General features: G+C 35.2%; 58 protein-coding genes and 3 tRNA genes (1 of these 61 running past the window's edge). 16 read left to right on the top strand and 45 right to left on the bottom strand.

Annotated features, from left to right (window positions below; genetic code table 11):
- Positions 1–431: 431 nt before the first annotated feature.
- From ACHRWY_RS09375 to ACHRWY_RS09400, 6 genes are all read right to left on the bottom strand, one after another.
- Positions 432–899 carry a hypothetical protein gene (locus ACHRWY_RS09375; protein WP_395354065.1) on the bottom strand — a complete coding sequence of 156 codons (468 nt, stop codon included), beginning with the start codon at positions 897–899 and terminating at the stop codon, positions 432–434.
- 98 nt (positions 900–997) lie between these two features.
- The gene (locus tag ACHRWY_RS09380; RefSeq protein WP_395354066.1) at positions 998–1,228 is read right to left on the bottom strand and encodes a hypothetical protein; all 231 of its coding nucleotides are present in this window, start codon (positions 1,226–1,228) and stop codon (positions 998–1,000) included.
- Between the two features lie 114 nt (positions 1,229–1,342).
- Positions 1,343–1,996 carry an ATP-binding cassette domain-containing protein gene (locus ACHRWY_RS09385; RefSeq protein ID WP_395354068.1) on the bottom strand — a complete coding sequence of 218 codons (654 nt, stop codon included), beginning with the start codon at positions 1,994–1,996 and terminating at the stop codon, positions 1,343–1,345.
- Entirely contained in the window at positions 1,977–2,885 is a 909-nt protein-coding gene (locus ACHRWY_RS09390) for a hypothetical protein (protein ID WP_395354070.1), read from the bottom strand. The genes ACHRWY_RS09385 and ACHRWY_RS09390 overlap by 20 nt, the downstream gene beginning before the upstream one ends.
- 49 nt (positions 2,886–2,934) lie before the next feature.
- The gene (locus tag ACHRWY_RS09395) at positions 2,935–3,069 is read right to left on the bottom strand and encodes a class IIb bacteriocin, lactobin A/cerein 7B family (protein ID WP_395354071.1); all 135 of its coding nucleotides are present in this window, start codon (positions 3,067–3,069) and stop codon (positions 2,935–2,937) included.
- A gap of 65 nt (positions 3,070–3,134) precedes the next feature.
- Positions 3,135–3,419, bottom strand: a complete 285-nt coding sequence (locus ACHRWY_RS09400) for a hypothetical protein (protein ID WP_395354073.1) — start codon at positions 3,417–3,419, stop codon at positions 3,135–3,137.
- 377 nt (positions 3,420–3,796) lie between these two features.
- Here ACHRWY_RS09400 and rseP point away from each other — a divergent pair, with 377 nt between their 5' ends.
- From rseP to ACHRWY_RS09425, 5 genes are all read left to right on the top strand, one after another.
- Positions 3,797–5,137, top strand: a complete 1,341-nt coding sequence (rseP, locus tag ACHRWY_RS09405) for an RIP metalloprotease RseP (protein ID WP_395354075.1) — start codon at positions 3,797–3,799, stop codon at positions 5,135–5,137.
- A gap of 86 nt (positions 5,138–5,223) precedes the next feature.
- Positions 5,224–5,297, top strand: a tRNA-Asn gene (locus ACHRWY_RS09410).
- Positions 5,298–5,335: 38 nt separating this feature from the next.
- Positions 5,336–5,409, top strand: a tRNA-Asn gene (locus ACHRWY_RS09415).
- A gap of 251 nt (positions 5,410–5,660) precedes the next feature.
- Positions 5,661–5,864 (top strand): hypothetical protein, encoded by a 204-nt coding sequence (locus ACHRWY_RS09420; RefSeq protein ID WP_395354076.1) that lies wholly within the window; start codon positions 5,661–5,663, stop codon positions 5,862–5,864.
- Positions 5,865–5,896: 32 nt separating this feature from the next.
- Complete coding sequence (locus ACHRWY_RS09425) at positions 5,897–6,262, top strand: hypothetical protein (RefSeq protein WP_395354078.1); 366 nt, start codon at positions 5,897–5,899, stop codon at positions 6,260–6,262.
- Positions 6,263–6,422: 160 nt separating this feature from the next.
- Here ACHRWY_RS09425 and ACHRWY_RS09430 read toward each other — a convergent pair whose 3' ends face one another.
- From ACHRWY_RS09430 to ACHRWY_RS09440, 3 genes are all read right to left on the bottom strand, one after another.
- Positions 6,423–7,130 (bottom strand): hypothetical protein, encoded by a 708-nt coding sequence (locus ACHRWY_RS09430; protein ID WP_395354079.1) that lies wholly within the window; start codon positions 7,128–7,130, stop codon positions 6,423–6,425.
- 182 nt (positions 7,131–7,312) lie between these two features.
- Positions 7,313–8,290, bottom strand: coding sequence for a hypothetical protein (locus ACHRWY_RS09435; RefSeq protein WP_395354081.1), 978 nt, complete (start codon positions 8,288–8,290; stop codon positions 7,313–7,315).
- A 171-nt stretch (positions 8,291–8,461) separates the two neighbouring features.
- Complete coding sequence (locus tag ACHRWY_RS09440) at positions 8,462–8,740, bottom strand: hypothetical protein (protein WP_395354083.1); 279 nt, start codon at positions 8,738–8,740, stop codon at positions 8,462–8,464.
- Between the two features lie 187 nt (positions 8,741–8,927).
- Between ACHRWY_RS09440 and ACHRWY_RS09445 the strand changes: the two genes are divergently transcribed.
- Positions 8,928–9,350, top strand: a complete 423-nt coding sequence (locus tag ACHRWY_RS09445; RefSeq protein ID WP_395354084.1) for a helix-turn-helix domain-containing protein — start codon at positions 8,928–8,930, stop codon at positions 9,348–9,350.
- A gap of 18 nt (positions 9,351–9,368) precedes the next feature.
- On the opposite strand, the gene ACHRWY_RS09450 is transcribed toward ACHRWY_RS09445, so the two are convergent.
- The 4 genes from ACHRWY_RS09450 to ACHRWY_RS09465 form a co-directional block, all read right to left on the bottom strand.
- Entirely contained in the window at positions 9,369–9,908 is a 540-nt protein-coding gene (locus ACHRWY_RS09450; RefSeq protein WP_395354085.1) for an alpha-ketoglutarate-dependent dioxygenase AlkB, read from the bottom strand.
- Between the two features lie 100 nt (positions 9,909–10,008).
- Positions 10,009–11,529, bottom strand: a complete 1,521-nt coding sequence (locus ACHRWY_RS09455; RefSeq protein ID WP_395354086.1) for a hypothetical protein — start codon at positions 11,527–11,529, stop codon at positions 10,009–10,011.
- 30 nt (positions 11,530–11,559) lie between these two features.
- Positions 11,560–12,234 carry a hypothetical protein gene (locus tag ACHRWY_RS09460; RefSeq protein WP_395354087.1) on the bottom strand — a complete coding sequence of 225 codons (675 nt, stop codon included), beginning with the start codon at positions 12,232–12,234 and terminating at the stop codon, positions 11,560–11,562.
- A 207-nt stretch (positions 12,235–12,441) separates the two neighbouring features.
- On the bottom strand, positions 12,442–13,638 hold the full coding sequence (locus ACHRWY_RS09465) for an aminopeptidase C (protein WP_395354088.1): 1,197 nt from the start codon (positions 13,636–13,638) through the stop codon (positions 12,442–12,444).
- A gap of 242 nt (positions 13,639–13,880) precedes the next feature.
- Between ACHRWY_RS09465 and ACHRWY_RS09470 the strand changes: the two genes are divergently transcribed.
- On the top strand, positions 13,881–14,678 hold the full coding sequence (locus tag ACHRWY_RS09470) for a helix-turn-helix transcriptional regulator (RefSeq protein ID WP_395354089.1): 798 nt from the start codon (positions 13,881–13,883) through the stop codon (positions 14,676–14,678).
- 79 nt (positions 14,679–14,757) lie between these two features.
- Positions 14,758–15,618, top strand: a complete 861-nt coding sequence (locus tag ACHRWY_RS09475) for a lysostaphin resistance A-like protein (RefSeq protein ID WP_395354090.1) — start codon at positions 14,758–14,760, stop codon at positions 15,616–15,618.
- Between the two features lie 172 nt (positions 15,619–15,790).
- Here the strand turns inward: ACHRWY_RS09475 and ACHRWY_RS09480 are convergent, their stop codons facing one another.
- The 18 genes from ACHRWY_RS09480 to ACHRWY_RS09565 form a co-directional block, all read right to left on the bottom strand.
- Complete coding sequence (locus ACHRWY_RS09480; protein ID WP_395354091.1) at positions 15,791–16,972, bottom strand: hypothetical protein; 1,182 nt, start codon at positions 16,970–16,972, stop codon at positions 15,791–15,793.
- 80 nt (positions 16,973–17,052) lie between these two features.
- Positions 17,053–18,021, bottom strand: a complete 969-nt coding sequence (locus ACHRWY_RS09485) for a transporter (protein WP_395354092.1) — start codon at positions 18,019–18,021, stop codon at positions 17,053–17,055.
- Positions 18,022–18,075: 54 nt separating this feature from the next.
- On the bottom strand, positions 18,076–19,263 hold the full coding sequence (locus tag ACHRWY_RS09490) for a helix-turn-helix domain-containing protein (RefSeq protein ID WP_395354094.1): 1,188 nt from the start codon (positions 19,261–19,263) through the stop codon (positions 18,076–18,078).
- Between the two features lie 131 nt (positions 19,264–19,394).
- Entirely contained in the window at positions 19,395–19,976 is a 582-nt protein-coding gene (locus ACHRWY_RS09495) for a DUF4136 domain-containing protein (protein WP_395354095.1), read from the bottom strand.
- 255 nt (positions 19,977–20,231) lie between these two features.
- Positions 20,232–20,987, bottom strand: coding sequence for a DUF6515 family protein (locus tag ACHRWY_RS09500; protein WP_395354097.1), 756 nt, complete (start codon positions 20,985–20,987; stop codon positions 20,232–20,234).
- Positions 20,988–21,006: 19 nt separating this feature from the next.
- Positions 21,007–21,747, bottom strand: a complete 741-nt coding sequence (locus tag ACHRWY_RS09505) for a DUF2092 domain-containing protein (protein ID WP_395354098.1) — start codon at positions 21,745–21,747, stop codon at positions 21,007–21,009.
- Between the two features lie 28 nt (positions 21,748–21,775).
- On the bottom strand, positions 21,776–23,173 hold the full coding sequence (locus ACHRWY_RS09510) for a DUF2252 domain-containing protein (protein WP_395354100.1): 1,398 nt from the start codon (positions 23,171–23,173) through the stop codon (positions 21,776–21,778).
- 6 nt (positions 23,174–23,179) lie between these two features.
- The gene (locus ACHRWY_RS09515) at positions 23,180–23,962 is read right to left on the bottom strand and encodes a DUF2490 domain-containing protein (protein WP_395354102.1); all 783 of its coding nucleotides are present in this window, start codon (positions 23,960–23,962) and stop codon (positions 23,180–23,182) included.
- 68 nt (positions 23,963–24,030) lie between these two features.
- Positions 24,031–24,201 carry a hypothetical protein gene (locus tag ACHRWY_RS09520; RefSeq protein WP_395354104.1) on the bottom strand — a complete coding sequence of 57 codons (171 nt, stop codon included), beginning with the start codon at positions 24,199–24,201 and terminating at the stop codon, positions 24,031–24,033.
- A 28-nt stretch (positions 24,202–24,229) separates the two neighbouring features.
- Positions 24,230–25,576 (bottom strand): DUF1214 domain-containing protein, encoded by a 1,347-nt coding sequence (locus ACHRWY_RS09525; RefSeq protein ID WP_395354105.1) that lies wholly within the window; start codon positions 25,574–25,576, stop codon positions 24,230–24,232.
- 28 nt (positions 25,577–25,604) lie between these two features.
- Entirely contained in the window at positions 25,605–26,435 is an 831-nt protein-coding gene (locus tag ACHRWY_RS09530; RefSeq protein ID WP_395354107.1) for a hypothetical protein, read from the bottom strand.
- A 104-nt stretch (positions 26,436–26,539) separates the two neighbouring features.
- The gene (locus tag ACHRWY_RS09535) at positions 26,540–27,553 is read right to left on the bottom strand and encodes an HAD family hydrolase (protein ID WP_395354108.1); all 1,014 of its coding nucleotides are present in this window, start codon (positions 27,551–27,553) and stop codon (positions 26,540–26,542) included.
- Positions 27,554–27,628: 75 nt separating this feature from the next.
- Positions 27,629–29,284, bottom strand: a complete 1,656-nt coding sequence (locus ACHRWY_RS09540; protein WP_395354109.1) for an arylsulfatase — start codon at positions 29,282–29,284, stop codon at positions 27,629–27,631.
- Positions 29,285–29,889: 605 nt separating this feature from the next.
- On the bottom strand, positions 29,890–31,320 hold the full coding sequence (gene pyk / locus ACHRWY_RS09545) for a pyruvate kinase (protein ID WP_395354111.1): 1,431 nt from the start codon (positions 31,318–31,320) through the stop codon (positions 29,890–29,892).
- Positions 31,321–31,325: 5 nt separating this feature from the next.
- Complete coding sequence (locus ACHRWY_RS09550; protein ID WP_395354113.1) at positions 31,326–31,814, bottom strand: IPExxxVDY family protein; 489 nt, start codon at positions 31,812–31,814, stop codon at positions 31,326–31,328.
- Between the two features lie 125 nt (positions 31,815–31,939).
- Entirely contained in the window at positions 31,940–32,680 is a 741-nt protein-coding gene (gene rnc / locus ACHRWY_RS09555; protein ID WP_395354114.1) for a ribonuclease III, read from the bottom strand.
- 9 nt (positions 32,681–32,689) lie between these two features.
- A complete protein-coding gene (fabF, locus tag ACHRWY_RS09560; protein WP_395354116.1) occupies positions 32,690–33,943 on the bottom strand; it encodes a beta-ketoacyl-ACP synthase II in 1,254 nt (417 codons plus the stop codon).
- Between the two features lie 241 nt (positions 33,944–34,184).
- A complete protein-coding gene (locus tag ACHRWY_RS09565) occupies positions 34,185–34,421 on the bottom strand; it encodes an acyl carrier protein (RefSeq protein WP_007137004.1) in 237 nt (78 codons plus the stop codon).
- Between the two features lie 175 nt (positions 34,422–34,596).
- On the opposite strand from ACHRWY_RS09565, the gene purN reads away from it, so the two are divergent.
- Together purN and rnhA are read left to right on the top strand one after the other, a co-directional pair.
- Positions 34,597–35,160, top strand: a complete 564-nt coding sequence (purN, locus tag ACHRWY_RS09570) for a phosphoribosylglycinamide formyltransferase (protein ID WP_395354118.1) — start codon at positions 34,597–34,599, stop codon at positions 35,158–35,160.
- Between the two features lie 126 nt (positions 35,161–35,286).
- Positions 35,287–35,763, top strand: a complete 477-nt coding sequence (rnhA, locus tag ACHRWY_RS09575; protein ID WP_395354120.1) for a ribonuclease HI — start codon at positions 35,287–35,289, stop codon at positions 35,761–35,763.
- A gap of 74 nt (positions 35,764–35,837) precedes the next feature.
- On the opposite strand, the gene ACHRWY_RS09580 is transcribed toward rnhA, so the two are convergent.
- Positions 35,838–36,185: a DUF6249 domain-containing protein gene (locus ACHRWY_RS09580; protein ID WP_395354122.1), complete on the bottom strand. Its 348-nt coding sequence runs from the start codon at positions 36,183–36,185 to the stop codon at positions 35,838–35,840.
- A gap of 462 nt (positions 36,186–36,647) precedes the next feature.
- Between ACHRWY_RS09580 and ACHRWY_RS09585 the strand changes: the two genes are divergently transcribed.
- Both ACHRWY_RS09585 and ACHRWY_RS09590 read left to right on the top strand, forming a co-directional pair.
- The gene (locus tag ACHRWY_RS09585) at positions 36,648–37,235 is read left to right on the top strand and encodes an RNA polymerase sigma factor (RefSeq protein WP_395354123.1); all 588 of its coding nucleotides are present in this window, start codon (positions 36,648–36,650) and stop codon (positions 37,233–37,235) included.
- Positions 37,219–37,614, top strand: a complete 396-nt coding sequence (locus ACHRWY_RS09590) for a hypothetical protein (RefSeq protein ID WP_395354125.1) — start codon at positions 37,219–37,221, stop codon at positions 37,612–37,614. Before ACHRWY_RS09585 ends, ACHRWY_RS09590 begins: the two co-directional genes overlap by 17 nt.
- A 2-nt stretch (positions 37,615–37,616) precedes the next feature.
- On the opposite strand, the gene ACHRWY_RS09595 is transcribed toward ACHRWY_RS09590, so the two are convergent.
- Positions 37,617–38,195 (bottom strand): hypothetical protein, encoded by a 579-nt coding sequence (locus tag ACHRWY_RS09595; protein WP_395354127.1) that lies wholly within the window; start codon positions 38,193–38,195, stop codon positions 37,617–37,619.
- A 245-nt stretch (positions 38,196–38,440) separates the two neighbouring features.
- Here ACHRWY_RS09595 and ACHRWY_RS09600 point away from each other — a divergent pair, with 245 nt between their 5' ends.
- Positions 38,441–39,364: a PfkB family carbohydrate kinase gene (locus ACHRWY_RS09600; RefSeq protein ID WP_294788874.1), complete on the top strand. Its 924-nt coding sequence runs from the start codon at positions 38,441–38,443 to the stop codon at positions 39,362–39,364.
- Positions 39,365–39,443: 79 nt separating this feature from the next.
- On the top strand, positions 39,444–41,342 hold the full coding sequence (locus tag ACHRWY_RS09605) for an amidophosphoribosyltransferase (RefSeq protein ID WP_395354129.1): 1,899 nt from the start codon (positions 39,444–39,446) through the stop codon (positions 41,340–41,342).
- Positions 41,343–42,204: 862 nt separating this feature from the next.
- Here ACHRWY_RS09605 and ACHRWY_RS09610 read toward each other — a convergent pair.
- From ACHRWY_RS09610 to ACHRWY_RS09625, 4 genes are all read right to left on the bottom strand, one after another.
- Positions 42,205–42,816, bottom strand: a complete 612-nt coding sequence (locus ACHRWY_RS09610) for a superoxide dismutase (protein ID WP_395354130.1) — start codon at positions 42,814–42,816, stop codon at positions 42,205–42,207.
- A 138-nt stretch (positions 42,817–42,954) separates the two neighbouring features.
- The gene (pth, locus tag ACHRWY_RS09615; RefSeq protein WP_395354132.1) at positions 42,955–43,629 is read right to left on the bottom strand and encodes an aminoacyl-tRNA hydrolase; all 675 of its coding nucleotides are present in this window, start codon (positions 43,627–43,629) and stop codon (positions 42,955–42,957) included.
- Positions 43,630–43,921: 292 nt separating this feature from the next.
- A complete protein-coding gene (locus tag ACHRWY_RS09620; protein WP_310294269.1) occupies positions 43,922–44,533 on the bottom strand; it encodes a 50S ribosomal protein L25/general stress protein Ctc in 612 nt (203 codons plus the stop codon).
- 66 nt (positions 44,534–44,599) lie between these two features.
- Positions 44,600–45,541, bottom strand: a complete 942-nt coding sequence (locus tag ACHRWY_RS09625; protein WP_395354134.1) for a ribose-phosphate pyrophosphokinase — start codon at positions 45,539–45,541, stop codon at positions 44,600–44,602.
- A 302-nt stretch (positions 45,542–45,843) separates the two neighbouring features.
- Here ACHRWY_RS09625 and ACHRWY_RS09630 point away from each other — a divergent pair.
- A tRNA-Leu gene (locus ACHRWY_RS09630) sits at positions 45,844–45,923 on the top strand.
- 341 nt (positions 45,924–46,264) lie between these two features.
- Here the strand turns inward: ACHRWY_RS09630 and ACHRWY_RS09635 are convergent.
- Positions 46,265–46,534, bottom strand: a complete 270-nt coding sequence (locus ACHRWY_RS09635; RefSeq protein ID WP_395354136.1) for a type II toxin-antitoxin system Phd/YefM family antitoxin — start codon at positions 46,532–46,534, stop codon at positions 46,265–46,267.
- Between the two features lie 230 nt (positions 46,535–46,764).
- Here ACHRWY_RS09635 and ACHRWY_RS09640 point away from each other — a divergent pair, with 230 nt between their 5' ends.
- A complete protein-coding gene (locus ACHRWY_RS09640) occupies positions 46,765–47,544 on the top strand; it encodes a hypothetical protein (RefSeq protein ID WP_395354138.1) in 780 nt (259 codons plus the stop codon).
- A gap of 324 nt (positions 47,545–47,868) precedes the next feature.
- Here ACHRWY_RS09640 and ACHRWY_RS09645 read toward each other — a convergent pair whose 3' ends face one another.
- The 7 genes from ACHRWY_RS09645 to ACHRWY_RS09675 all read right to left on the bottom strand — a co-directional run.
- Positions 47,869–48,333, bottom strand: a complete 465-nt coding sequence (locus ACHRWY_RS09645) for an OsmC family protein (RefSeq protein ID WP_395354139.1) — start codon at positions 48,331–48,333, stop codon at positions 47,869–47,871.
- Between the two features lie 238 nt (positions 48,334–48,571).
- The gene (locus tag ACHRWY_RS09650) at positions 48,572–49,756 is read right to left on the bottom strand and encodes an aldose epimerase family protein (RefSeq protein ID WP_395354141.1); all 1,185 of its coding nucleotides are present in this window, start codon (positions 49,754–49,756) and stop codon (positions 48,572–48,574) included.
- Positions 49,757–49,862: 106 nt separating this feature from the next.
- On the bottom strand, positions 49,863–51,371 hold the full coding sequence (gene araA / locus ACHRWY_RS09655) for an L-arabinose isomerase (protein ID WP_395354142.1): 1,509 nt from the start codon (positions 51,369–51,371) through the stop codon (positions 49,863–49,865).
- Between the two features lie 172 nt (positions 51,372–51,543).
- Positions 51,544–52,245, bottom strand: a complete 702-nt coding sequence (locus tag ACHRWY_RS09660) for an L-ribulose-5-phosphate 4-epimerase (protein WP_395354144.1) — start codon at positions 52,243–52,245, stop codon at positions 51,544–51,546.
- Positions 52,229–53,920 (bottom strand): ribulokinase, encoded by a 1,692-nt coding sequence (locus ACHRWY_RS09665; protein WP_395354145.1) that lies wholly within the window; start codon positions 53,918–53,920, stop codon positions 52,229–52,231. Before ACHRWY_RS09665 ends, ACHRWY_RS09660 begins: the two co-directional genes overlap by 17 nt.
- 168 nt (positions 53,921–54,088) lie before the next feature.
- Complete coding sequence (locus tag ACHRWY_RS09670; RefSeq protein ID WP_395354147.1) at positions 54,089–56,074, bottom strand: alpha-L-arabinofuranosidase C-terminal domain-containing protein; 1,986 nt, start codon at positions 56,072–56,074, stop codon at positions 54,089–54,091.
- 420 nt (positions 56,075–56,494) lie between these two features.
- A protein-coding gene (locus tag ACHRWY_RS09675; protein WP_395354149.1) for a glycoside hydrolase family 127 protein crosses the window boundary here: on the bottom strand, positions 56,495–57,671 show its 3' portion. 806 nt of this gene lie beyond the right edge of the window; the window shows 1,177 of its 1,983 coding nt (coding positions 807–1,983); its start codon lies off the right edge, out of view — the gene reads right to left on this strand; it ends in the stop codon at positions 56,495–56,497.

A 57,671-nucleotide genomic window follows, 5' to 3' on the forward strand; every position in this document is an offset into this window, starting at 1 on the left:
CTACTTTTATTAGGGGTAATAATACTAAAGAAATTAAGATTGCTAAAACAATAATAAGGTAAATCGAAAAGCTTTTTGTTTTGTTTTTTGCAATAAGATTTTCAAGTGTATTTATTGCGTCTGAACTAAAATTCATTTTTTTAAATTGTAAAGAAAATTCTCTTTACAAGTCTTCTGAAAGAGAATTAGAGAAAAAACTAAAAAGATATATTCTAGATTTAATGCTGGAAATAGTAATATGCCTGACCCATTTCATATCCAATAAAATATAACATACACAACGTAATAATAGATGATACTACTATTTTTAAAAAGAGATCTTTTAAAAAAAATATATTTTACATATTCTTTCCTTTTTAATAGATTTTATTTCTAATTTAATAATTAATTTTTGAAGAAAATTTTTCAACGATTAAAGTTCTTTAGTTACATTATCTTTTTTCAGCATATTTGAATTTATCAAAATTCTTAGGCAAGTCATTTGTTATTAATAATTTATTAGAAGTCACATTGGGTTTAATTTGTATAACTTTTGTTTTTTCATCAATTTCGACTTCGTGCATGCTTCTCATGTTAACCACATCTAAATGCTGTACTTTGAATTTATATGTGCCTTTTTTTTGATCAATTATAACATATTCATTCGCTCTTAGTTGACCTAATTTTTTATCATCAATCCATATATTTAATCTAGCCGTATTATCAATTTTATGTGAAATACCAGCACCATTATATATGAGTATTTTGCCATTTCCAAGTTTATCTAATTCAACCTTCTCAAAACCACTTTTAATAAAAGTATATTCAGAAGGAATAGATTTTAATGCACACGAACATGCTAAAAATATTGGAAAAAAAAATGCTGTTTGCTTTATCTTTTTTAAAATAGAATGTATCATTTATGATTATATGAATGTTTGTTTTTTATTAAAGAACATCTCAATTATTATGAATTTTAAAAGAGCCCTGAAAAACTCAAGGCTCTTTTTTATTTAATTTAAAATATTCCTGTCGTAAGTAAATCACCTCTGTAAAAGCCAGTAGAGCTGCCAGGAGGATTAGAAACACTTCCGCCAGGTCCATTGACATTTTTGCTATTATTATTAGAAATTAAACCAACTCCTATTATTAATGCTCCAAGGGCAATAAAAGTAAAAAGATCTCCGCCACATACTTCCTTTACTTCCTGAGAATTAAGCTCTACTAAATTCAAATCTTCTAAATTCATAATTTTTAAAGTTTAAAATATTAAATAATAAATTTCAACAAAATCATTTTCCCGGGAACTTTTTTGTTACAGCAAACTTATCAGAGTTCCGTCCAATAAAATTGGACAGAAGTTTTAAATTCTCTTTTTTTTAGCATTAAGAAAAAGCTCCTCCTCGATAATAGAATACTGAAACTTTTCAAACTCTTGTATTTTAGTATTTTTTACTAAAAAAATACTATCACAATCTTTATAAAGTAATTCCAGAATATGAGAAGAAATAAAAACAACACTCGTTTTTGACAATTCCCTAATATAATTCATTAACAAGTAATTAGACTCCAAATCAAGACCATTAAAGGGTTCATCAAAAATATAAACAGTATATTCTTTTTGAAAAACAGCATTCATATAAGCTTTCTTTTTCATTCCAGTTGAAAAGGCCTTAATAAGTTTATTATCTGGAACATCGAATAAATTTTCAATATTTTTATTTTTCAGGTTTAATAATTCACGATAAAAATCAGAAAACTCCATCAAAGTCAATTCATTATAAATTGGCACCTCGGTTGGTATAAAAGCAATATCATTATTCTTTAACGGAAAATCATTATAAGATATTGATCCTTGAAAAGTAGTAAGCCCTGTTAAACATTTAAACAAAGTAGTTTTTCCTTCTCCATTTTTTCCTACCACACCATAAATACCATTCTTTAAAATAATTATATTAATGTCTTGTAAAATAATTTTGCTCATAAAGCTCTTTTTCTTAATATGAATCTCTAACATTTTGCAAATTATTTATTGTCCTTATGGACTTGTAATATAAAAAAGGTAAAATTAAAAAGGGTAAACCTATCTGGACAGTTCCAACAAAAAAAACAAAAAATATCTGTTGTAATAAGGGATTGACAAAAAAAGAATATTTAAACAAAATGCTTATTACAGGAAATAAAAAAACAAGAGGAATAAATAATAATAAATCCCATTGTTTAAAAACAATAAAACAAACTACTAAAACAGAGCTTATCATAAATGTGTTAATTAAAACAACTTGAATTTGTTTTAATAGATATTTTTTTGAGTCAAAATAAGTTGCTTTTAGATGTATTAATTCTTCTCGTTTAAACGAAGGCACACAACCAATAATAGCGACTATCAATAAAGTTGATATATTTAGATTCTCGTTGTTGTATTTATTTCCTAATATATTTAAGATAACGACTAGTGGTATGAAAAGAACAAATTTGTTCTTTCTAAAACAAATATGCCAAAACGGATCAAATAATTTAAATGGATATTTAAAAGTTTTATAATCTTTTTTAAAAATTAAAATTAATAAGGCAAGTATAGAAAGGTGAATTAAAAAAATATCAAATCTATTATTTACTATATAAATTAAGAGAAAAGGGAAACTATATATTAAATATTCCATGATCAATAAAAATTTATAATTTTTACTAACCTTCAGTAAGTCGAGATCTTCTCTGTTTTGATGATAAAAAACGAGTTCAAGAGTTGAAAGTACAAACAAGTAAGTATATTTTAAAAATATTTTATTTAAAAAATAACAAACAACAACATAGAAAAGTAAAAGTAAAACAATTGCTAAGTAATCATCTTTTGGCAGGATTTTCCTAAACCTAATTAAAATTAGATATTTCAGCTTTTTTATCATATTAATTTAATACTAATACATAAGCAGGGTTTTGACACCCTGCTCTTTATTAATATGCATTTGTTGAATACAATAACAAACCTATTAAAATTATAGGCCATATTCCGCCTTCTACTTCTTGCACCTCTTGTGCATTTAACTCAACCAAACCTAAATCTTCAAAATTTACTATTTCTAAATTCATAATTTTAAATTTTTAAAATATTAATAATGCTTTAAACAAAAATCATTTTCCCGGGAACTTTTTTGTTACAGCAAACTTATCAGAGTTCCGTCTAATAAACTTGGACGCAAATAAGAGCCTCCAAAAATTTCCTTTAATTCATGATCTGTAATAGTTTTTAGTGAAAAAATTAAGACAAGCTCAAAAGAGGTTTCGTAGTAAAAGGTTTGCCTCTTTTTACAATATCGTAAAGGCCCATCTAATTCTTTAATCAGTTCCAGTTCATTATAAAGCTGGCTCCTGCTTAAACTTAACTGTTTTGCAAAAGCAATGGGCGTCCCTGTTTTCCCGGCACAAATTAACTTATGCATCTTTTTAAATCTTTCAATTTTTTTAATAAAATTCATAGCAGAAAAGATTATGTTTTATAAAAACACCGAATGTTTGTCATATTGAAATCGATTGTGTTAATTATCAATAAACAGCTTCGTTTTTCAATTAAGATGAAATTAAAAAACATACTATTAAAAAACATCCACTAAAAGTTTTAAGAGTATTACAATAAGACAATTGTAACATTAAGGGCGAAAGAGTTACTAATTAGACAGAGATAAAATGAGCTTTTCTCAATTTATAAAAGTAAGCGCATTTATTAACAAACATTTAAAACCTTAAGTATTATCTTGCGGTCATAAATTAAATCAGAAAACGTTACTTTTGTGCGTTAAATACGAACTAAAAATACAAAATGGATATAGTTATCAAACTCTCTCAATTTCTATTGAGTTTATCTTTACTTATTATTCTTCACGAATTAGGGCATTTTATCCCTGCAAAATTATTTAAAACAAGAGTCGAAAAATTTTACTTATTTTTTGATGTTAAATATTCGCTGTTAAAAAAGAAAATTGGCGAAACTGAATACGGTATTGGCTGGCTGCCACTTGGAGGTTATGTAAAAATCTCCGGAATGATCGACGAAAGCATGGACAAGGAACAAATGTCTTTGCCTCCTCAACCGTGGGAATTTCGTTCTAAACCAGCATGGCAACGTTTGATTATTATGTTGGGCGGTGTTACAGTCAACTTTATTCTGGCATTTATTATTTACATTGGAATGGCGTTTGCTTACGGCGATACGTATGTTGCAAATGTGGATTTGAAAGATGGTGTCCTGGTCGAAAACCCTGTGATGATAAAAGCCGGTTTTAAAACCGGTGACAAATTCTTAGCGGTTGACGGACAAAAAATCGAAAATTTCGATAACGACATCAACATGAAAATTATCATGGCCAAAGAGGTTTTGATCGAAAGAAACGGACAACAACAAACCATCAAAATGCCTACAGATTTTGTAGATCAGTTGTCGAAACAAAAGAAAGCACCTCTTGTAGATATGAGGATTCCTTTTGCTGTAGCCAGTATTACCCCTGAATCAGGCAATACGGCTCTAAAACCAAAAGATGTAGTAGTTAGTCTTAACGGACAAGATGCAAGATATTTTGATCAGGTTAAAGTAATCTTAGAAAACAATAAAGGAAAAACGATTCCTGCTGTTGTTTTACGTGATTTGAAAAAAACACCTATTACAGTTAAAGTTTCTAATGCCGGAAAATTAGGTGTTAGTGTTGGTGGCTTAAATATCGAATCATTAGAAAAATTAGGATACTATAAAGTAAGTACAAAAAACTACAGTTTCTTTGAATCAATTCCGGTTGGATTAACAAAAGGGAAAGATCAATTGGTAGGTTACGGAAAACAGCTTAAAATGATTTTTAATCCTGAAACAAAAGCATACAAACAAGTAGGTGGTTTTGCGGCGATTTTTAACATTTTTCCAAGTTCATGGAGCTGGGAAACTTTCTGGTCGATCACGGCTTTATTGTCGATTATGCTTGGAGTTATGAATTTATTGCCAATTCCGGCACTTGATGGTGGTCATGTGATGTTTTTATTATACGAAATAATTAGCGGAAGAAAACCAAGTGATAAATTCCTTGAAAACGCCCAAATCGTTGGTTTCGTTCTACTTATATCGCTGCTTTTGTTCGCTAACGGAAACGATATTTATAAGGCAATTGTCAAGTAGCAAAAAAAATTTATAAAAAGTGCAAAAATGTTTTTGAGAAACTAAAAAATGATCTATATTTGCACTCGCTAAAAAGAGCAACAACTTCCTCCTTAGCTCAGTTGGTTAGAGCATCTGACTGTTAATCAGAGGGTCCTTGGTTCGAGCCCAAGAGGGGGAGCAACTTTTTTTAGCAAACATATTTACCTTTAAGGTGATTCCTCCTTAGCTCAGTTGGTTAGAGCATCTGACTGTTAATCAGAGGGTCCTTGGTTCGAGCCCAAGAGGGGGAGCTTATTAAATACCACTTACAAACGTAAGTGGTATTTTTTTTTGCTCTCTTAGTTTTCTATATTTATTTATATTTTTTTGTAAATTTGTATCATCATTAAACATATTTCAAACACTACCGAAAGAGTAAATCTAGCCTTGAAGCAAATGGAAAAAGCTATGCCAATTGTCAAGCAACAAGTCGCTGTTTACGAAAAAAACATATCTTTAGGCAAAGACCAGAAGAAACCACCAATAGCTCCGCAATTTAAAAATGTCTAAACCCGTTTTAATTGTTATTGCGGGATGTAACGGATCTGGAAAATCAACTTTTTCTAAACTTCTTTCTCCCGACAATTTTATTCCTTTTGATTATAATTTTCAATTTTTAAGATTTTACAATTCGTTAATTGATTCGGACATACGAGAAGCAATGGCTCATCAAATGGCCTTTAATGAATTAGAAAAATCAGATTAAAAAAGCGATTGAAAATAAATCAAGTTTTTGCTATGAAACGAATTTCAATTCAACTCCTCTTTATTGGCCTGATATATTCAAAAATAACGGATACGATTTACAACTTCTTTCTGTGTTTGGACACAATTGCGGAAGCTAAAAAAAGAGTTGCTATTCGCGTAGAAAATGGAGGCCATTTTGTACCAGAAAGTGAAATTGAAAAACGATATTATGATGGATACAATAATTTAAATACATTTTTCGATTGTTTTGACTATGCAGATCTATATGACTCTTCGAAGTACCTAGAGAAGCCTTCCCATATTTTATCAATTGAATCGGGCAAAATCTCGTCTATAACGAATTTACCTGATTATTTAAATGCTTTACTTCCAAATGCAATTAAAACAATTCCATAAAAAGCAATAAAAAAGAACTTATTTTTTTACTAGTCTTTTTTTTGTGTGCCTTTATAAAAAACATCACTAATGGTTTCAGGCACAATACATCATAATTCATGCATTTCCCACAGTTGAAACCGCGTTCTATGATTGAATTGACCGTAAATACCAGTGATTCTTAGTTTCTGACCAGTTTGTCATGCTTCACTACATTATTGCCTATGTTCTTGCTTTCGAACAAAAGCATAGCCTCATTTGCTTTGTCTGCCTGTTCGATTCCTTTTAAGGATTGTGCATAGCGGTAGTAATACATCGCATCTAAATCTGTAGTCATACCAATCAGTTCTTCGTAGTATTTGGCTGCGGTTGCCAGATCTCCGTCAAAATAAGCCCTGTCTGCTACTTTTGTAAGCATGTCTACCGATTTATAACCTTTATCCAAAACCTTGGCGTATGTTTTGACAACATCTATCGCTAAATATTTTGCAGGTTCTGATGGCGCAATTACATCAACCCTGATTGGTTTTATAACTATAGCAATAGTATCAGCAAAGGTTTTGGACTGTAGCGCTAGCTGGACATTTTTTACTTTTGGTTTTCTGTATATGGGAGTGACAACCCGCGTGTTATTGGGCCCTAAATCGTAAGTGTTAACCATATCTAATTTTGAAACTTCGTATTTGGTTATTCTTTTTCCAAAAGTCATGTTAATCGTTTCTTCGACATAATACGCCACTATGACAAGACCGTCTTTGGGGCCGTTATCCGGATCTGAAGATGTGCTTGCGTTCATCAACCGGGCAGAAGCATGATTATTACTTTGTCCAAAAGACTGAAAAGAAAAAACAGACATCATCGCTATAAAGTATCCTACATACGCTTTCATGATACGTCAATAAGGTTTCGACCAATAAACACAACATAAAGATACTGATTTTGAGTTACTTATGTTTTATTTTGACTGTAAATTGCCTGAAAACCCGTTTAAGTACCTGTTTTTGATTGTTTGGGTTGAATAGCTCTCTAATTTCGGGGCATGTTATCGAAATTTTCCAGCCCATAATCCGGCTATTCTTTGGCCACTTTATAGGTTAGATTTTTAATTTCAAACAATTTCATCATGGCATCTGCCTGCTCCATTTGATTAATTCCTTTTAAGGATTGGGCATACCGATAATAATATACCGGATCTAAATTTTTAGTCATACTAAACAACTCCGAGTAGCATTTAACAGCCGTAACCGAATCACCATCAAAATATGCCCTGTCGCCAACCCTTGTAAGCATTTCTATAGATTTATAGCCTTTGTCTAAAACTTTAGCATAGGTTTTTACCACATCTATAGACAACGATTTTGCTCCTGGTGTAGGCGCTATTACCCCCACATTGACGGGTTTAAAAGCAGGTGACGTATGCTTTGCAGCGGTTTTTGACTTGAATGCCGTTTCAGCTATTTTTTCTTTTGCTTTGGTAACAGTCGAATCTGTCTTTATGGGTTTTAAAGCAACAGTCGCAATTGCTTCTGATTCTGGCTTTACATTGGTTATTTTTTCTTTTGATCTTTTGTCTGCCGCATCATCTTTTGCGAATCTTGCAGCAGGATCTACAAAAGCTTTTGACTCTGGTTCTGTTTCGTCCGGTTTTTCTTTTGATTTTCTATATATGGCATCCATCCGGGTGGATTTGAAAGCATTGACGGCAGGATCAACCAATGCTTTTGGCCCAAGTGCTACTCTTGTATTTCTATTTTTGGGTCTTCCGTATATAGGAGTTATGGTTCTTGTGTTTTGAGGGCCAAGATCGTAAGTACTGATCATACTTAATCTTGAAACCTTATATTCAGTAACACTTCTGCCAAAAGTTTTATTAATCGTTTCTACCACATAATATCCTTCTATAATACGATCATCGTTCCCACTATTGTCCGGCATTGACGCCGTATTGGGAGTTGTTGCAACCGCAGTTGCTTTGTTGATGCTTTGTCCAAAACTATCGATAGAAAAAACAGCTATAATCACTATATAGTAAACTGCAAAGGCTTTCATAATAAATCGATAAAATTATTTCAATTCTGTTTAATTTTATGCGAATATACTGCAATTTAGCTATTTATAAACCATAAAACCTACAAAAAGCACTCGTGCTCCTTATAATATTACCTTTTATTGTTGGTAAGGAACTGAAATCATTTTACCGACTATTTGCTTTTAAACCCATTATCCCCTAATAATTTCACGGCAGGCTTTCTCGATTTCCTGATCTGTAAAGGGTTCAAGTGCTTTTACCAGCATTCTGCTCGTTTTAATACAGCTTATCATTTTAGTTCTCAAATCGAGTTCATTGCCTATTTCAGTTTCGAGAATGTTTTCGAAAATTTCGGTTAAATAATCTGGCTGGTCCCTAAACTCTCCTATCATCCAAAGAGTTGAAAGAAATTTGGCTACAGCAGGCATAACTTCATGATGTGGCGACTGATTGTAATTTTCGTTTTCCATTGTGGTAATTGGTTTTATAATTTTACTTTTTTTAATTGCTTTTCGTACGAAAAATTGTACTTTTGTTAAAACGCCGCAATTAAGTAAGTCTTTTTATTGTACCGTATCATTTTTGGCTGTATCATACGCCACTAAATATGTTTTTTACATATTTCTTATTATTACACTTAATTATTATCTTTGAATTATGAGCACACTATCAAAACCAAATCATATAGGGCGAAAAATAAGCCGTATTCGTGAACTTCGAGATATGAAACAGGAAGCATTGGCGCAAGCTTTAGGAACCAACCAACAAGCTATTTCGGCTATTGAAAACAGTGAAACTATAGAGGAAGAAAAATTAATTGAAGTAGCAAAAGCTCTTGGCGTAACGGTGGAAGCCATTAAAAATTTCTCTGACGAAGCTGCTATTAATTATTTTAATAACATTTACGACAATGATTTTAGTCATAGTAATGGTGCAACATTACAACCAAGTAATTGCTCCTTTAATCCATTAGATAAAATGATGGAATTCGTTGAAGAAAACCGAAAGCTTTACGAACGTTTGGTTCAGGCTGAGAAAGAAAAAAATGAGTATTTGGAAAAATTATTGAAAGAGAAGTAATCTTTCAAAAAACACAAATCAAACTATCAACTTCCTAAAAGTAATACTAATCCTTTCGGCAGCATCATTTCCTGCTTCGGGCAAAATAGAGTGAAGCCAAAACTCCTGAACGGTTTGGGTCATATAAAACAAACTATTGGGCTCAAGTGCTATATCGTGAGTAAGAGTAGCATCGAGCTTATTTTTAAATCTCATGGTTCTTTTATTGCCCAATGAAACAATGGCAATGCCGGTATGATCTGCGAGAATATCGACTTGGTCAGAATGAAAACCCATTTTTGATGCTCCGTTTTCATAATAATTAACAAGACAATTATTTATCGCAAAACCAAGCTTTTCTTCGACTACCGCAGCAACTTCAAAAATATAATCAGGAAAGGGAACAAACGGATACGATATATTAGAGTAATTGTAAGGAACACCATAACTAATGGTTTTTCTGGATTTAATTTCCTCATTCCAATCAGAATCCATTTTTATTTTTTGGAACAAAAGCCCGGGATTGGGCAGAAGATTTTCTTCTGTTTTTATTTCGCTAAGCAATTCTTTTAAGTCCATTTCAACCGTTTTTACTGCAATGTATAAAAAAAACTACCGTTTTCACGATAGTTTTTGCTTTTGATTTAAATTAAATCTTATACAGTAAATCATTTTTAATTTAACTCAGTGGTGGCGGAATTGTTCCTTGGGCAATATACTTTAAGCCTGTAATTCCGGGCAAAAACAAATACAAACCTCCATCTGTACGTATAAAACGGCTAAGATTTGGAGTTTGATTATAAGTTCCGTTTTTATTATAGGAAAAAGTAAAATCCCCAGGGTTAGTATCGGCAACCTGTGGCCCAAAAAGCGGATCAACACCACTGCTATTGGGCGAAGCATCTGGATTTCTGAAACCGCCCAATTCTAACCAGAGTTTGGTAACAAAACGAAACTGAAAATCAAGAACAGCACCAATAAACAATCCTACCAATCCTCGTTGTATGCCCGGTTTTTCGTCAGGATCGTATACGGGGCCATAAGGCGACGCGCGCCTTAAAATCCGGTGTGTTTGAGCATTGTTATTGTTTCCGGTAACATTGATATCGTCCCTTGGATTTGCTCTCCGGATATGAGCCGCATAAGGACATTTTAAGGCCAGTTCGTCACTAGTCTGATCGCCTTGCTGGTTTGGGCTTGGCGCTAAATAATTGAAGTTTGTAAAATTAAAATTCTTCGTACTGGGTTCTCCCAGACTTTTATCTTCTTTATCAGGCGACACAACAAGCGGTGTACCGTCGCGCCAGCGTCCGCACATTTTCGCAGCCATTAATTCAGGCGAAGTTGTGCTGTCTGAATGAATGAATGCCTCAAATTTAGCCTCGTCCTGATACAACAACCTAAAGGCTGCAAATGTACCGTTTACTAATAAAGTATGTGCATTATAATCTGATGCATCCTGACTGATGACAAAACGATCCAGCGGAACTTTTGGCCTGTCGTCGATACTGCTTACCCCCATTAATTTTCTTATCTTGGGTTTGTTCCACAAAATATCATCAATACGGGGCTGAGACAAACTATCGCGATAGCCAAAATGCACATAATCTGAATTTCCATCGACCGTTATAGGATCTGAATCCTGATAATATACCGGAATTACGGCTGGTCCTGATGGTGTTTCTGCAATCATGTTCAACAAAGTCGCATAATATTTTTCTCTGTTTTCGGGCGTTAAGGTAAAAAGCGTTAACTGGATATGAAGCTCGCTTCCGTCAGCGCCTGGCGGTTCTTTAGGGATCCAGCCTCCGTTTTTCCACCAGTTGGCGGGAGCGCTTTCGCCTGTATCACCCATTGCGCCTGCGTCACTCACCGCGCCTGCTGTAAACGACAAAAAGACTTCATCACTTGAATAATAACTTATTACATTGCAATTATCTGAACCTACCAGAGTTTCTAAACCTGAATAGGTAAAACCAATATTAAGGCAATAATCGGGTTTCTCCATGTTTTCCCACGGTTCTGCAGTGGTAATAGACAAACCTCCGGAACCGGTTCCTGAAGCGAGATCTGCACAGAATTTTTTTGCTCCTGCGCTATCTTTTATACTTAAAATAATGTACCGGATATGAGGGAAATTATATCCCCGCAATATTAATCCCTGTACATCATTCATTTCAACCTGATTTGAATTGCTCATAGTTTATCTTCATTAAGATTAGATTTCAAACTATTTACAATCCGGTTTTTGAGATTTCGGAAAATCATAACTTACCTCACCCGGAACCGGTGGCCATAATTTATCAGCATTTGGATAGTTATCAATAATTTTTGCTACGGTAAGTCCCGGGAAATTGGTTCCAAAAACATATTTTCCGTTTTTGTCTCCGGCAGATAAAACCGGATCCCCAAAATTGTAGCGCATCAATAAACAGTAAAACGCGAGGGCATTTTTCTTAACGCCTCCCATTTTTGCAATATAATTTGCTGATGTTTTTCCGTTAGGGTCTACATTTGGAATTCCGGTTTCATCCATTAAAAGCAGTAAATTATTTAAGCCGTTTACCACTGCATCAATTTCAAAAAAAGCACTAATATAAGCATCAAACTGTCCGTCGTAAATAGACATTACAACCAACACGTCTTTTCCCGGAAAGGACTGAAATCCCGGAACAGGTATTCCCGGAGTTGGCGTTCCGTCTGCTTGTGCATAAATCGTAAAATAATGAACTCCGGTTGTTTTGCGCGGATCTCCTGTTGGAGCGGTTACCGGGGCAGCAGCTTCTTTGACCTTTTGGGCTGCTCCCATTGCCTCGGCTAAAAAGCCTTTTTTTAGAGGAATAAATAAAAATAACAGATGCTGCTGATCTGTAATGGGTACTGTGATTACTTGGGGTGTTGACATGGTTTATTTGTTTATTTGATGGTCCTACTCTGTTCAGGCTTTTCGGAAAACGCCTCTTAAATACTTAAGCAACACGAATTTAGGCATACTAAATGCAAACCAAGCCCAGTAGTTATACCTGATTTAACAGTTGTTAATCTGCAAAAAAAATAGCGCTGCAATTGCTTGCAGCGCTATTTTTTATTTTTATAAAATTTAAGGCAAATCTTAAACCCCTAACTTCTTGGCGATATCTGTTGGAATTCCGCCTTTGTTTACTAACAAAGCAGTCGTTTTGTATTTCACAAAATTTTTGGTTACAAACAAGAAACCTTTATAGTCGTTTGTTTCTCCCCATGAATTTTTTACGATGTAATATTCTTTTCCGGACTGATCTTTGGCAAGACCAATAATGTGCATTCCGTGATCGTCTGTTGTCGTGTAGTTATCAAATGCTGTCTGACGCATTTCCGGCGTGATTTCAGGTTCTGCTTTTGGTCCGTTAAACATATCTGCTTTTTCTTCGGCAGTCATGTCTTCAAACTTTTTGGTTGGTACATAGGCTACACCGTTTTTCCAGCTAAAGCTTTTCTCGCTTACATCTGTTGCCCATGCTACTGTGTACCCTTTTTTCAATGCATTGTCGATAACATCGGTCATGTCGTTTACTTTTACGTTGTAAACCTGATCAAATGACCAGTTGTCCGGCACCATCATGGTTGTTTTTTGGTAATATGGAGAAGTGGTAAACGATGACATTTCTACATACTCATCAGGATTAATTCCTACTACATCTTTGGCAAATGTTTGTGGCGTATAGTTTTTTCCTTTGTAAGTAAAGTTTTCAGGCACTTTTCCTAAATAAGAATCAATAACAGCAGCATACGCTTTTTGCCAGTTTGGAGTTAATTCTCCGTTTGGATTTTTAACCACAGCAGTCAGGACGCCTTCGATAAGCGCTGCCATTTCTCCAAATTTATTTTTGTCTGTTCCGTAGTTTAATCCTGTGTAAACTTCTCTTGGTACAGTTCCGTATTTTTTATACATATTAATTACATCGTGCAATGCACCACCGTCGCCCAAAGTAACAGCTCCGTGCATGCGTACATAATTGATTCCTTTTTCAACATATACATTTCTTGCAGAATAAATTTGAGACAGCTCAACAGGTTGTTTTCCTAAACGGATCATTTCTGATTCTAAGAAAGAGTTTGTCGAATAACTCCAGCAAGTTCCCGATGAACCCTGTAATTTTACCGAAGTGGTTCCCAGATTAATTACCTCAGTGAATTTAAAGTTTTCTTTACTTTTTTCGCTTGCATTCAATTTTAGTGAATTCACTAAAATGTCTTGTGCAAAACAGCCAGTCGCCCCAACAAAAAATACCGAAGCCGCAAGTACTGATTTGAATGAAAATGTATTCATAATTTATATTTAATGATTTGATAAATTAGTAGTTGTAATTTACAATTTGTTACAAAACAATTAAATTTTAGTTAATAAAACTAGACTCAGAGCGTTAATTTTTACAAAATGTTTTTTTTAAGCTACCAAACCTTACAAATTATGCAAAACGTATAATCCTGAAAGAATCTAAAACAATCGGGCGTTTATTTTACTTGTTTATGTAGTACTTTAGTCGCTGAAATTCATACGATACTCCTGAAATGTACGAACTGGAAAAAGAGACTTATTTAGGCAATACCAAAAACATTTTCAACAATACGCAGGGAATTGCGGTTGTTGAAACAGAGTATAAAAATAAGGTTTACGAAGGCTGGCACTCGCACAATAACGCTCACATTACGCTTTTCCTGAAAGGCGGAACGACCGAAAAACGAAAAAATTTTAGTGAAAACGTTGGCCCGGGTTCGCTCTTGTTTTATCATAGTGACGAATTGCATCTTAATCAGGATACGCTTTTTCCGTCTAAAAACATCAATATCGAAATTGAAGATCATTTGCTCAAAGAACTTGAGCTAACCGAAGCGATTATCGAAAAATCAGTGCAGCATACGGCACTTACCAAGTTTTTAATTCTGAAGATTTTTAAGGAATGCCAGGTTGCCGATGCTTTTTCGGGCGATACGATCCAGATGTTGTTTGTGCAATTATCGAATGCCAATACCCATTTAGAACGTTTCGAAAAAAGTCCGTTTTGGGTCAAAAGCCTCAACGAGTTATTAAATGATTCCTGGAACGAGAATCCGGGTTTGCAGGATTTGGCACAGGTTTTAAACGTAAACCCTATTACGATATCCAAACACTTTCCTAAATATTTTGGCTGTACGCTGGGAGAATACATGCGCCGAATGAAAATAAACCGTTCGCTTGCGCTCATACAATCCAGTGATCATAATTTAACCGAAATTGGTTTTCAATGCGGTTTTGCCGATCAGAGCCATTTTATCAGAACATTTAAAAACCAAACGGGATTTTTGCCCAAACAATTTCAGAAGTTATAAAGGAGGCAAATTTCATTCTATTTTTTGGTTTTGATGCAGGCTACTTTTGCTTCATCATAAATCATTAGACCCAATTAAAATGGAAACCCTTACTACAAAACAAAAAATATTTAATTTTCCCGTTACCAAAATTATTCTTGCCCTGCTTACTTTTATGGCGTTTGTGGTTATCGGACAGCAAATTGCCGTAAAATTACTGGCCTTAACCCCTCTCGAAAAAGAATACAGAAATCTTCTTAAAGGTGTTTTTGTTTCGGCTTTAGCCATTACCAGCTATATTCTTTTCTTTAAAAACTATGAAAAAAGAGCCGTAACTGAATTTGCCGTAAAAGGTTTGTCCGGAAACCTCATCGCAGGCACTATAATTGGTTTTGTTTTACAGTCCCTCACCATTCTGGTAATGTACCTTAACGGAAATTATAGTATTGTTGCTGTAAATCCGGTTTCGTTTATTCTGATCCCGCTTGCAGTTGCCTTTACCATTGCCATTATCGAAGAGATTTTAGTGCGGGGTATTGTGTTTAGAATCATCGAAGAAAAACTGGGTACGTATATTTCGCTTTGTGTTTCGGCAATTATTTTTGGCGCATTGCATTTGTCAAATCCAAACAGTAATTTGTTTTCCGGATTGTGTGTTACCATTGCAGGTTTTTTATTGGGTGCCGCTTTTGTTTACAGCCGAAATTTATGGTTGCCGATTGCTTTACATTTTGCCTGGAATTTTACACAATCTGGTATTTATGGAGCGATCACATCCGGAAACGAAAAAACGGGCAGCTTAATCGTAAGCAAAATACAAGGGGCTACACTCATAACCGGAGGGGCATTTGGTCCCGAAGGCAGCATTCAGGCTACCTTATTCTGCCTGATTGCCACCATTATATTATTGGCTTTAAGCCACAAAGAAAATAAAATCATAAAACCTTACTGGAAAAAATAATTAAGAAACTCAGTCAAAAAACAAAGTCCTGCAATAATCTTGCAGGACTTTGTTTTTTTGCGAGCACCTGAACGACAGCGAACAGCCAAAACAACTTCATAAATTTATAGCCATTGAATGTGCGGAAATTTTTGAAATTCGTGTCTACTGATTTATATTGATTATTGAAAATTTATCTCAGCCAGTTACTTCCAAATACCACATAATAAGCCCAGTCTTCATTACCTCTTGCAACGTCAACTCCCATGCGTAGTTTGAATTTGCGGGCCAGTAAATACCTAAACCCTGTTCCGTAACTGTAAACGACCGGTTTGGCAAAAGCTTTATCCCAATCGTTAAAAGCACTGGCAACACCACCATATCCCATAAGGCTCCATCTTCGGTACAAATCCCATCTTAGTTCACCCTCGGTCACGATACTGGCTTTACCCTGATATCGGGCAGCGGGAATCCCTCTCAGGTTAATTCCCGGCCGAAGATAAAAAGGTGGACTTCCAAAAGCCTGTTCTCCTTCGATCCTGAGTCCTCCAATTAATTTTTTGGTTAAGGGATAATAGCCAATGGCAGATAAATTTAACCGCCAGGCATCATAATCGCTCCCAATTGAATTATCAGACCAGAAAAAATCTGATTGCAATCGTATGCCTTTATCCGGAGTAAAGATGTTATCACGTCCGTCAAACTGAATCGCTGCTCCTAACTGACTCACAACACTGTTCACATCTTTGAGTTTGGCAAAGGATGGAAGATTGCTTAAATCCGGAAAATTAATTTTAGAATCTAACAAGAAATATTGTGGGCCTGCACTCCATTTTGCATTTCGAAACTGCTTCATGACTCGTGCGTAAAAAACAAATGATTTAAAATTAAGGTCAATTTCTTTATCTTTCCCGGTAGGCAAATTTTCGTAAAAAGACATGTTTACATCTCCGTAGCCAGCCCCCACACGGTACATTATTTTTGATTTGATAAAACTACCTGCCCTAAATGCACCTGCAACCCAGCTCTTATTACCGGTATACATTCCCATCGCTCCTGTAATATCAGGATCTATAAATCTTTTCTTTCCGTTTTCATCAATAATCGGGTCGTGCTTTTTTAGAAAAATGGGTACAATGGCCCCTCCAATGCCGCCCAAAGCCGGTTCGGTAATAAGCGTAGGAACCACAACAAAACCATGTGCATAAATAATGTAATCGCTTAAATCGAATGCTCCGTCCAGCGAGTCTTTTACAGTAATATGTGGTTTTTGCCCCATCATTGTAAAAGACAGGATAAAGAAAAGATTTGCGAGAAAGATTTTTCGGAAAGATTTTGTACTTCTCCTGGCAGAGTCTGAATATTTATTTCTCATTTAAAATAATTTAAAATTTATTACATCCCTTAAAACCATCCACTTTAACTAAAAAAACAGCTTCGTAGCTGCTCTTTAGATTATTTTTTTTTGAAACTAAACACATGAGCCAATGTCAGGAAAAAGGTATTTCCCTGAAATCTGTTAATCGCACCAACCTCAGCGATCCAACGAAATCCTGCCGAAGTACTACAGCCAATATGATAGTAATTTAACTCTGCACCAAGACCCCCAATCCTGTCTTTATCTGTTTCGATAGTACCAAAAACCGGAACGGGTATTTTATCATTGCTTACTTTATATTGCAAATAATAAATCAATCCTGCGTTAAGAATTCCTTTTGGGGCTGTTTTTTCAGCATTCATCATGTAAAATGTCTTTCCCAAACCTCCTTCAATACTTAAAATATCCCCGGTTTTAATATCGCTATCTTTCTTTTTTCCGTTAAGCTCATAAGAGGCCAAAGCCGAAAAATGAATTGTTTTTTTATCATTAAAGAACAAAGTTGTTCCGGCCGAAAACTCATTCATAAACATGCCCAGACCGCTATTATCAGAAGCGCCCAAATCGAATTTTCCGGTTGGTAAATAGATTTGATAGCTCAAAACAAAATCGGCTCTTTTATGGTGCCAGCCTAACTGTACCGGTACGATATAAGTATCGGTCAGGGCAAAAGGACTTTTGGAGTCTAAAGTATTTCCCTGAATTCTATTGGATGCAAATGCCAGCAAAACCGATGCTCCGTAATTGGCGCCCAGAATTTTAAAATCGCTTACATAACTTGCGCCTACCCCTGTAATGAACATATTCAGGTCAGGATTGGCAATCGATTTATCGCCATCGGCATTTCGTAGAGATGAAGCACTGTAAAAGTAACCCGGTACATAGACACTTAAGGTATTTTCAGGAGTCTGGGTTCCGGACTGCAGTCCCATTGCCCCCAGGATATGTCCTCCTTTAAGTTGGGCATGGCTGACAAAACAAACCAATAAAAGCGTCAATACAAAAGCTGATTTGATGCGTCCTTGTATATTAAATTTGGTTTTCATAACTGATGTTTTAAAAATGTACTAAAACTTCGCCACTACTTTTTATAAGCTTTCTTAGTTGGAAGTTTGTTTTAAATAATAGGTATTTGTTTTTTCCGGACTTATCCTGATTACTTTAAAATATTCCGAAGGCGATTTTCCGGTATGTTTTATAAAAGCCCTAAAACAAGTCGTCCTGGATTTAAAACCGGAACCCCAGGCCATGCCTTCTAAGGATAAATCTTTCCACTCGGGCTCGTTTATTTTTTCTTTAAAATATTCTATCCTTTTTAGATTTACGTAATCCTGAAAATGAAGACTAAATTCTGAATTGATTAAATTTGAAATATGATGTACCGATATCCCGGTTTCGTCAGCTATATCACGAATCACGAGATCTTTCTTTAAAAAGAGTTTTTTTTCTTCAAAAATGCCCTCTAGTTGTGTGAGATAAAGTTCTTTTTTCTCGGGGGTCAATTCTTTTACAAGCGGTAATGGGGGTTTGTTTTCTGTTGTTCCTGCTAATATGGGTTCCTGATCGTTATTGGCTATACTCTCGTTTGAATCATAAAAAATTTGCGGTTTAAAATAGAGCCAGCTTACTGTAAAAATCAAAACCGATGATATTAAAATATAACAGGAGAAATCAATTTTATCTACTCTTGTAATTAAAAAATAATGCACAAAAAGGGTTGAAAACAAAAACAATATCATCAAATTATAGACCCTGATCCAGCTTAATATCTTTATACTCTCAAAGTGATCTTTTTTTATTTTTTTTAAATCATAATTCAAAATCATCATGGTCTGACAAAAAGCATAGAATAACCAGACACTCAGGCTCAACATCGAAAAAGGGCTCTTTATTTTGGAAGAAAGATTTTTAATAATCTGTAAATCGATAAAATTTCCTATCCAGACAAATAGCGTCAGACCAAAGTAAATCAGAAAAGGTAAAAAATGAAGCCAGTCGTATTTTCTAAAAATTTTGTCTGAAAACAAAATACTTCTTACATATAAAAAGGCTGAAGGGGCTACTAAAAAGATAAATGATTTTGTGATCATAAATAAATCAGGAAAATCTTTAAAACCATTTGCTGATAAGTAAAAATTATAAATGCTGACTACCGCAAGGCTAAAGAGGAAGAGTCCCAGAAAAAAACTTTTTGAATAATTTTTTTTGGAAAAAAGCACCATAAAAGATGTTGCAAAGCCTACTATTGTTGCTATAAAAAAGAAAAGCGAGAGTACTATACCAATCATGAGTCTTGAGTTTATTTTGTACGTATCCTTTTTCCTTTCAAAATAAATTTAAAAGAAGGTTTTTTCACTTTTTGTTATACAGTTCTGCTTATCTGCAGCAGATAAGCAGAACTGTATAACACTATTCTAAGCTATTTTTTTGCTGATCCGGGAGGAAAACCTGCCAGGATTTTTTTGATCGAATTACCCACAAATTCTTCCGGATTGTCTGGTTTGCTGTCGATTTGAGCATTTCCAATTCCCTGCCAGATTAGTTTCTGGGTTTTTGAAGAGACAATATCAATGATCAGTGAGCCATCAACATAATCGTAAGAGTTAAATGTAGTATTAGCGCCCCCCATCATGGCACCACCCCCCCAATATCCGTATGGACGGTACATTCCGCCATAACCATAAAAATCTGTATTGGCTGATACCGATGTTTTGTTTTTCAGGATGGTTACTGCGTTTACTTTTAAATCCGGATTGCTGGTCGTTTCTGTAAAACCTTTGTTGATCAGTTCGGCACGGATTGCTTTTGTAATACGGTCCGCATTCAATTGATTGATCTGACCCTCCTGAGCTTTTAAATCGTAAAATGCAAAAGTTTTGTATTCGCTAAAATTAGCAGCATGATCATAATCAGTTGTAACTTTTACGGTAGGAGAACAACTGTAAATTAAACCCAAAAACAACATTGGGATTATACGAAGATTCTTTCTTTTAATATTCATCTTGAGGTATTTAAATTAATGATTCAATTAGTTTAACTTGAAATTCTTAAAATCGTGCTTAAATCCTGAATATACGGGAAATCATGTTAAATAGTTATTTAAATACACTCAAACAACTACTAACCAATGCTTTACCTAAAACTCAAAGATAAGCGATTTTATTTAATTAACATAACGCTATTGGTAAAATTCTTACTTATTTGTTCCGGACCATGTATAAGCTTAACAGACACTGTCCGGAATGTTTTTGAGTTTCTATTTTCCCTGTACAACAACATAACTGTCTTGTCCGTCTTTTGAAATAGGCTGGTAATACACATTGTTATAAATCAAATACTTTTGACCATCAATGGTTTTTTCTTCAGCTCCTTCGGGAAGATGTGCCACAACAGCCCCAACCGGTGCATTTACTACTTTATACTTACTGGTATCTTTTGCGTAATAGGTTCCGCCATAGTAATAATACACTGTACCGGAAACGTTTATCGTTACATATCCTTTTGGCAATTCTGAAATTGTTGCTCCAAGTGGTGCCGGTACTACTTTGTAACCGTTAGATTCTTTTACATAATACACGCCGTCATCATAATTATAATTCGTATTTTCTACTGATATAACAATAGCTGCCGTGGTTAATGTTGCGGCAAAAAATCCGATTGGATACCAGGTTGGGCCCCAATAATAAGGTACAAAAGGATGATATGCATAAGGAAACGGTACCGGATAAGGATGAAATGGCGGTGGCAACGGTCTGGGATATGGATACGGATGTGGGTACGGATGCGGTGGTGGCGGCAGTGGCCTTGGCGGAATTGGTCGAGGTGCAGGCGGAATTGGTCGCGGCGCCGGCATAGGTCTTGGCGATGGCATAGGCATTGGGCGTGGCATTGGCCTTGGTGGTGCAAAATGACCAAAACGCTGTGCTGTTGCGTCTTCCGGAATCATAATTAACAAGGCAAAAAATGCGATAATTATGAGTGAGATTTTATTTTTGGGTTGATATGATTTCATAACTATGGAGTTTATAGGATTATTTAGTGTTTTCTCTAGGCGCTAACTTTACTTTTGTAGCTTTTGGAGGCGTCGTAAATTCAAACATTGAATCCGGATAATCTGTATTTATAGTCCAGTCTTTATAAAGTGCTTCGTATTGGGGATAATCTTTATCAGAAGTATAAATGATCACCAATTTTACGGGCAGGAACAAATCATCACTCCCGATCCAGAACTGAAAACTTTTTGTTTTATCACTTCCTGCAATATGAAAACATTCACGTCCGTCGACTATCGTTTTTCCAAGAAAAATCAAGTTTCCCTGTTCTGATAGTAAATCCTGTAAAAAGGTAGGATAGAAAAAATCAGCTCCGGGAAATTCAATCCCGAATTTTTTACTAGTTTCATCAATGGTTTCAATAACAGACCCCGGAGCACTTGTAGAACCATACGTATTATTGTCGAAAGAATAGTAGTTCAGGCTTTTGCCATTATACCACAAACCGCGATTTCCTTTATCTCCTGATGAAGTAACTTTCATTTTATCCGGAAACTTTATCGCCACTTTATCGTTTATGGAATGTTTAATAAGTCCTAAAGTTTCATTGGGGACATCATACGTTGTAATCGCTGTAAAACTGCAGGATTTTATATCCTGTAAAGTTTCGCCAGTTCGATGTAAGAGAAAAACAGCCGTAGAATCTATACGCTGTGTTTGGCCGTTTGTTGTGATTGCTAACATCACAAAGCCCATCAAAAACAAAAACTTTTTACCCATATACTTTATTTTATTAATTAATGAAAGGTTAGACTTCTGTCGAAATTGGCAATCTTCCCTCTTTTATTGCTTGTAACATTCTATTATAATCCAGATCATTTTGATTGGCATAGGCAACGGAAAATTTCGAAATTGCATTGGCAAATTCATTACTTTTTCCTATATAACCGGATAAAACCGAAGGATCTCCCGTACGGGCGTGTGCTCTTGCAAGTGCCCATCCGCAGGCTTTTGCGTAATCGTTCATGTTTTTAGCTTTCATGATTTCAAGTACCGGTTTTACCTTGGCATCACGCAACTGACGGATGTAAAAAAACTTGTTATTGTCGTCGTTTGTCCATCCTAAAAACATATCCGAAGCCGATTGCATAAGCCTTTGCCCCCTAACAATTCGTTCGCCCTGATGTGTATATTTACTTTTAACTTTTACATTATCCTCCAGCACACTTTTTCTGGCTTCTTTAAACTGTAAAAAAATAGGTTCGCCCGTTGCCGACATTAATAAACTAATGCCGCAAAGTGTTCCTACACTTCCTACCCCTACAACCTTTATGGCCAGATCGTGCAAAGTATATCTGCTTAAAAGCACTTTTTTATCATCAGACAATGTCGCTAGATATCTGTGATGTATGGTTTCAGCTTCGAGTAAAATTCGTTTTCCCTGCTCGCCTGTTGGATGATAGATTAAAGGGGGATTATCTTTTATCCGGGCACGGGAACCTTCCTGATATGTCATCTTTGCAAATTCTTTTTCATGTGCTGTATATTCTGCTGCCTTTTTAATTCGCTTTTGCTGAAATGCTCTTATGTCTTCATCTTCCCCTCTTTCAATAAGTTCTGCCAAATCGATCTGCGCATACCAAATTTGAAGTGCCGATAATTTACTGTATTCCAACATATGTCTTTTATAACTGTCGGCCACATTCCAGGCAAATTCTTTACAGGTTTTATTAGAGAAATTTCTCCATCTTCCGGCAATGACAAAACTTGCCGCCAGCCTTTTTAAATCCCATTCCCACGGTCCTGGAAATGTTTCATCAAAATCATTAATATCAAAAACCAGCTGACGTTCGGGTGTTGCAAATCCTCCAAAATTCATTAAATGACAATCGCCGCACAGCTGAAGATCAATTCCCGTATTGGGCGTTTGTGCCAGATCAGCGGCCATAATTGCAGCAGCCCCTCTAAAAAATGCAAATGGTGATTCCATCATTCGGCTATATCGAATGGGTAATAAACTCTCTATTCTTCCAATACTGGTTTTAATTAGAATTTCAACCGGATCTTCGCGGTCTTCTTTAGGGTTCCATTCCTGATGAACTGAGCGGGGCGTCATTTTTCTGACAGCAGCACCTTTATCAAAACGTTTTGCTTTTGATGCCGCAGGGTCAAATCTGTTTTCGCTTTCTTTAAATTCGTCAGTCATAGCTTCTTAATTTTCTTTTCTTTTAAAAGGCAAATCTGTCGTGAGTGTAACTCTGATCGTATGGTTCATTCGGCTAAGACCACTTTCGGTATCAGGAGATTTCCAAAAGATCTGATTCATATATCCCAGTTCCATTCTAATTTCCCTGCGTTTGTCCAGACTGTATGCCGTTCCCAAATACAACCGGTTTTGATCCAGATAATTTTCATTACCACTTGCCGCATTGGTTCTTATATGAACCTCATCATACACAACGGCAGCCCATCTCTGTTTAAACCACAATTGATACCGAACCTGATATCGAAACGTATTTTCGAATTTGTAATAATCAAAATGATCACTTGTACTAGCAGGATCATCTTTTCGTCCTAACCAGCGTTGTTCCATCCTAAAACGTTGTGACCAGACTTCATTTCCTTCTTTCTTAACAATACGCCAGATAAATTGCTCGTATATCCTGTAATCCGGGTTGTTGTAAGGCAATGAAACTTCATCATAAGGCAAATCCCATTGGTAGGCAACACCCGCCCCTAATCGGTTTCCGTTTTTAAGATAATAATTGGCTCCGGCCCTGTAAAAAGAACCCTGAAGTTCTGATACAAAATCATTTCCTTTTGAATATCCTTCCAGTAATAATCCCCATCTTCCGTCTTCTTTAAAAGGCAAATACATTTCGTACCCCACCCAGGCAGCAACATTTTGCGCCATTTTTTGAGCGTTTGTTTTCACGCCAAAAAGCGCAAATACAATTAAGGTAAACAGCGTTGTAGAAATATTGGCACTCTTCATTTATTACAAGTAGATCAATTTTTACAATTACTTCAATAACTATTCTGAATTATTATTAGGCAACCTAATTATTTCACTTCCTTAATAGATTCTTTTGAAGGCAATTCGCCATCCATTTTTATTTCAGTTCCGGATGAAGAAGCTGATGCAGTCGTTTCATTTATTGTTGTCTTTTTTTCGCATCCAACAGCTAAAATTAAAAATGAAGCAGCTAAAAAAATAAGCGATTTCTTTTTCATGGAATTTGTTTTTGGAAGTTATAATTAACTATTTCTTTTCTTCAATAGGAGCCGGAAACCATTGTCCGTCAAGAACCGGTTTTTTCGAAACATACATCCTGAAAGTTAACGCAAAACCTTTTCCTGCAGGAGTGGGTAACCAGTTGCTTTCTATTGCTCCTTTAGGCAATGACGAAGCGAGCCAGATACTCAATGATCCGTCAGGATTTTTCTTTAAACCAGAAACATTGTTCAGATTGTATCTTTTTAATTTATTATCTACTACTCTGTAATCCGGAACGCTGTATAAGGTCACAGACCAAAATGCATTGACTTCTGAATCCGGAAGTGCCTCTTTAGGAAACTTGATTTCATAGACTTTATCGCCACTTAATAATTGCTTATTGGTATCCATAAGTCCAACGAAATAAATGGCTTCTTCTATCCGGTTAGCCCATAGCCCTCCATAATTGATAATATCACGAGCCAATATATCATCACCAAAATTACCTGCAGCATACGATACTGACCATCCGCCTTTTTGGGTTCCAAAACCTTTTGCACCAGATAAGAAGGTAGGGATTGCTTTGGTTTTTATAATTTCATCGACATGTGTTTTAGCTTTATCCTCTTTTTTGCGATACGCTTCAACAGCAGCAACTTTTGCCTGATATTCTTTTGATTTTGGCATTACATCGGGATAAGATGCGATTACTTCATCTGCCTTGTCAAATATTTCAGCACCAATTGGTTTTTTAGGACTAAAATCAGGAATAGTAATTGGCGGCGCGACTTTGATTCCGTCAGGAACGTCAAATGTAAATTGCTTTTGAAGTTTTTGTGCAATAGCCGGAGTTCCTTTCAACTCTACTCTTGCCAGCATTTTTACTTTTTCTGATGGCAATTCGATTTTTACTGCTCCTGCGGGAATCGTTGGATTAGATCCTTTTAATACCAAAGCAAATTTTCCGTAAGGGGTCTTAGGAAAATTACGTTCGTTGATATTTACAATTACTTCTCCCCAACCGTCTAATAATTGTGCCGTATAATAACGCCCTTCGATTTTAGGAACATTCAGAATTACGGCATGATCTTTATCAACAGCAATCCAGGCTTCCAGATAAGCAACATCAAGATTTGGATTCACAAACTGTGCTGACCCAAGCGGATTGTATTTGATTTTATTATACCCTGCTTTTTCTACATTGATATCATGATTCTCCTGTTGGATTACGAGATATCTCGCATATAAATAAATATAGGCATCGACAATATCCTGATCTGCGGGAGCTGCAGTTGTTTCTGAAGCTGCAGTTGTGGTATCTTTAGTTGCTGTTTCTTTTTTGCAACTAATAAACAGGGCTACCGCAACTAGTATAAGAAGTGATTTTTTCATGGAAGTGATTTTTTAAATGGAAACTTTTTTACGAACCCGGAAATACAAAAGCCACTACGGCTCTTAATCCCCAATCAGGTCTGCTTTCATGCGGGCCTACAATTGGAATTAATGGCATAACGGCAAACTGAACCACCTGATCACCTAATTTAGTAACCGCACCTATTGATGGATTTAGGGAAATCATTGTTGTATTGGCTTCCCAGTTTTGGGTAATCTCTGCATTGACACCTAAACTTGCCCCGCTTTTGTAACTGTGTGAAAGGAAAATTTGTGTGTAAAAGCTATTAAAATCGGCACGGTCTTCATTTCCTGCCACAGACCAAATTTGATTGGCTAAAAAACCCACAGAAAGTCCTTTTCCCTGATGCATAACCAATACACTTGGTCCTACACCAAATTTTTCTGTTCCTAAAAATTTATCAGTAGCAGTTGGTATCAAAAATGCAGGTCCGAATCCAAAAATAATTCCCTTTGTTTTAGGAGCAAAAAAAGCGGTTACGGTCGCGTCACTTAAACCAAATTGATGGGTGTTTTCTCCCGTAATATCACGTTGATCTACTACAGGAAGAATGTAACGGGTAATTAAATTTAAATTATCACTTAATTTAAAAGGAACTACAGGTTGTATGTTTATTGTATATTTTGATCCGTTATAAGGACCAATACCATAATTAAGATTGTTTTGTAACGGAACACTAATTAAACTCGCCACAGGATTTGCTAATTTGTCTGCCAGTTCCTGTGCACTTGCTCCCGCTTTTGCCGGTTCTTCCTGTGCAAACAGAACAAAGCTTAAGAGTAAAAAAGTTATACTAAAAAATAATTTAACGCTATTCTGTGCTATTGTAGATTTCATAATCATGTACTTTAAGAGATTTATTAATCATGCTGAAAAAATTAAAAACGAAACAAATTCCAACTTGTAAAAGTTGTTTCATTTTTACTTCTCACTAATTCAAATTATTTATCCGGAAATATTTTCTTCCAGTCATCTTTTATACTGATTACATGATACTTATACTTAGCTGCAGTATTTAAGGATAGATTATCTTTTTCCTGATAACTGTATTCTCTGGCTTCATCATTGTGGTTGACTATCATTTGAAATGAAGGGTACTTGCTTCCTGATGAGTATCTCAACATGGCCAGATCACCTGCTCCGCCTTCGTTTCCACAAGCAAAAACAGGACGTTGTCCAATATGCAATTGTATGCCAACAGGTTTTCCTTCTTTATCATTTAAAAGATCCAAAGCTGGTTCTCTTTGAATGCTGTTTGTTGCATCATCAAATTTGTATTTGAAAGAAGTTCCTACTACCTGATCTTTTGGAATACCATAAAAATCCTGTGATATTGAACGAACTAATTCTACGGTTCCTCCGGTTACAATAAAAGTTTTAAATCCGTTTGCACGCAGATAGTCCAACAACTCTAATTGCGGCTGATATCTAATTTGTTTTAACGGAACATTTTTTCCCGGATATTTGGCTCCTGTAAAAAATTCTTTTGCTGCCGCTTCAAACTCATCTTCGGTCATGCCGGTATGGGTTGCAGCCACTAAATCGATCAGTGCTTTCTCACCTCCTGTTTCAAAATACGTTTTATCTTTTTCGACAACGGCTTTGAAAGGTTGTTTTTGTGCTAATTCGGGTTTTGCTTCGACCATTTTCTTTACTCTGTAAAAAGCAAATAATTCCTGAACATAGGGTTTTTCAGCCCAAAGTGTTCCATCATTATCAAAAGTGGCGATTCTGTCTTCTATTGGAATAAAATCCGGACTTCCTTTTTTGGTTACTTTGGTTACATAAGCAATAATTTCTTTTTTTAAAGCACTCTCATTCCAGCTTGGCAGCGGATCTGAGTTTTTTGTAAAATTTACAGGGTTTGAAGGAGGTACTGTTGTAGCGCTATCAGCTTTATGAAATGAAACCAGTAACAATAAAAATAGGGGCAATATATATATTTTTCTATACATGATATTGATTTTTCAAGTTATGGAATAGCTTGAGTTATGAGGTAACTCAAGCTATTTTATTTCCTAATGATATTTTTATTTTTTCTTTGGAGCTGCCTGAGATCCTTTCAACTGACCTTGTAGTTTAATGGCATCCAATGTTTCTTCCATAATAGTAGCCGGAGAGAAACTTGGCGGTATGGCTCTTGGAGGATATTCTTTAAACGTTCCGGCAAATTCTGCTACTTCAGCAATAAAATCATAGCCATAGTAAACGTGATTTAAAATCCAGTCCCAATACGTATTAGACGTGATATCGGCTCTTTCGTATGGATCCTGGTACAAATTATACATTTTTTGCAAACGTAATTTGGTAAAAGGCTCTGCCCAGACCTCTAAAGTTCCAGGAGAACGTTGTTCAGCAAAAACGGATTTATAATCTCCTTTTCTCATCGCTACCAGTAATCCATCATCATCAGAGTAGAAAAATTTATTTCTTGCACTTTTTGGGCTTTTTCCTTCTAAATATGCTGACTGATCATAGCCATCTAAGTGTACTTTATAAGTAATACCATTGGCTTTGTACCCTGTTAGTAATTTTTTTGTCAAATCTGGTTCTCCGGCAATAGCAGCCAAAGTTGGCATCCAGTCATTGTGCGCCATTAATTGATCACTAATTTGTCCCGGTTTAATATGTCCCGGCCAGCGAACAACACATGGTACGCGAAAAGCTCCTTCCCAGTTGGTGTCTTTCTCAGAACGGAATGGTGTCATTGCCGCATCAGGCCAGCTGTTCATGTGAGGTCCATTATCCGAAGAATAGACTACGATCGTATTATTAGCAATTCCTAAATCGTCTAATGCTTTTAAAAGTTCCCCAACAGTCATATCGTGCTCGATCATACCGTCGATATATTCACTGTCACCATGTGTGTATTTCCCTCTGTGTTCAGGTCTTACGTGGGTACGCAAGTGCATACGGGTAGCATTGTACCATACAAAAAATGGTTTTCCGGCAGCATTTTGTCTTTTGATATAATCAATAGCTGCAGCAGATGTTTCATCATCTATAGTTTCCATTCTCTTTTTAGTAAGAGGCCCTGTATCTTCTATTCTTTGTTTCCCTATTTTTCCAAAACGAGGATCTACTGTTGCATCATCTGTACTTGTTGCTGTACATTTTAAAACACCGCGAGGCCCGAATTTATTAAAGAAAGCAGGATCTTTAGGATAATCTGCCAATTCCGGTTCTTCTGAAGCATTCAAGTGATATAAACTTCCAAAATATTCATCAAATCCATTTACTGTTGGCAAATTCTCGTTTCGATCTCCTACGTGGTTTTTACCAAATTGCCCTGTAGCATAACCTAAATTTTTCATGATTCCGCCAATCGAAGGATCTAACTGATTCATACCCATTGGAGCACCAGGAAAGCCTACTTTAGTCAAACCCGTACGAATACCTTGCTGACCAGTTAATAAAGCAGCACGTCCCGCGGTACAGCTTTGTTCTCCGTAATAATGAAGAAATTTTATCCCTTCATTAGCAATACGATCAATATTAGGTGTTTGATATCCCATTAGACCATTACTATAAGCGCTAATATTACTTATACCAATATCATCTCCCCAAATAATTAACACATTGGGCTTTTTTGTATCCTGCGCGTGTATTTCAGTTATTGAAAAACAAGCTAATGCAAATAGCATTATCGAATTTCTAAATCCATTTTTAAGTCTACTTTGTTTCATGGTAATAAAATTTGTTAATAATTCTTATCAATTTAAAATACAGGAAAAACACTACTAATTAAAAGTGGTATTGATAGTTTTTAATTTTAGTGGTATTAACTTTTTGAAATTATCGCCCAGGGTATTTGCGACAAAATTTTCTTAACTTTTTTTTATGATTCTCAAAATTAACCAATAAAAAACTGACTAATAGCAATTTAAAGGCGAGAGCTTGTTTCATTTTATAACTTGCAACATCAAATTAGTACTGTTTTACTATTAGATGTATGTATTTATCTAACATAATGTTGATTCTGTAACTTTGTGTAGTTAATTATACAGCTAACATTGATTAATACTATCAGACTGAAAATCAATAGTTTGAAAAATAATGCAAGAAAAAAGCTAAAAAAAGTGTTTCTGCGGAACAAATATACACAGATGAAGCTTTAAGACTACAATTTTTTAACAATTATTTTATATTTTTCCTGTTAAAAAAAAGAATAATAAAAAAAGGTTCTGTCAGGGCTCTCTATTGACGTATAGTAAGAGAAAAAGGAATTAATTAAACAAAAAAAAACCATCAAAAAATTTGATGGTTTTTATATAAATAAGGAAGCAGGGAATTATTCTATTTCAGAAACTCTCATAGTGTTTACCATTCCTTTATCTTTAATTGGCATTGCAGCAAGATTGATTAAATAATCTCCTTTTACAGCATACCCTTTTTGAACTGCGATTTCATTTACATCAGTTACAGTATCATCTGTACTTTCGTCTTTATCATAGAAGTATGATTTTACTCCCCATAATAAATTCAATTGTGTTAAGATTCTTTTGTTTGAAGTAAATACTAAAATATGTGCCGATGGTCTCCACGCTGAAATTTGAAAAGCTGTATAGCCACTGTTTGTTAAAGTACAAATGGCTTTAGCTTTGATTTCATTTGCTAATAAAGCTGCCTGGTGACAAACTGTTTTAGTAACAAAACGTTTTGTTTTAATTTGTGGTGTGTTTTGTGGAACCTGAATAAGCGGAGAATCTTCAACAGCCTCACAAATCTGGGTCATTTTCTGGATTACCTGTACCGGATAGTTTCCTGTAGCAGTTTCTCCGGATAGCATTACAGCATCAGCTCCATCCATTACAGAGTTGGCAACGTCGTTTACTTCTGCTCTTGTTGGCGTTAAACTTGTAATCATAGTTTCCATCATTTGTGTGGCAACGATAACAGGTATTCTCGCAGTTTTAGCTCTACGGATCAGGTCTTTTTGAACCAATGGTACTTCATGAGCAGGAAGTTCAACTCCTAAATCTCCACGGGCTACCATTAAAGCATCACAATAAGCTATAATTTTATCCATGTTCTCAAGAGCTTCCGGCATTTCAATTTTAGCAACAATTGGAATTTTATATTCTGAATGCTTCGCAATTAATTCCTGCAAATCTTGTAAATCACGAGGTGTTTTTACAAATGAAAGTGCAATCCAGTCTACTTTTTGCTCAATAGCAAAAATAGCATCTGCAATATCTTTTTCAGTTAAAGCCGGTAAAGAAATTTTAGTGTTTGGAAGATTAACCCCTTTTTTAGATTTTAATTCTCCACCCTGAATTACTACAGCCGTAACTTCTGTTTTTTTATCTGTTGTCAGAATTTCAAAAATCAATTTACCATCGTCAAGCAAAATACGCTCTCCAGGATTAACATCATTTGGAAAATTCTGATATTTCATGAACACTTTTTGAGCTGTTCCCACAATATCTTCTGCAGTCGTAAAAGTGATAACATCACCATCGTTTACTACGGTTCCTTCTTCCATTACCCCAACTCTAAGTTTTGGTCCCTGCAAATCTCCAAGAATTGCTGTAGTGTAACCAAACTCTTCGTTAAGTCCTCTAATAATATTAATCTTTTCTTTTACTCCTTCGTAATCAGCATGCGAAAAATTAACCCTAAACACATTAACCCCTGCATCGATCATATCTTTGATAATCTCTCTCGTACCACATGCAGGACCAAGTGTAGCGACAATTTTGGTTTTCTTGTTTGTTAACATTGTTTTTAAAAAATTAGATTGTTTTTTGATTTTATTTTATCTGTATCTACGGCATAAATAGCCGCAATACTTTCGATTGTATTTAATTGTTGTTGAATTTCTGAAAAATCGACAGCCTCTTCGCTATTCTCTATTTTCAGGAAAAAATCTACTTTTTTGAATTCAGGAAGTAAATGAATTGTTGTTGAAACCTCACTTGTCTCATTGGAAAACAAATCTTGAGAATCATTTTTACTCGCTGAAATGATCTCATTTTTATTCTGAATTAAATTCCATGAAACTGCTTTTTCGGCATCATAATAATAAAATCTCGAAAAATTTGCCTCGCCTTCTTTAGTTTGAGCATGGATCTCGTTTTTGCTCTTACTTAAGTTTATCGGAAGGTTTTTATTGATAAAATAAGCCAATCTATAATCTTCTAATGAAGTATGAATTGCCATTAAATAATAATCAATTTCGTCAAATTCGTCTAAATCCAATCTATGAATAGCCATGTCATGAAAAATCAAGTTGTAAATATACTATTTCTAACGGAGCATCTATAGTTAAGATGTGCTTGTTTTTGTTAATTTATAAACGAAAACGTTATAGCTTTAAGATAGTTACCGCTATTTTGTAGCTATTTCTTGTCTATTTTCTCCTGAAATGCAAAATAAGCTCTTTGTGATGCTTTCTCTTCTGCTTTCTTTTTTGAAGTTGCCCGCGCTCTTGCGATTACTTTATCGTCTATACTTAATTTAACACCAAACAAACGTTGGCCGTCGATACCGTTATCTTCAAAAATATCATAATGAAAGATTCTCTTTTCTTTCTGACACCATTCGATAACCAAGCTCTTGTAACTAATTACTTTTCCTTCGAGCCTTGCAATATCAACGTAAGGGGTAATGACTCTTTTTTGAATAAACTTTTCGCAAAATGCATACCCTTTATCCAAATAAATAGCTCCTATTAAGGACTCAAAAATATTACCATGAATATTTTCTCCAAAATGCTGAATAGGCACTTTACTTTCTACAAAGCGAACTAAATTTAAATCTTTACCTAATTCATTCAAATGTTCACGGCTTACAATTTTCGAACGCATTTTGGTCAAATAACCTTCGTCGCCATTTGGCGCTTTATTAAACAAATGTGCGGCAATAACAGCACTTAACATCGCATCCCCTAAAAACTCCAATCTTTCGTAATTGATCGGGTGTCCTGATTCGTCTAATTTATTCGAAGATCTGTGTGTAAATGCTTTCTTATAATAATCGATCGTAGCCGGTGAAAAACCAACTATTTTCTGAATAGTGTCAAAAAAAATCCCGTCTTCTAGAGAACGGGATTTAGAAAATATTTTTTTGATAATATTCATATACAGAAATTAGTCAACTAATTTTTTAAACAATACACAAGCATTGTGTCCACCAAAACCAAATGTGTTGCTCATAGCAACATTTACTTCTCTTTTTTGAGGTTTGTTTAAAGTAAGGTTCAATGACGGATCAATGTTTTCGTCAACCACAGTATGGTTAATTGTTGGAGGAACGATACCGTGTTGCATCGCTAAAATAGAAGCAATTGCTTCAATAGCTCCGGCAGCACCAAGTAAGTGTCCTGTCATTGATTTGGTAGAGTTGATATTAATATTTTTTGCATGTTCGCCAAAAACAGCACTAATTGCTTTTAATTCGGCTACATCTCCTAACGGAGTAGAAGTTCCGTGAGTATTGATATGATCAACATCTTCAGGGTTCATTCCGGCATCTCTTAATGTATTTTTCATTACTGCAATAACTCCAATTCCTTCCGGATGTGGTGCAGTTAGATGGTAGGCATCAGATGACATTCCGCCTCCGCCAATTTCGCAATAAATTTTTGCGCCCCTGGCCTTAGCATGTTCGTATTCTTCCAGAACCAAAGCTCCTGCTCCTTCTCCTAAAACGAAACCATCTCTGGTTGCATCAAAAGGTCTTGAAGCCGTTTCCGGACTTTCGTTTCTTGTAGATAAAGCGTGCATCGAGTTAAAACCTCCCATACCTGCAATAGTAATGGCAGCTTCTGATCCTCCTGATACAATAACATCACACATTCCTAAACGAATGTAGTTGAAAGCATCAATTAAAGCATTTGCAGAAGATGCACATGCAGAAACAGTAGTATAATTAGGCCCCATATAGCCATTACGCATAGAAATGTGCGCAGGTGCAATATCGGCAATCATTTTAGGAATAAAAAACGGATTGAATTTTGGAGTTCCATCTCCTTTAGCATAATAAATAACTTCTTCCTGAAAAGTTTCTAAACCACCAATTCCTGCTCCCCAGATAACACCTACTCTTGTTTTGTCGATATTATCATCAGTAAGTCCGGCATCCTTAATAGCTTCATCACTTGCAGCAACAGCGTATTGAGCGAATTTATCTAATCTACGAGATTCCTTGCGATCCATGTAATCTTCAATATTGAAGTTTTTTACTTCACAGGCAAATTTCGTTTTATGCTTCTCTGTATCATAATACGTGATAGGAGCAGCTCCGCTAACCCCATTCACAAGTGCTTCCCAGTAATCCTGGATATTATTCCCTATCGGAGTAAGAGCACCTAATCCTGTTACAACAACTCGCTTTAACGTCATAAATATGTGTTTTGTACTTTAAACAAATAAAACCCACGCTTTCTTAACTGTATTGTTTACTTAAGAGCCATGGGTATTACAATATAAATATATCTTTTTGATTGAAAACCAATCGAAATTTAAATTTTAAAAAAAATAATAACACCCGACTCTTAAAAATTACAAAGCTCAAAAATCAAATTCCAATTTTGGAATTTAGAATTTCAAAAATTGGGGTTTTTAGAAATCGGGTGTGGTATTATTATTTTTTAGCTTCCTCGATATAAGAAATAGCTTGACCAACAGTAGCAATGTTTTCTGCTTGATCGTCTGGAATTTGAATATCAAATTCTTTTTCGAATTCCATAATAAGCTCAACAGTGTCTAATGAGTCAGCTCCCAAATCATTAGTGAAGCTTGCTTCTGTTACAACTTCGTTTTCGTCAACACCTAATTTGTCTACGATAATCGCTTTTACTCTTGATGCAATGTCTGACATAATCTTTAATTTTAGAATTTAATTTGTTGGCAAAAATAAAAAACTTTATTTTAAAACAACTATTTAGTTTATAAATGTAACACTAATTTATAAAATTAATTTCAAGAAAGCCCTTTTAATACTATTTATTTTCGATTTTTATTCCGTTTTTTGCATTCTCAAAATAAGTTTCATTATGAAAAAAATTATCGTTTTTGCCTCAGGATCAGGAAGTAATGCTGAAAATATAATAAAATATTTTGCAAAAAGCAAAATTGCCAAAGTCGTTTCGGTTTTTACGAATAATGCTTCGGCAAAAGTCATCGAAAGAGCAAAAAATCATCAGATTCCGGTCGAAATCTTCTCAAAAAACGAACTTTTAGAACGAAATGTTTTACAAAAAATACAGGAAATCGCCCCGGATATGATAGTTCTGGCAGGTTTCTTATTGCAATTTCCGGAAAATATAATTGAACAATATCCACACAAAATCATTAATATTCACCCGGCCCTTTTACCTAATTATGGCGGTAAAGGAATGTACGGCATGCACATACACCGTGCTATAGTAAACAATAAGGAAAAAGAAACCGGAATCTCTATTCATTATGTTAATGAAAATTATGACGAAGGAGCGATTATTTTTCAGAAAAATGTAGCCCTCACAGATGATGACACCCCTGAAACAGTAGCCGAAAAAATTCACGAACTGGAGCAAAAGTATTTTCCGGAAATTATTTCAAGATTATTAGAAGAATAGATCCGTTAGATGGTTAGACTTCTAAGATCGTCAGACTATTAAATATAGCCTTTAATGAATTCAAAAAAGCCGAACATCCAAAATCTAAGAAATCTAAAATCCTAAAATCTAAGAAGTCTAAAAAAAATGAATCACGAAGTACATATATATACTGATGGCGCTGCAAAAGGAAATCCCGGAAACGGAGGTTATGGCGTAGTGATGGAACTGGTTGGAACACCACATAAAAAAGAATTTTACGAAGGTTTTCGGCTTACTACCAATAATAGAATGGAGCTTTTAGCGGTAATTGTGGGTCTGGAAAAATTAAAAAACCCCAACATGAAAGTTTTGGTTGTTTCAGATTCTAAATACGTAATTGATTCTGTGGTAAAAAAATGGGTTTTTGGCTGGGAGAAAAAAAACTATACCGGCAAAAAAAACCCCGATCTCTGGAAACGTTTTTTAATTGTTTACCGCAAACACCAGGTGGACTTTAAATGGATTAAAGGACACAACAACCACCCGCAAAACGAACGCTGCGATGAACTGGCTGTTATGGCCTCTATGCAAAAAAACCTTTCCGTAGATGTTTACTATGAAACCATCGGTTCAAAATCATAACACAAAAGGCGTCGAAAACAATTGTTTCCGGCGCCTTATAATCGTTATTGAAGATACTAACTTAAACGTTTTACTTACTCTTTATCTAAATCTTTTGCTCTGTGAAACCCCACAAGCAAACCCACCCCTGACATGGTAATGATCGTTGCCGGATAAATTACATCTGAATTCATTTGTGTGTAAGTCGAAAGAAATAAAGCGATAAAAAATCCAAGTCCAATTCCGATTAAAAGAAAAGCGGTATTCAGAATAAAGATTTTCCAAACCGGAACTCCATTTGTTTTTCCTTTTAAAAAGATACTGGCATCGACCCCTTTTTCTATAAGCGCCAAACGCTCTCTGTTTCTTGTTGAATAAATAAGATAGACGATTCCGAAGATCATTAAGAAAAGACTGATTGGTACTAAAATTTGTGCTCCCATAATTTTTATGTTTTTATAATTGATTGATACCCCATATGACGACAGTTTTTGAATTGAGGTTACAACTTTCACTAAAAAATTTCAATTTCTAAGCTCCAAACTCCAAAACTTACTGAATATCAGTTAATTTTGAGTTTAAAATTGTTTTTAATGAAACCATAAATCTTTATGTATAGTAACATAATCTTGTGATCTCGATTTCTATGATAAAAAATCCGTTTTAATCCGTGTTTTCGCGAAGCGAATCTGCGTCATCCGCGTTCAATATTAGCGATTTGCTTTGCGGAATTTCTAGTGCGATTTCTCGTTCCCCGAAATGACAAAAATGCGCAGGCCAACTTTAAAATTGGAATTTGGACTCGAGCGCTAGCGAACAGGCGAAGCAATTTAAAAAAATTGAAATTTATTTATTTATTTTAAAATTCTTGTAACCTAAACACAGAACGTGTCGTCTTACCCAATATGAGTACAATAAGCGATCAATATTATATCGATAAAATCCTGCAGGGTGAGACCAATGCTTTTGCCGTGCTGGTCGATCGTTATAAGGATATGATCTTTTCATTGGCCCTTAAAATGATTAAGAACAGAGAAGAAGCCGAAGAGGTCGCACAAGATACTTTTATCAAAGCGTATAATTCTTTAAGTAAGTTTAAAGGCGATTCTAAATTTTCGACCTGGATTTATAAAGTAGCTTACAATACATGTTTAGATCGTTTGAAAAAAAACAAAAAAGAAGACAACAATATTTCAATAGATGAATTTTCGGCACATTTAATTAAAACAATGGACAATGCCTTAAGTGCTTTAGAAGATAAAGAACGAAAGCAAACGATTCAAAATTGTTTGAATTTATTACCAAGAGAAGAGAATTTCTTGCTAACTTTATTTTATTTTGAAGATCAGAATTTAGAAGAAATTGGAAAGATCATGAATATTAATGCTAATAATGTTAAGGTAAAATTATTTAGAAGCCGACAAAAATTAGCCGTAATTTTGAAAAAGCAATTAGAACCAGAAATAATAGAATGTTATGAAAGAGAGCGATAAAAATATAGAAAATCTAATTGATAAAATGATGGCCGAAACTACTTTGGAATCACCATCATTTGACTTTACCTCAAAAATAATGTCTCAGGTTTTAGTGGCCGAAAAAAGCAAAATAAAAACTTACAAACCTTTAATCTCTAAAACAACCTGGATATTTATTGGTATAAGTGTAATTGCTTTAACCCTTTATTCTGTGTATTCAAATAATGATATTTCTAATTCTGAAACAGCTCAAGTATATTTAGACAAAGCTTCTGACCTGTTTTCAGGAATTCATTTTTCTAAAAATCTACTTTATGCTTTATTAGTCGTTCCTTTTATGGTTTTAATTCAGATTGGGGTTTTGAAAAATTATTTTGACAAGAAGTATGAGTTGTAGAATTATTTAAAAGAATCTTCTCTTTTTATAATATAGTCAATTCCAAGATAACAATCTTCGCTTACATCATATCTGTTTATAAATAGCAAATATACTATTGTGAGATATTCGTTAGTTTTTAGATTTGATTTATTGAGTTCAATTTCATTTTTTCTTTGTGATGGTTTTGAGTATTTTTTTAGAAATTTATCAAATCCTAAATCTGAATATTCTTTTTCTATTTTTTGATTTAATGTAAACCTTTTTGGATATGTTGGATTTTTAAATAGTTTTTTATCCAAAACAAAACCATCATTTAAAACTGCATTTAAAAACTCTTTGAAAGATTTGAATCTTTTAGAATAATCCTCTTTATAAAAGAAAAATAACTCATCGCCATTTATCAAAATAATTTCATCACTATTTACACCAAAATATAAATCCGTAAACGATACTGGTGGAGGTGGTAATCTAACAATTCCATTTTTAACTTCTCCTCGATCAGCCAACTTCTCAATCATTTCTTCAGAAAAACTGGGCTCTTTTCTTTCACAGGAAATCAAAAAACAAAGCAACAGCAATAAGGTTATAATTTTATCCATGAATGAAATCTGACATTTCAACAAATCTAACTAAAATCTTCAACTCATTTTTCGAAAATAAATATTGTATTTTAAATCGAAAAAACATATTTTAAGCACTCAGAGGAATCAAATTTAATTCACTCATTTACAATAGTTTTAGCCCCGAAAACGATATTCTTTTTTTATGAAAATTTTGAGAACCTAAACCGTTGCAATATTGTAACTTATGAAGTATCTTTGCACCCTAATTCGAAATTCATAAAATGAATAAATTATTGATTGTTGGAACGGTTGCTTTCGACGCGATTGAAACTCCTTTCGGAAAAACAGATAAAATATTAGGTGGTGCTGCAACGTATATTGGTTTATCGGCATCATTTTTTAACTTACAATCGGCCATTGTTTCTGTAGTTGGTGACGATTTTCCTCAAGAACATTTAGATCTTTTGACTTCAAAAAATATTGATATCTCCGGTATCGAAATTGTAAAAGGCGGTAAAACCTTTTTCTGGAGCGGTTTATACCACAACGATCTAAATTCAAGAGACACTCTTGTAACGGAATTAAACGTTTTGGCTGATTTTCAACCAAAAGTTCCTCAAAACTACAAAGATGCTGATGTTGTGATGTTAGGAAACTTACATCCTTTAGTACAAAGCAGTGTTTTAGATCAAATGGAGAAAAAACCAAAATTAGTAGTTTTAGACACTATGAACTTTTGGATGGATTGTGCTTTACCTGAATTATTAGATGTAATTAAACGTGTAGACGTTATTACAATCAATGACGAAGAAGCAAGACAACTTTCAGGTGAATATTCATTAGTAAAAGCAGCCAACAAAATCCAGGAATTGGGACCAAAATACGTGGTGATCAAAAAAGGAGAACACGGCGCACTTTTATTCCATAACAGAGAAGTATTCTTTGCACCGGCTTTACCATTAGAAGATGTTTTTGATCCAACAGGAGCAGGAGACACTTTTGCAGGTGGTTTTTCAGGATTCATTGCACAAAGTGAAAACATTTCGTTTGGCAATATGAAAAATGCGATTATCTACGGATCAAATTTAGCTTCATTTTGTGTAGAGAAATTTGGAACCGAAAGGATGGAAACCTTAAGCAAGGCCGAAGTAGCAATTCGATTACAACAGTTTAAGTCGTTAACACAGTTCGACATAGAAATATAATGCCCGAAAGCCTCGATAACACGGGGCTTTTTTATTACGTTAATACACACAACTTACAACAACACAAATACAAAAAACAATGAGCGACGCTTTAAAACACGAATGTGGTATAGCCTTAGTTAGACTTCTTAAACCGCTTGAATATTACAAAGAAAAATACGGAACTGCTTTTTACGGGATACAAAAAATGTATCTTATGATGGAGAAGCAACACAACCGTGGTCAGGATGGTGCCGGATTTGCAAGCATCAAATTAGATGTTGAGCCGGGACAACGTTACATCAGCAGAGTTCGTTCTAATCATTCTCAACCAATACAGGATGTCTTCAAACAGATCAATGACCGTATCAATGAAGAATTAACTGCAAAACCTGAAATTGCAGACGACATAAACAAAATCAAAGCAGAAATTCCGTACGTGGGCGAATTGTTTTTAGGGCACGTTCGTTACGGAACTTTTGGAAAAAACAGTATTGAAAGCGTACACCCGTTTTTACGTCAGAGTAACTGGATGCACCGCAATCTAATTTTGGCAGGTAACTTTAACATGACGAATGTTAAAGAACTTTTCGAAAACTTAGTAGAGCTTGGACAACATCCAAAAGAAATGGCGGATACCGTTACAGTTATGGAAAAAATTGGTCACTTCTTAGACAAAGAAGTAATGCAACTTTACCAGGACTGCAAACAAGAAGGCTACTCCAAAAGAGAAGCTTCTCCCGTAATTGCAGAACGATTGGATATTGCAAAAATACTTACCCGCTCCGCTAAAAATCTTGACGGTGGTTATGCCATGGCAGGACTATTAGGACACGGAGACGCCTTTGTATTTAGAGATCCTGCAGGAATTCGTCCGGCTTATTTTTACCAGGATGACGAAGTTGTTGTTGTAGCTTCTGAAAGACCTGTTATTCAAACGGTATTCAACGTTCCATTTGAAAGCGTTCAGGAAATCGATCCGGGAAATGCTTTAATTATTAAGAAAAGCGGAAAAGTTTCGATGCAACAAATTTTGGAACCAACGGTAAAGAAAGCCTGCTCATTTGAAAGAATCTATTTCTCAAGAGGAAGTGATGCCGAAATTTATCAGGAACGTAAAAATTTAGGAAAATTAATTTTACCTGCTGTACTTGAATCAATTGACAGCGATACAGACAATACTGTTTTCTCTTATATCCCGAATACAGCCGAAACTTCATTTTACGGTTTAGTTGAAGCAGCTCAGGATTTCCTGAACCAAAGAAAAAACAATTATATTTTAGCCAACAGAAATACCCTTACAGCTGAAACGCTACAAGAATTATTGGCCGTTAAAATCCGTACCGAAAAAGTAGCGATTAAAGATGCTAAACTTAGAACCTTTATTACTGAGGATAGCAGCCGTGACGATTTAGTCGCTCACGTTTACGATGTAACTTACGGAGTGATCAAACCAACCGATAATTTGGTTATCATTGATGACAGTATCGTTCGTGGTACAACACTTAAAATGAGCATCATTAAAATGATGGATCGTTTAAATCCTAAACGTATTGTAATTGTTTCATCGGCACCACAAATTCGTTATCCTGATTGTTACGGAATTGACATGGCAAAACTAGAAGGCCTTGTAGCTTTTAGAGCGGCACTGGCTTTATTAAAAGAAAGAAACCTATACCATATAGTAGACGAAGTTTACGCAAAATGCAAAGCCCAGGAGAACTATGTAGATAGTGATGTAGTAAATTACGTTACAGCAATTTACGACCAGTTTACGCCTGAAGAGATTTCAGATAAAATTGCCGAAATGCTAAGTTCACCTGAAATCAATGCCGAAGTAAAAATCATTTTCCAAAAAGTAGAAGATTTGCATATTGCTTGTCCTAAAAATCTTGGAGACTGGTACTTTACAGGAGATTATCCAACTCCCGGAGGGAATCGTGTAGTAAACAGGGCTTTCATGAATTTTTACGAAGGAAAAGACGCCAGAGCGTATTAATAAAATACTAACAAAAGGTTAATTTGTGCATTTCATCGGTTTTTTTTGCCGTTCGTCCTATATGTTTGGTAAAAATGAAAAGCTACAATACTTTTGAAATACCATAACATTAGTAGGTTAAGTTTATGGTAGATTTGGGGCAAAAAGGGTGGAAGTAATTCCACCTTTTTTATTGGAATAAACTCAAGTATTTCAATTTTAAAGAATTATATTCCTTTTGTCGAATATATTGACCATTCGTCTGAAAAGTTTTTTTAATAAAAATAGCTGCCATACTTTTACTAAACCATAACATTAGTAGGTTAAGTTTATGGTAGATTTGGGGCAAAAAAGGTGGAAGAGATTCCGCCTTTTTTATTTTTTTTTTAGAGCAAAGAGAATAGATTATAGAAAATAGAATAAAACAAAAAACATATCCTTAAAATAAGTAAAAGACTGTTTCTCTAATTTTTTTCATTTTCATTCTCTCCTCTATATTCTCTCCTCTTTACTCTATCCTCTTTACTCTATCCTCTTTACTCTATCCTCTTTACTCTCAATCCATATTCTATCTTTTCCTTACTTAATCGGATATATTGACCATTCGTCTGAAAAGTTTTTTATATAAGAACAGCTGATATACATTTACTGAACCATAACATTAGTAGGTTAAGTATATGGTAGATTTGGGGCAAAAAAGGTGGAAGAGATTCCACCTTTTTTATTTTTTTTAGAGAAGAGAATATAGAGGATAGAATAAAGAAAAAAGAGCAAAGAATATAGAGAAGAGAATACAATAGAGACAAAAAAAGTATAGACAAAAAAAGACGGATAATCTTTCGATCATCCGTCTTTTTTCTATTTTCTGTTCTCTTCGAATCGACTATTTATCTAAAGCGAATCTTCTTGCTACTTCTGTCCAGTTAATCACACTGAAGAAAGCTTCAATATAATCTGGCCTTCTGTTTTGGTAGTTTAAGTAGTAAGCATGCTCCCAAACATCCATTCCTAAGATTGGAGTCCCACCGTTACCAGCAACTTCCGGCATTAATGGATTATCCTGATTTGGAGTACCTACAACTTCTAGTTTACCACCTTTTTGTACTGTTAACCAAGCCCATCCTGAACCAAATTGAGTTGCTCCGGCTTTAGCAAATTTTGCTTTAAATTCATCAAAAGTTCCAAAAGAAGCCTCAATTGCAGCTAACAAATCACCTGTTGGTAATCCGCCACCGTCCGGAGACATTACAGTCCAGAATAAATTGTGGTTGTAAAAACCTCCTCCATTGTTACGTACTGCAGCATTTGATTTATCTAAGTTAATTAAGATATTTTCGATTGTCTTACCTTCTAAATCTGTTCCTGCAATTGCAGCGTTAAGATTTGTAGTGTAAGCATTGTGGTGCTTTGTATAATGGATTTCCATTGTACGTGCATCAATATGTGGTTCTAATGCATCATATGCATAAGGTAATTGTGGTAATTCAAAAGCCATGATATTATGATTTTATGGTTTATAATAATTTATCCCAAATTTAAACATTTAACTTTGGAATAGGAAATAGTATTTCGTTATTATTCTATTTAATTAACTGATAATTTGATTTTTTAAGACTTAAATACCTGTAAATCTTTATTTTCCGTTAAAAGCAGTCATGGTATTTTCTAAACCGGCTGTTCCAAAAGATTTAATAATTTCTGAGGCCACTTCTAAACGTTCGGGTAATTTTGCCTTTTCTTCTTCATCCCAATCGCCCAAAACGTAATCTATTTGCTGTCCTTTTTTGAACTGATCACTGATACCAAACCTAAAACGGGTGTAATTTTGTGTGTTTAAAACCAAGTTGATATTTTTTAGTCCGTTATGACCTCCGTCGCTGCCTTTTGGTTTTATTCGGATGGTTCCGAAAGACAGGTTTAAATCGTCTGTAATCACCAGAATATTCTCTAAAGGAATGTTTTCCTTATCCATCCAGTATTTTACAGCTTTACCACTTAAATTCATATAGGTATTGGGCTTAAGCAAGAAAAAGGTCCTCCCCTTAAATTTATATTCTGCCACAGCGCCTAATTTTACAGTTTCAAATGAAAGCCCTTCTTTCTTCGCTAAAAAATCCAGGACTTTAAACCCTATATTATGGCGTGTATTTACGTATTCGGCACCAATATTACCCAGTCCTGCGATTAAATATTTTTTACTCACGTTTTTTATATTGTTTTTTTGGTGTTCGTGAACCTCCGGTTTCATATTATCTATGTTCTCTTCTTTTTGTGTTGATGAAAACAGTTTTGTTATCCATTTTATCATGCTTGCAAAAATAGGGTTAATTTGGTAATTAGAAAATGTGTCAATTAGATAATTTGAATTGTATTGTTATTTAACCGCAAAGAACGCAAAAGGTTTTTCGCAAAGAGCGCCAAGAAAATGTTTTAAGACAAGATCGCTAAGAATGGCACGCTGATGACGCGGTTTTTTTTATTTGATAGTGTTGTCAGACTTGCCTTCTTTGCCCCTTTGAATCTCTGATCCTTTGTCCCTCTATAAACAAAAAAAAGCACCAATCTTTCGATTGATGCTTTTGTATTGAATTTGAAAAAAATTATTTTTTCTTTCCTTTTGCAGGAGCTTTTGCAGCTTTTGCAGCTTCCTGAGCAGCTTTCATAGCAGCACGAGAGATTCTTACCTGAGCAACAACAGTGTTTTCCGGGTGCATTACTTTGTATTCCGGAGCACCAACCTTAGTAACGTATAATTTGTTACCCATTTCAAGTGGAGTAATGTCAGCTTCAACAAAATCAGGAAGATTTTTAGGTAAAGCTTTAACTTTTAATTTACGAGTGTTTAAACGTAAAACACCACCCGCAAGAACACCTTTAGATGTACCTACAACTTTTACAGGAACTTCCATAGTGATTTCTTTGTCATCAAATAATTGAAAGAAGTCAATGTGTAAGATTTTGTCAGATACCGGGTGAACCTGAATATCTTGTAAAATTGCATTGAATGATTTTCCTTTTCCAAGCTCAATCACAACTGTGTGTGCGTTTGGAGTGTAAACCAAGTTTTTGAACGCTGCAGCGTCTGCTGAGAAGTGTACTGCCTGATTTCCTCCGTATAACACGCAAGGAACCGCTCCAGCATTACGTAAGGCTTTAGTTGACACTTTGCCCACGCTTTCTCTTTCTGATCCTTTAATTGTAATCGATTTCATTGTAAAAAAAATATAGTTATTAAATAATATACTGTTTTATATATAATGTAATTGCTTAACGCGGTATTACATTATAAATTTTCCACTGATGGAATTGTTGTGGTGCACCATGTGCATAACTTCGGCAAAAAGAGGTGCACAACTCACTACTCTGATTTTGTTTGATTCTTTCTTTAACGGAATAGAATCGGTAACAATTAACTCGCTTAATTTTGAGTTTTCGATTTTTTCGTATGCGTCACCTGATAAAATGGCGTGTGTACAAATTGCCCTAACGCTTAATGCTCCTTTTTCGATCATTAAATCTGCTGCTTTTGCAAGTGTGCCACCCGTATCGATCATGTCGTCTACTAATATTACGTTACGGCCTTTTACTTCACCAATTAGCTCCATAGTGTCGATAACGTTGGCTGCTTTTCTTTGTTTGTAACAGATTACTACATCTGATTCCAGAAACTTAGAGTAAGCATATGCTCTTTTTGAACCTCCCATATCCGGAGATGCAATGGTTAGATTTTCTAATTTTAAACTTTCTACGTATGGTAAAAAGATGGTAGAGGCAAATAAATGATCTACTGGTTTTTCAAAAAATCCCTGGATTTGATCTGCATGCAAATCCATTGTCATTACTCTTGTTGCTCCGGCAGCATCTAATAAATTAGCTACTAATTTTGCTCCAATCGGAACTCTTGGTTTATCTTTTCTATCCTGTCTTGCCCAACCAAAATAAGGCATAACAGCTGTAATATGTCTTGCAGATGCGCGTTTTGCGGCATCAATCATTAGTAACAATTCCATCAAATTATCGGCAGTTGGAAAAGTCGAACACACGATAAAAACGCGTAATCCTCTGATTGATTCTTCGTAAGATGGCTGAAATTCTCCATCACTATACGTTGACATCGTTACTTTTCCTAACGGAATTCCGTATTGTTCTGCAATTTTTTCTGCAAGATAAACACTTTGTGAACAAGCAAAAATTTTAGCTTCTGGTTCTAGGTGCGACATTATAATTTGTTGTTTTTGCTCCGCTGCGCTTAGTACAATTTGGCTTCACCTTTTTTGGTAAAACAAAATACATATAAATGCCTCGGGTGTAGTTAGTTGTGTGTGCTTCGTTTTAACGAGGTGCAAATTTAGAAAATTTATTGGACACTGAAAGGAAAAATTTAAGTATTTTTAGTAGATCATTTAATTTTATTTTTTACATTTGCACCGTGTTAAAGGAATAAGCACAGTTATGACATCATAATTCACTTATTCTATTGCGTTAAAATAATTGATTTATTAATTATTTTTTCGTCTGCTAAGCCCGGATGGCGGAATTGGTAGACGCGCTGGTCTCAAACACCTGTGGGAAACCGTGCCGGTTCGACTCCGGCTCCGGGTACAAAAACCTCTTCTTTTGAAGAGGTTTTTTTGGTTTTATACGGTTTTTATAATTTCAATTTTTTAGGATTTTGATACGTATTCCAAAATCTTAAAAGCTCTATTTTATCTCTTTCTAAGACTTTATAATACAACGTAATCTGTTTTGTTACCGGAACCTCTTGTATATCTTTGTATTTTGCAGGTTTAAAAATTAAGTTTTGCTTTGTTAGCAATTCAATTATCATCTGTTTTATCCATAAAGTTATAGACATCTTGTAACGCCCATTCACTTTCTAAATATTCAATATTCCTCCAATAATCATTCTTAGCATTCGTGGTCCAAATTATTTTTACCGTCAATTATCGATTGAATAAATAAGGAAAACGTTTTTTAGTTTCATCCATAACATCTTCATGAGAATGAACTCTTCCATGAGCAACATCTTCTAAAGCTTCATCTATGGCTGCTTTTTGAGCATTACTCAACAAAGACTCATCTTCTTCTTCATGTAAAGGAACAACAACAAAAGAACTTCCTTTACTTCTATGTATCACTAATTTTTCATTTTCAGCAATGTCAAGATATTTTTTAATATTCCCTCTAAATTCTGTAACGCTAACTGTTTTCATAAATTAATATTTTTACAAATGTACGCTTTTCTGTACAGAATGTGTTTTTATTATTCTATTTAGGCTCGTAACATTATTAGTATTAACACTTCTAAATACTCCGTTGTCCCATTTTCGTTACGCTTTAATCTATTTAACACAAAATATTTGTTAATTAACAAATATCTCAGCTTAACTTATTGTAAGAATTAACTTTATTTATTAGATTTAGCAATTAAATCTCTTAAATTATGAAAATGGAAATCCCTGAAAAATTTATTAAAATTTTCCCTGAATATGAAGATGTTTTTTATGACGATTTAGAAAATCACAAGAAATATTTTTTGCCATTGTGTTCTATTAATCTGGCATTTCTATCAAAAGATAAAGAACAATGGTTGCATTTTATATCTGTAAAAGAAATTTACGATGGCAGAGTTGGTGAAAATACAAAATCGTTTCATACAGACTATACCAAAAGTGATATGTTTGGGTTTGATGTTATTGATGGTAAGTATAAGTTCGACGCAAGTTGGGAATATTTCACTGTTTCCACTGAAATTCTACCGGAAAATTATCACTTGGAATATACCGATCGGGAAATACAATTTAATTTTAATAATGCGATGTATTTATTAAAGAAATCATATTATGAAAAATATGGAAAATTATATGATCGTGTTTTTTACAGACCTGGTTTGACCGTTGAAGGGATTAGAAAATTAGAAAGACTTCTGAAGCTCACTCCTGAGGATTTACAAAAAGACGAACCTTCTGATTATTTATCAGATCGAATAAACGAAAAAATCAACGGAATACTAACAGAAATTAATGTCGACAATATTACCCTTACCGATTGTGAATGTTCAGGAGAAAATCTTATCAATGTACCTATTAAACCTAATGGCAATATTTTTAATTACGTTGGTTGTATAGAAGGATATGATTTTCAGAAAGATGCTGCAGACCAGATATATTTATTTTATGATGACGATATTAAAAAAGCCGTAATATGCTTTGAATACACATAATAAAAGCTACAATAACAAACTTAACAGGTTATCTTGTTTTTTATAAAATTTTAATTAAACTCCGCCAATTTTATTCCGATTTAAAAGTCGTTAAAATATCCGACGCCAAAAAACCAACTGTAAAAATGAAACCGAATGGTGGTTTTGTGGTAAAAATTTAATTTTGTTTTCAACCTTGTTATCCTGAGGAACGAAGGATCACGCGCATGATTCGACAAGGTATTTTCTTTACTGTGGGGAGTTTCCAGGATGATCCTTCCTCCGTCAGGATGAAAAGATTGCGAGAAAAATTAAAAAAGAGGCTAAAAAGACCTCTTTTTTAATTTATAATACCTCACAACTCGCATTGTGCAAAACAGGAAAATTGCATGAATTAGCAATAAAACATAATTGATTTGCTTTTGTATGAAGTTCTATTGCTAACGCTACTTTATCAGGATTGGAGATCTTTACTTTAGGATTTAATCGAACTTCTGTAAAGCGCCCGCTTCCATCTGGAGAAACTTCGAGGGTTGCTTCGGCGTTGTCTGAATATTCGAGAACTTCTATTTCGTTTTGAGAGCATACGTATAAAAAGGACATCATGTGGCAGGAAACCAAACTGCTTAATAACAAATCTTCGGGATTGTATAATTCCGGATCGCCTTTGAATGCTTTGGCTGCTGAAACATTTAAAATTGGTTTTCCTTCTATTTTAATTTGATGACTTTTGCTGTACAATCGCTTCGTTGAATCTTCTTGATTTTGTTTGGAAGTCCATTTTGCTTCTGCTCTGAATAGATGTCTCATTTTGCTTTTATTTTGCTTTTGCTAAATTAAGGTTTTTATAATCTGCTAATGAATTAATCGCGTAAAGTCGCCAAGGCGAAAAGAAAATAAAGAAAGTTTACAAACTTTTCGGTTTTTCGGCTTCAGGTGATTTAAAAAAAATTACTTTAATTAAATTGCAATTAAAAACAAAAAACCTCGAAAGCAATGCTTTCGAGGTTTCTTAGAGAATTACTAAACTAATAAACAAATCCTAAAACTATTTCTTTACTGAGAATTTAAAAGTAGTTTTAGTTTTATAATTTTCTCCCGGGTTTAAAACCGTTGTTGGAAAGTTTTTCTGGTTTGGAGAATCCGGATAATGTTCTGTTTCTAAACAAAGTCCTGTTCTGTGTGCGTATGTTCCGCCTTTAGGCATTGGTAAAGTCCCGTCAAGGAAATTTCCGGAGTAAAACTGAATTCCAGGTTCGTCTGTTGTCATTTCCAGTACTCTTCCGCTTGCGGCGTGATATACTTTGGCTATAATTGTTTTTCCTTTTTCAGGATTGTTCAATACCCAGCAATGATCATAACCTTTTCCTCTTTCTAATTGTTCGTTTTTCACTTCAATGTCTTTTCCAATTAATTTTGGTGTTCTGAAATCGAAAGGAGTATGGGCAACATCTTCTAATTTTCCTGTTGGAATAAGAGTCGCGTCAACCGGAACTAATTTATCCGCATTCAAAGTCAATTCGTGATCTAAGATAGTTTTGGTGAAATCTCCAGATAAATTGAAATACGAGTGCTGAGTCAGATTCACTACTGTTTTCTTATCTGTAGTTGCTTCATAAAGTACTTCTAACTGATTGTCATTTGTCAATGTATACGTTACAAAAACCTGCAGGTTTCCCGGATAACCTTCTTCCATATCTTTACTTAAATAAGATAACTTTAAAGAAGCTGTACTTCCGGATTTCACCTCATCGGCTTTCCAAACCACGTTAAAATATCCTTGCGGTCCACCGTGCAAAGCATTTGGTGCATTATTAATTGCTAATTGATATTCTTTTCCGTCAAGCGAAAATTTTCCTTTAGCAATTCGGTTTCCGTATCTTCCGATCAAAGCTCCAAAGAATGGATTTTCTTTTTCATATTGTGCCAAAGAATTAAATCCGATTACTACATTTTCAGAAACACCATCTTTATTAGGTACTTTCAAATCTGTAATTCTTCCTCCAAAAGTGATGATATCAACCTCCATCCCATTTTGGTTTTTTAACTTATAACTATCTACTTTTTCTCCTTTGGCAGTTGTTCCGTAAGAAGATTTTTCGATTGTAACCGTAGCTTTTTCATCTGAAGAAACTGTTGTAGCATCCATTTTTTTATCGTTTTTGCATTGAACTGAAATTGCAGCCAGACTCATTAGGCTGATTCCAAAAAAACAACGTTTTAATACATTCATAAATATAGTTTTAAGTTAGTAAAGTCTTAAAGTCGAAAGTCAAAAAATCAAGTGCTCCAAAGTAACTAAATCTTTACGACTTTATGACATTTGACTTTTAACCAGATTAAAGCCCGTGTTGAAACAAATGATAATATGCTTCATTCGCATTGATCTTATCTTTAAAGTCCCTTACGGTTGTTTTTTCGTCAATAACCAATAATTCGATTCCCGCGATATCTGCAAAATCTTCCATATATTCTGTTGTGATGGCCTGACTGTAAACGGTATGATGCGCTCCTCCGGCTAAAATCCAGGCTGTTGCTGCAACATCAAGGTTTGGTTTACAATCCCATAAAACTCTTGCAACCGGCAATTTTGGTAATTCAGCTAAAGGTTTAATGGCTTCGACTTCATTCACGATCAAACGGAAACGATTCCCCATATCAACCAAAGAAACGTTGATTGCAGCTCCGGCAGGTGAATTGAAAACCAAACGTGCAGGATCTTCTTTTCCTCCAATTCCTAACGGATGCACTTCGCATGAAGGTTTTGCCTCTGCAATTGATGGACAAATTTCTAACATGTGTGATCCTAAAACATACGATTTTTGCGGTGTGAAATGATAGGTATAATCTTCCATGAAAGAGGTTCCTCCTTCAAGACCCACGTTCATTACTTTTAAGGCACGAACCATTGCAGCAGTTTTCCAGTCGCCTTCGCCACCAAAACCATAACCGTCGGCCATTAATCTTTGTGTAGCGATTCCTGGCAATTGTTTCCAGGCTCCAAGGTTTTCAAATGTATCTGTAAAGGCTCCAAAACCTCCTTCTTCAAGGAAAGCTCTTAAACCTAATTCTATTTTTGCTGCTTCTACTAATGAACTTCTTTGTGCTCCGCCTTCTTTTAAAGCATCGGTTAAAGAATAAGAAGATTCGTAAACGGCCAATAAATCGTTTAATTGCTGCTCCGTAACTTTCTCGATATGTTTCGTCACATCTGAAGAATCATATCCGTTAACCGACATTCCAAAACGGATTTGAGCTTCTACTTTATCGCCTTCTGTAACGGCAACTTCACGCATATTGTCTCCAATACGGGCTACTTTTAAATTTTGAAGTTCATCCCAACCCAAAACTACTCTTGTCCAAACTCCAAGTTTGTTCAAAACACGAGGATCTTCCCAGTGCCCAACAACCACTTTGCGTTTTTTACGCATTCTGGACATGATAAAACCAAACTCACGATCTCCGTGTGCCGATTGATTCAGGTTCATGAAATCCATGTCGATAGTTCCCCACGGAATTTCGGCATTGTATTGTGTATGCAAATGGCACAATGGTTTCTTTAGAATGCTTAATCCGCCAATCCACATTTTTGCCGGCGAGAAAGTATGCATCCAGGCAATGATTCCGATACAGTTTTTAGCGGTGTTTGCCGCTAAACATACCTCTAATATTTGAGCAGGAGATTTTACCACATCTTTATAAACCACTTTTACCGGTATACTAGACGATGCATCTAATCCTTTTGCAATTACCTGCGAATGTTCTGCTACTTTTCTAAGTGTTTCTTCACCATATAATTCCTGGCTTCCTACTACAAACCAAACTTCTTTTTGAGATATATCTATCATTCTTTTTGTTATTTTTTGTTTCAAGTTTCAGGTTTGCTTCGCCTGTTCGAGCATAGCTCTCGAGTCAAGTTGTTGGAAACTGAAATCTTGAATTGTTATTTTTTGTTTCTGGCTTCTGGTTTTCTTTATTTCAAATTTCAAACCGTCTAAAATCTTTACTCTTTTTTCTCTTTTATTGTCCGTAATACGAATCTTTTCCGTGTTTACGGTTGTAATGTTTCTTTATTAGGGAATCTTTTAATCTTGGTGCGTTTGGGTTTATTTGTAAAGTCAGGTAAGCCATTTCGGCTACAACTTCCAAAACCTTGCTGTTGTACACTGCTTTTGCTGCGTTTTTTCCCCAGGCGAACGGACCATGATTCCCGATCAGAACCATTTCTACTTCTTCGTAGGAAAGATTTTTTTCTTTGAAACAATCCAAAATCTGAATTCCGGTATTGTGTTCGTAGTTTCCTTCTATGAGCGAATCTGCCATCGGGGGCGCACACGGAATATCAGCTGTTAAATGATCGGCATGCGTAGTTCCGAAAATTGGAATATCGCGTTGTGATTGTGCCCAGGCTACAGAATACGTGGCGTGTGTATGTGCAACGCCTCCAATGTTTGGCCAGTTTTTGTATAAATAAGCATGCGTTTTGGTGTCAGATGACGGACGCATTGTTCCTTCGATAATGTTGTTGTCAAAATCAACAATCACAATATCTTCCGGTTTTAAATCTTCATACGGAACACCGCTTGGTTTAATAGCAAAAACACCCTTTTCTCTGTCCACTGCACTCACATTCCCGAAAGTATATACGACCAGATTCAATGCATTCAATTGCATATTGGCTTCGTAACATTCCTGTTTTAAATCTTTATAAAGAGAACTCATGTTGTGCTATTTTAATAGTTGGATCTTCGTAAGCGCTTAATCGATCGTAAGCAATTAACAATTTGTTATAAGCCGCCACTTTATCTAATTGAGGGAAATATTCTCCGTCAAAATCACTTCCTATTTTTTGGCTTGCTTCGATTACATTTGGATAAATTCCGGCTGCAACGGCTGCATAAATCGCTGCTCCCAAAGCAGGAGTCTGGTCTGAAGCTGCAATTTTAATTGGCTTGTTCAGGACGTTTGCCAAAGTCTGCATGATAAAAGGTGATTTACGGGCAACACCTCCAATTCCGATTACACTTTCGATTTTCACCCCTTCTTCTTCAAAACGATCCACGATTTTTTTCGCTCCAAAACAGATTGCGTTTACCAAAGCTTTGAAAATATGTGGTGCTTTTGTTCCTAAAGAAAGATTTGAAATTGCGCTTTTTAATTCCTGATTGGCATCTGGAGTTCTTCTTCCGTTGATCCAGTCCAGCGCCATTGGAAGACTGTCCGAAACTGGTATTTTTTCTGCTTCTTTCGTTAATTCTACAATTAGTTTATCGCTGAATTCTTCTCTTAATTGTTCTTTTTGAGCATCATTCAAAACAGTCGAAGCTGTTAATAAATGATCTGTTGGCCACAATAATAATTCTTTATACCAGGCTAATAAATCGCCAAAAGCCGATTGTCCTGCTTCTAAACCAATATACCCCGGAATTACAGATCCGTCAACCTGTCCGCATATTCCTCGAACGGTTTTGGTTCCTACTTCTTCTTTTGAACCTACCAAAATATCACAGGTTGAAGTTCCCATAACGCGAACTAAAGTATTTTCTCCAATTTTAGCTCCAACAGCTCCGGAATGTGCATCAAAAGTTCCTACGGCTACAACTGTATCTGTAGAAAGTCCTAAACGATCTGCCCATTCTTTGCTTAAATTTCCCGCCACTACATCTGATGTATACGTTTCATCGTATAAATTACCACGAAGTGTTGCCAAATACGGATGTAATTTTTCTAAGAATTCAACCGGAGGTAATCCGTTCCAGTCTTCATGCCACATCGCTTTATGACCCGCGGCACAACGGCTTCTTTTGAATGTTTTTAAATCTTTGTCTTCTATTAATAAATAGGTCATTAAATCGCAGTGCTCCATCCAGGTGTGCGCTGCATTTCGAACGGCTTCATCTTCTCTGGCGATGTGCAGGATTTTTGCCCAAAACCATTCTGAGGAATAAATTCCGCCTACATATTTGGTTACGTTTTCTCCGCCCCAGCTTACTGCCAGTTCGTTGATTTCGTTTGCTTCATTTATCGAAGTATGATCTTTCCAAAGTACCATCATCGCATTTGGGTTTTCCTCAAAACCTTTTGTCAAGGCCAATGGAATTCCGTCTTTGGTAACAGGTACAGGCGAAGATCCTGTAGTATCAATACAGATTCCGCGTACTTGCGAAGGATCAACTTTACTTTCTTTTATAACCGTTTGAATGGTGATTTCTAAACCTTCAATATGATCTAAAGGATGTTGGCGAAACTGATTTGCGGCCGCGTCACAATATTGCTTGTTTTTCCATCTTTTATAATGAGAAACATTCGATGCCAGCTCTTGCCCGTTTTCAGTGTCTATTAGCATCGCCCGAACAGAATCTGTTCCGTAGTCCAATCCTATAACGTAATTTTTCATTCGAAATTCATTTTTTAATAATGACAAATATAAATATAATTAATTCATAAGTGTATAAAAAACACTTAACAAAAATAAGGTCCGTAATTTTTACAAATAATGCATCAAAACAAGCCTTTAGGGGCAAAACAAAAAATAAACGTTAGTTTTACATTTATTCTGTTGCGATTATTTCAACTTAATTTTCAAAACGGTAACTGAGTATGCAGGAAAATCGTATTGAACCTTGGTTCCGTTCACTTTAAATTCACTTTCTTTTGGGCTAATTTTAGTTGGAGCATCAAAAGAATTCTCGTCTTTTATTCCGTCGCCTTTTAAAATTAGTGCTGTTCCTTTTGCCTCTAATTTCACCCCTTTTATAGCAATCGAAGCATTTTGTGCCGATGCAGAAGCATTCACGATTTTCAAGATTACTTCTTTGGTATTTACATCTTTTACTGCCGATGCAAACAAATCGTTTTGTCCTGTAACTGCTTTTCCGTCTTTTGTAATAGTGATTAAATCGGTTCCTTTATTATTGGAGAATAACTTTTGAACATAATAATTTGGCGTTCCGTAGGATTGCAAATTGTTGAACCAAATCATATCCGGAGTCCATTGCCAGCCTTCTACGTGAGCCAATAAAGGTGCGTAAGAAGTCAGGTGCACAACCTCAGCATTGCGCTCCATTCCGGTCATGAAAGCGGCTTCAGAGAAAGCACATTCCCAGTTGTTTTTATTATCGGGACTTGCAATCGCTACACTTTGCGCTGCATATTCTCCGGCAAAAATCTTTGGTCCTTTACGATCGTAATTGTCGTAACGGGTTACATTTTTACGAAACCATGCCGGATCTTTATAATAATGTTCGTCTACAATTTCGGCGTTTAGTTTTTTAAGTTCGGTCATACCGTAATCAAAATAATCCCCGTCAGGAAATGGTCCCGTTCCGGAAACAATAATGATATTTGGATATTTATCTTTAATGGCTTTCTGGAACACTTTGAAACGCTCGATATAATCCGGTCCCCATTGCTCATTTCCAACTCCTATATGCTTTAAATTGAATGGTTTTGGATGCCCCATATCAGCTCTCACTTTCCCCCAGGCTGTGGTTTGATCGCCGTTTGCAAATTCAATCAAGTCTAAAGCGTCCTGAACATAAGGATCCAATTGATCCATTGGCACTAATTCTCCGGTATTGAACTGACATGCCATTCCGCAACTTAAAATAGGTAGTGGTGAAGCACCAATATCTTCTGAAAGCTGGAAATATTCAAAGAATCCTAAACCAAAGCTCTGGAAATAATCCGGTGCCGGTTTATGAGCAAATTCGGTATTCCAACGGTTGATCATCGTTTCTCTGTCTTCTACATTTCCAATTGATTTTTTCCATTGGTAACGCAATGCCAGTGTTTTTCCTTCTACGATACAACCGCCAGGGAAACGCAAAAATCCCGGTTTCAAATCGTATAACAATTGTACTAAATCAGCACGCATTCCGTTTTTTCTTCCTTTCCAGGTATCTTCCGGAAACAACGAAATCTGATCTAAATCGATTACTCCTGTTCCTTCAAAAGTGATTCTGATTTGTGCTTTTGCTTCGGTTGCCGTTGCGGTTAATTCTGCTGTATAATTAGCCCAGTCTTTTGCTGTTGGAACAATCGAAGTTTCGCCTAAAACTTTTTTATTTTTATCAATGAACTGAATCTTGATCTTAGAAACATTTCCTGATATTTTTGAAGCTTTCAAAGACAAATTATATTTCAGGTCTTTCTTGATTCCCATTCCCCTGAAGCCTTCATTGATCAATTCATAACCGCTGGCGTCGTTAATTGTAACGCGGCAATAATTATGATTCGTCCCTTTTTGCGAATACTGAATGATATTAGCAATTCCGGATTGCAGGTTTAGTTTGTGCCGGTCGCTGTTGGGTTCGCTCCATCCCATCATAGGCGTTTCGAATTCGAATGATCTGTTCTTGATCATTTCGGCATACAGACCTCCATCGGCAGCAAAATTGATGTCTTCAAAAAACACTCCGTACATAGTGGGCTGAATTTTGGTCACGGTTTTTGCAGCGTCTACCTGAAGGTTGTTTTTTTGTGCCGAAGCATAAAAGCCGTTCAGCAATAAACCACAAAGGGTAATTTTGGTAATTAAATTGGACTTCATTTTATTTGAATTTTTGTTTAATGGTACGCGGATTACACTGATTTACTAAAGTGAAAACGCGGATTAAAACGGATTTTTATTTTCTAATCTTTGACGGTTTAAACACATAGAAACAAAGCTTTTGATTTCTTATAAAAAAGGCATTTCATTTGTTTTAAAGTCATATAGCTATGTTAGCAAATCTAGATTTGCATTACCCTCTCTTTTATTCATTTTTAAATTCTATCTTTCTATGTGTTTAAATATTTTTTCATGCAGATTTGGCAGATTAAGCCCATTTTATTTCTAATCTTTTTAATCCTAATCTTGACTCTTTCTTCTTTCCTCTATATTCTTGACTCTATATTCTTGACTCTATATTCTTTTCTCTATATTCTTTTCTCTATATTCTTTTCTCTTAATATTCTTTCCTCTATGCTCTTAATTCTTATAATCCAGCCAAACTTTCATTTTTCCTACTCCCCGGTTTGACCAGCTGTAATACGGTATGGCTTTGAATTTTGAATTTTCTATGACGTTTACACCTTGCAATACATTGGGTTCTTTTTTTATTTTGAAAGTATCTCCGGCAGCTACATTTATTTTATCAAAATTGGTTTTGTTGTCGATTTCTTCTACGGCATAAACGATTGGACCGTATTCTAATGACACTTTGTTTTTATTGGTTTCAACTTTTGTGTTTGTTGCTACTTCCTGCACTTCCATTGGAAAATTAAGATTGATTTTATCGCCTTTTTTCCAGTTTCTGGTAATGGTGAAATAACCATCTTGTGGCTGAATAGCCAAAGTTTCTCCATTCAGGGAAATTGAAGCTTTTTGAGTTGAAGCTTTTTTATAACTGTATAAATCACCCGGTAAGACCTCATTTCTTGCCCAACCCGGAACTCTGAGTTTCATCGTAAATTGACTTTCTTTTTTTGGATTAACGGTCATGGCTACTTTTCCGTTCCAGGGATATCCGGTTTGTTGTGAAATCTGTAAATCGGTTTTTCCTAAAGTAAATGAGGCGTTGTTTGAAGCATACAGATTCACATAAAGCGCGTCTTTTGATTTCGAATAAATAAGTCCCGGAATCGATGGAATAAATCGGATTAAGTTCGTTGGACAACAAGAACAATCAAACCAGGCCTGACGGGTGCAAGACCCTCTGTTTGATTTGAAAACACCATCGGATTCTAAGGCATTCGGATAGAAAAATTCTTTTCCGTCTAATGAAATTCCGGAGATTAATCCGTTGTACATGGTTCTTTCGATCACATCAAAATATTCTGATTTTCCATATAAATTATGCAGCCTGTGGTTCCAGTATACATCGCCAATAGCAGCGCAGGTTTCGTTATACGCAGTTAAATTGGGCAATTCATAATTTGCTCCAAAAGCTTCTCCGTCGTGTATGGAACCAATTCCGCCCGTGATGTACATTTTTTTGTTGACCATATTGTTCCACAAATTATTTATGGCATCTGTGTAACCTTTGTCTTTTGTCATCGCGGCGATATCTGTCATTCCTGCGTACATATAAACGGCTCTTACGGCGTGACCCACCACTTCATTTTGCTGCACGACCGGAATATGATCTTGTGCATATTCGCCATAT

It is taken from the genome of Flavobacterium sp. FlaQc-48 (assembly GCF_044007335.1).
GTDB lineage: Bacteria > Bacteroidota > Bacteroidia > Flavobacteriales > Flavobacteriaceae > Flavobacterium.

What these genes read in the sequence shown, in the direction of transcription:
- ACHRWY_RS09375 (WP_395354065.1), bottom strand. Translation starts at nt 899, where the DNA reads ATGATACATTCTATTTTAAAAAAGATAAAGCAAACAGCATTTTTTTTT.
- ACHRWY_RS09380 (WP_395354066.1), bottom strand. Translation starts at nt 1,228, where the DNA reads ATGAATTTAGAAGATTTGAATTTAGTAGAGCTTAATTCTCAGGAAGTA.
- ACHRWY_RS09385 (WP_395354068.1), bottom strand. Translation starts at nt 1,996, where the DNA reads ATGTTAGAGATTCATATTAAGAAAAAGAGCTTTATGAGCAAAATTATT.
- ACHRWY_RS09390 (WP_395354070.1), bottom strand. Translation starts at nt 2,885, where the DNA reads ATGATAAAAAAGCTGAAATATCTAATTTTAATTAGGTTTAGGAAAATC.
- ACHRWY_RS09395 (WP_395354071.1), bottom strand. Translation starts at nt 3,069, where the DNA reads ATGAATTTAGAAATAGTAAATTTTGAAGATTTAGGTTTGGTTGAGTTA.
- ACHRWY_RS09400 (WP_395354073.1), bottom strand. Translation starts at nt 3,419, where the DNA reads ATGCATAAGTTAATTTGTGCCGGGAAAACAGGGACGCCCATTGCTTTT.
- rseP (WP_395354075.1), top strand. Translation starts at nt 3,797, where the DNA reads ATGGATATAGTTATCAAACTCTCTCAATTTCTATTGAGTTTATCTTTA.
- ACHRWY_RS09420 (WP_395354076.1), top strand. Translation starts at nt 5,661, where the DNA reads ATGTCTAAACCCGTTTTAATTGTTATTGCGGGATGTAACGGATCTGGA.
- ACHRWY_RS09425 (WP_395354078.1), top strand. Translation starts at nt 5,897, where the DNA reads ATGAAACGAATTTCAATTCAACTCCTCTTTATTGGCCTGATATATTCA.
- ACHRWY_RS09430 (WP_395354079.1), bottom strand. Translation starts at nt 7,130, where the DNA reads ATGAAAGCGTATGTAGGATACTTTATAGCGATGATGTCTGTTTTTTCT.
- ACHRWY_RS09435 (WP_395354081.1), bottom strand. Translation starts at nt 8,290, where the DNA reads ATGAAAGCCTTTGCAGTTTACTATATAGTGATTATAGCTGTTTTTTCT.
- ACHRWY_RS09440 (WP_395354083.1), bottom strand. Translation starts at nt 8,740, where the DNA reads ATGGAAAACGAAAATTACAATCAGTCGCCACATCATGAAGTTATGCCT.
- ACHRWY_RS09445 (WP_395354084.1), top strand. Translation starts at nt 8,928, where the DNA reads ATGAGCACACTATCAAAACCAAATCATATAGGGCGAAAAATAAGCCGT.
- ACHRWY_RS09450 (WP_395354085.1), bottom strand. Translation starts at nt 9,908, where the DNA reads ATGGACTTAAAAGAATTGCTTAGCGAAATAAAAACAGAAGAAAATCTT.
- ACHRWY_RS09455 (WP_395354086.1), bottom strand. Translation starts at nt 11,529, where the DNA reads ATGAGCAATTCAAATCAGGTTGAAATGAATGATGTACAGGGATTAATA.
- ACHRWY_RS09460 (WP_395354087.1), bottom strand. Translation starts at nt 12,234, where the DNA reads ATGTCAACACCCCAAGTAATCACAGTACCCATTACAGATCAGCAGCAT.
- ACHRWY_RS09465 (WP_395354088.1), bottom strand. Translation starts at nt 13,638, where the DNA reads ATGAATACATTTTCATTCAAATCAGTACTTGCGGCTTCGGTATTTTTT.
- ACHRWY_RS09470 (WP_395354089.1), top strand. Translation starts at nt 13,881, where the DNA reads ATGTACGAACTGGAAAAAGAGACTTATTTAGGCAATACCAAAAACATT.
- ACHRWY_RS09475 (WP_395354090.1), top strand. Translation starts at nt 14,758, where the DNA reads ATGGAAACCCTTACTACAAAACAAAAAATATTTAATTTTCCCGTTACC.
- ACHRWY_RS09480 (WP_395354091.1), bottom strand. Translation starts at nt 16,972, where the DNA reads ATGAGAAATAAATATTCAGACTCTGCCAGGAGAAGTACAAAATCTTTC.
- ACHRWY_RS09485 (WP_395354092.1), bottom strand. Translation starts at nt 18,021, where the DNA reads ATGAAAACCAAATTTAATATACAAGGACGCATCAAATCAGCTTTTGTA.
- ACHRWY_RS09490 (WP_395354094.1), bottom strand. Translation starts at nt 19,263, where the DNA reads ATGATTGGTATAGTACTCTCGCTTTTCTTTTTTATAGCAACAATAGTA.
- ACHRWY_RS09495 (WP_395354095.1), bottom strand. Translation starts at nt 19,976, where the DNA reads ATGAATATTAAAAGAAAGAATCTTCGTATAATCCCAATGTTGTTTTTG.
- ACHRWY_RS09500 (WP_395354097.1), bottom strand. Translation starts at nt 20,987, where the DNA reads ATGAAATCATATCAACCCAAAAATAAAATCTCACTCATAATTATCGCA.
- ACHRWY_RS09505 (WP_395354098.1), bottom strand. Translation starts at nt 21,747, where the DNA reads ATGGGTAAAAAGTTTTTGTTTTTGATGGGCTTTGTGATGTTAGCAATC.
- ACHRWY_RS09510 (WP_395354100.1), bottom strand. Translation starts at nt 23,173, where the DNA reads ATGACTGACGAATTTAAAGAAAGCGAAAACAGATTTGACCCTGCGGCA.
- ACHRWY_RS09515 (WP_395354102.1), bottom strand. Translation starts at nt 23,962, where the DNA reads ATGAAGAGTGCCAATATTTCTACAACGCTGTTTACCTTAATTGTATTT.
- ACHRWY_RS09520 (WP_395354104.1), bottom strand. Translation starts at nt 24,201, where the DNA reads ATGAAAAAGAAATCGCTTATTTTTTTAGCTGCTTCATTTTTAATTTTA.
- ACHRWY_RS09525 (WP_395354105.1), bottom strand. Translation starts at nt 25,576, where the DNA reads ATGAAAAAATCACTTCTTATACTAGTTGCGGTAGCCCTGTTTATTAGT.
- ACHRWY_RS09530 (WP_395354107.1), bottom strand. Translation starts at nt 26,435, where the DNA reads ATGAAATCTACAATAGCACAGAATAGCGTTAAATTATTTTTTAGTATA.
- ACHRWY_RS09535 (WP_395354108.1), bottom strand. Translation starts at nt 27,553, where the DNA reads ATGTATAGAAAAATATATATATTGCCCCTATTTTTATTGTTACTGGTT.
- ACHRWY_RS09540 (WP_395354109.1), bottom strand. Translation starts at nt 29,284, where the DNA reads ATGAAACAAAGTAGACTTAAAAATGGATTTAGAAATTCGATAATGCTA.
- pyk (WP_395354111.1), bottom strand. Translation starts at nt 31,320, where the DNA reads ATGTTAACAAACAAGAAAACCAAAATTGTCGCTACACTTGGTCCTGCA.
- ACHRWY_RS09550 (WP_395354113.1), bottom strand. Translation starts at nt 31,814, where the DNA reads ATGGCTATTCATAGATTGGATTTAGACGAATTTGACGAAATTGATTAT.
- rnc (WP_395354114.1), bottom strand. Translation starts at nt 32,680, where the DNA reads ATGAATATTATCAAAAAAATATTTTCTAAATCCCGTTCTCTAGAAGAC.
- fabF (WP_395354116.1), bottom strand. Translation starts at nt 33,943, where the DNA reads ATGACGTTAAAGCGAGTTGTTGTAACAGGATTAGGTGCTCTTACTCCG.
- ACHRWY_RS09565 (WP_007137004.1), bottom strand. Translation starts at nt 34,421, where the DNA reads ATGTCAGACATTGCATCAAGAGTAAAAGCGATTATCGTAGACAAATTA.
- purN (WP_395354118.1), top strand. Translation starts at nt 34,597, where the DNA reads ATGAAAAAAATTATCGTTTTTGCCTCAGGATCAGGAAGTAATGCTGAA.
- rnhA (WP_395354120.1), top strand. Translation starts at nt 35,287, where the DNA reads ATGAATCACGAAGTACATATATATACTGATGGCGCTGCAAAAGGAAAT.
- ACHRWY_RS09580 (WP_395354122.1), bottom strand. Translation starts at nt 36,185, where the DNA reads ATGGGAGCACAAATTTTAGTACCAATCAGTCTTTTCTTAATGATCTTC.
- ACHRWY_RS09585 (WP_395354123.1), top strand. Translation starts at nt 36,648, where the DNA reads ATGAGTACAATAAGCGATCAATATTATATCGATAAAATCCTGCAGGGT.
- ACHRWY_RS09590 (WP_395354125.1), top strand. Translation starts at nt 37,219, where the DNA reads ATGAAAGAGAGCGATAAAAATATAGAAAATCTAATTGATAAAATGATG.
- ACHRWY_RS09595 (WP_395354127.1), bottom strand. Translation starts at nt 38,195, where the DNA reads ATGGATAAAATTATAACCTTATTGCTGTTGCTTTGTTTTTTGATTTCC.
- ACHRWY_RS09600 (WP_294788874.1), top strand. Translation starts at nt 38,441, where the DNA reads ATGAATAAATTATTGATTGTTGGAACGGTTGCTTTCGACGCGATTGAA.
- ACHRWY_RS09605 (WP_395354129.1), top strand. Translation starts at nt 39,444, where the DNA reads ATGAGCGACGCTTTAAAACACGAATGTGGTATAGCCTTAGTTAGACTT.
- ACHRWY_RS09610 (WP_395354130.1), bottom strand. Translation starts at nt 42,816, where the DNA reads ATGGCTTTTGAATTACCACAATTACCTTATGCATATGATGCATTAGAA.
- pth (WP_395354132.1), bottom strand. Translation starts at nt 43,629, where the DNA reads ATGATAAAATGGATAACAAAACTGTTTTCATCAACACAAAAAGAAGAG.
- ACHRWY_RS09620 (WP_310294269.1), bottom strand. Translation starts at nt 44,533, where the DNA reads ATGAAATCGATTACAATTAAAGGATCAGAAAGAGAAAGCGTGGGCAAA.
- ACHRWY_RS09625 (WP_395354134.1), bottom strand. Translation starts at nt 45,541, where the DNA reads ATGTCGCACCTAGAACCAGAAGCTAAAATTTTTGCTTGTTCACAAAGT.
- ACHRWY_RS09635 (WP_395354136.1), bottom strand. Translation starts at nt 46,534, where the DNA reads ATGAAAACAGTTAGCGTTACAGAATTTAGAGGGAATATTAAAAAATAT.
- ACHRWY_RS09640 (WP_395354138.1), top strand. Translation starts at nt 46,765, where the DNA reads ATGAAAATGGAAATCCCTGAAAAATTTATTAAAATTTTCCCTGAATAT.
- ACHRWY_RS09645 (WP_395354139.1), bottom strand. Translation starts at nt 48,333, where the DNA reads ATGAGACATCTATTCAGAGCAGAAGCAAAATGGACTTCCAAACAAAAT.
- ACHRWY_RS09650 (WP_395354141.1), bottom strand. Translation starts at nt 49,756, where the DNA reads ATGAATGTATTAAAACGTTGTTTTTTTGGAATCAGCCTAATGAGTCTG.
- araA (WP_395354142.1), bottom strand. Translation starts at nt 51,371, where the DNA reads ATGATAGATATATCTCAAAAAGAAGTTTGGTTTGTAGTAGGAAGCCAG.
- ACHRWY_RS09660 (WP_395354144.1), bottom strand. Translation starts at nt 52,245, where the DNA reads ATGAGTTCTCTTTATAAAGATTTAAAACAGGAATGTTACGAAGCCAAT.
- ACHRWY_RS09665 (WP_395354145.1), bottom strand. Translation starts at nt 53,920, where the DNA reads ATGAAAAATTACGTTATAGGATTGGACTACGGAACAGATTCTGTTCGG.
- ACHRWY_RS09670 (WP_395354147.1), bottom strand. Translation starts at nt 56,074, where the DNA reads ATGAAGTCCAATTTAATTACCAAAATTACCCTTTGTGGTTTATTGCTG.